At 64.8% G+C, this 57,671-nt stretch carries 48 protein-coding genes, 2 tRNA genes, 2 rRNA genes and 2 pseudogenes (1 of these 54 only partly in view); 25 read left to right on the top strand and 29 right to left on the bottom strand.

The features are described 5' to 3' along the window. Positions 1–204: 204 nt before the first annotated feature. The gene (locus IGS68_RS00775) at positions 205–438 is read right to left on the bottom strand and encodes a hypothetical protein (RefSeq protein ID WP_201076594.1); all 234 of its coding nucleotides are present in this window, start codon (positions 436–438) and stop codon (positions 205–207) included. Further along, positions 435–779: a hypothetical protein gene (locus IGS68_RS00770; protein WP_201076593.1), complete on the bottom strand. Its 345-nt coding sequence runs from the start codon at positions 777–779 to the stop codon at positions 435–437. Before IGS68_RS00770 ends, IGS68_RS00775 begins: the two co-directional genes overlap by 4 nt. A gap of 468 nt (positions 780–1,247) precedes the next feature. Here IGS68_RS00770 and IGS68_RS00765 point away from each other — a divergent pair, with 468 nt between their 5' ends. The 6 genes from IGS68_RS00765 to IGS68_RS00740 all read left to right on the top strand — a co-directional run bounded on the left by IGS68_RS00765 (position 1,248) and on the right by IGS68_RS00740 (position 7,617). Beyond that, the gene (locus IGS68_RS00765) at positions 1,248–1,880 is read left to right on the top strand and encodes a hypothetical protein (RefSeq protein ID WP_201076592.1); all 633 of its coding nucleotides are present in this window, start codon (positions 1,248–1,250) and stop codon (positions 1,878–1,880) included. Positions 1,881–2,957: 1,077 nt separating this feature from the next. Then, a complete protein-coding gene (locus IGS68_RS00760) occupies positions 2,958–3,470 on the top strand; it encodes a hypothetical protein (RefSeq protein WP_201076590.1) in 513 nt (170 codons plus the stop codon). Then, positions 3,452–4,588, top strand: a complete 1,137-nt coding sequence (locus IGS68_RS00755; RefSeq protein ID WP_201076588.1) for a hypothetical protein — start codon at positions 3,452–3,454, stop codon at positions 4,586–4,588. Before IGS68_RS00760 ends, IGS68_RS00755 begins: the two co-directional genes overlap by 19 nt. Beyond that, a complete protein-coding gene (locus IGS68_RS00750; protein WP_201076586.1) occupies positions 4,581–5,759 on the top strand; it encodes an AAA family ATPase in 1,179 nt (392 codons plus the stop codon). Before IGS68_RS00755 ends, IGS68_RS00750 begins: the two co-directional genes overlap by 8 nt. Beyond that, positions 5,756–6,955 (top strand): vWA domain-containing protein, encoded by a 1,200-nt coding sequence (locus IGS68_RS00745; protein WP_201076584.1) that lies wholly within the window; start codon positions 5,756–5,758, stop codon positions 6,953–6,955. Before IGS68_RS00750 ends, IGS68_RS00745 begins: the two co-directional genes overlap by 4 nt. 107 nt (positions 6,956–7,062) lie before the next feature. Further along, positions 7,063–7,617, top strand: coding sequence for a cyclin-dependent kinase inhibitor 3 family protein (locus IGS68_RS00740; protein WP_201076582.1), 555 nt, complete (start codon positions 7,063–7,065; stop codon positions 7,615–7,617). A 535-nt stretch (positions 7,618–8,152) separates the two neighbouring features. On the opposite strand, the gene IGS68_RS00735 is transcribed toward IGS68_RS00740, so the two are convergent. Then, positions 8,153–9,145 carry a helix-turn-helix transcriptional regulator gene (locus IGS68_RS00735; RefSeq protein ID WP_201076580.1) on the bottom strand — a complete coding sequence of 331 codons (993 nt, stop codon included), beginning with the start codon at positions 9,143–9,145 and terminating at the stop codon, positions 8,153–8,155. 182 nt (positions 9,146–9,327) lie between these two features. On the opposite strand from IGS68_RS00735, the gene IGS68_RS00730 reads away from it, so the two are divergent. Beyond that, complete coding sequence (locus IGS68_RS00730; protein WP_201076579.1) at positions 9,328–9,981, top strand: IS5 family transposase; 654 nt, start codon at positions 9,328–9,330, stop codon at positions 9,979–9,981. A gap of 95 nt (positions 9,982–10,076) precedes the next feature. Here the strand turns inward: IGS68_RS00730 and IGS68_RS00725 are convergent, their stop codons facing one another. Continuing rightward, positions 10,077–11,765, bottom strand: a complete 1,689-nt coding sequence (locus tag IGS68_RS00725) for a DUF2357 domain-containing protein (RefSeq protein WP_201076578.1) — start codon at positions 11,763–11,765, stop codon at positions 10,077–10,079. Next, complete coding sequence (locus IGS68_RS00720) at positions 11,756–12,610, bottom strand: hypothetical protein (RefSeq protein ID WP_201076577.1); 855 nt, start codon at positions 12,608–12,610, stop codon at positions 11,756–11,758. The genes IGS68_RS00725 and IGS68_RS00720 overlap by 10 nt, the downstream gene beginning before the upstream one ends. Positions 12,611–12,777: 167 nt before the next feature. Between IGS68_RS00720 and IGS68_RS00715 the strand changes: the two genes are divergently transcribed. After that, positions 12,778–14,046: an IS256 family transposase gene (locus IGS68_RS00715; protein WP_201076570.1), complete on the top strand. Its 1,269-nt coding sequence runs from the start codon at positions 12,778–12,780 to the stop codon at positions 14,044–14,046. Positions 14,047–14,054: 8 nt separating this feature from the next. Here IGS68_RS00715 and IGS68_RS00710 read toward each other — a convergent pair whose 3' ends face one another. From IGS68_RS00710 to IGS68_RS00695, 4 genes are all read right to left on the bottom strand, one after another. Beyond that, entirely contained in the window at positions 14,055–15,308 is a 1,254-nt protein-coding gene (locus IGS68_RS00710; RefSeq protein ID WP_201076568.1) for a hypothetical protein, read from the bottom strand. Further along, the gene (locus IGS68_RS00705) at positions 15,305–16,462 is read right to left on the bottom strand and encodes a DNA cytosine methyltransferase (RefSeq protein WP_201076566.1); all 1,158 of its coding nucleotides are present in this window, start codon (positions 16,460–16,462) and stop codon (positions 15,305–15,307) included. The genes IGS68_RS00710 and IGS68_RS00705 overlap by 4 nt, the downstream gene beginning before the upstream one ends. Continuing rightward, complete coding sequence (locus IGS68_RS00700) at positions 16,452–17,666, bottom strand: DNA cytosine methyltransferase (protein WP_201076564.1); 1,215 nt, start codon at positions 17,664–17,666, stop codon at positions 16,452–16,454. The genes IGS68_RS00705 and IGS68_RS00700 overlap by 11 nt, the downstream gene beginning before the upstream one ends. Positions 17,667–17,985: 319 nt before the next feature. Then, a complete protein-coding gene (locus IGS68_RS00695; protein ID WP_201076562.1) occupies positions 17,986–18,363 on the bottom strand; it encodes a LexA family protein in 378 nt (125 codons plus the stop codon). Here IGS68_RS00695 and IGS68_RS00690 point away from each other — a divergent pair. Continuing rightward, a pseudogene (locus tag IGS68_RS00690) lies at positions 18,310–18,744 on the top strand (helix-turn-helix domain-containing protein); the annotation flags it as partial. The gene IGS68_RS00695 and the pseudogene IGS68_RS00690 overlap by 54 nt on opposite strands. A gap of 65 nt (positions 18,745–18,809) precedes the next feature. On the opposite strand, the gene istB reads toward IGS68_RS00690, so the two are convergent. After that, on the bottom strand, positions 18,810–19,688 hold the full coding sequence (gene istB / locus IGS68_RS00685) for an IS21-like element helper ATPase IstB (protein ID WP_201076558.1): 879 nt from the start codon (positions 19,686–19,688) through the stop codon (positions 18,810–18,812). Beyond that, positions 19,685–20,962 carry an IS21 family transposase gene (gene istA / locus IGS68_RS00680; protein WP_201076556.1) on the bottom strand — a complete coding sequence of 426 codons (1,278 nt, stop codon included), beginning with the start codon at positions 20,960–20,962 and terminating at the stop codon, positions 19,685–19,687. The genes istB and istA overlap by 4 nt, the downstream gene beginning before the upstream one ends. 228 nt (positions 20,963–21,190) lie before the next feature. Here istA and IGS68_RS00675 point away from each other — a divergent pair, with 228 nt between their 5' ends. The 3 genes and pseudogenes from IGS68_RS00675 (at position 21,191) to IGS68_RS36245 (ending at position 24,170) form a co-directional block, all read left to right on the top strand. Continuing rightward, complete coding sequence (locus IGS68_RS00675; RefSeq protein WP_201070890.1) at positions 21,191–22,795, top strand: ISL3 family transposase; 1,605 nt, start codon at positions 21,191–21,193, stop codon at positions 22,793–22,795. Between the two features lie 91 nt (positions 22,796–22,886). Next, a pseudogene (locus IGS68_RS00670) lies at positions 22,887–23,400 on the top strand (IS630 family transposase); the annotation flags it as partial. A gap of 200 nt (positions 23,401–23,600) precedes the next feature. Next, the gene (locus tag IGS68_RS36245; RefSeq protein ID WP_371821868.1) at positions 23,601–24,170 is read left to right on the top strand and encodes a very short patch repair endonuclease; all 570 of its coding nucleotides are present in this window, start codon (positions 23,601–23,603) and stop codon (positions 24,168–24,170) included. Here the strand turns inward: IGS68_RS36245 and IGS68_RS00660 are convergent. Further along, on the bottom strand, positions 24,125–25,363 hold the full coding sequence (locus tag IGS68_RS00660) for a DNA cytosine methyltransferase (RefSeq protein ID WP_201076552.1): 1,239 nt from the start codon (positions 25,361–25,363) through the stop codon (positions 24,125–24,127). The genes IGS68_RS36245 and IGS68_RS00660 overlap by 46 nt on opposite strands. 297 nt (positions 25,364–25,660) lie before the next feature. On the opposite strand from IGS68_RS00660, the gene IGS68_RS00655 reads away from it, so the two are divergent. From IGS68_RS00655 to IGS68_RS00640, 4 genes are all read left to right on the top strand, one after another. Beyond that, positions 25,661–25,891, top strand: a complete 231-nt coding sequence (locus IGS68_RS00655) for a hypothetical protein (protein WP_201076551.1) — start codon at positions 25,661–25,663, stop codon at positions 25,889–25,891. Positions 25,892–25,914: 23 nt separating this feature from the next. Further along, positions 25,915–28,407 carry a hypothetical protein gene (locus IGS68_RS00650; protein ID WP_201076550.1) on the top strand — a complete coding sequence of 831 codons (2,493 nt, stop codon included), beginning with the start codon at positions 25,915–25,917 and terminating at the stop codon, positions 28,405–28,407. Positions 28,408–28,586: 179 nt separating this feature from the next. Continuing rightward, a complete protein-coding gene (locus IGS68_RS00645; RefSeq protein WP_201076549.1) occupies positions 28,587–29,024 on the top strand; it encodes a hypothetical protein in 438 nt (145 codons plus the stop codon). Then, positions 29,021–30,967: a Z1 domain-containing protein gene (locus IGS68_RS00640; protein WP_201076548.1), complete on the top strand. Its 1,947-nt coding sequence runs from the start codon at positions 29,021–29,023 to the stop codon at positions 30,965–30,967. The genes IGS68_RS00645 and IGS68_RS00640 overlap by 4 nt, the downstream gene beginning before the upstream one ends. Before the next feature lie 104 nt (positions 30,968–31,071). Here IGS68_RS00640 and IGS68_RS00635 read toward each other — a convergent pair whose 3' ends face one another. From IGS68_RS00635 to IGS68_RS00620, 4 genes are all read right to left on the bottom strand, one after another. Beyond that, positions 31,072–31,557 carry a hypothetical protein gene (locus tag IGS68_RS00635; protein WP_201076547.1) on the bottom strand — a complete coding sequence of 162 codons (486 nt, stop codon included), beginning with the start codon at positions 31,555–31,557 and terminating at the stop codon, positions 31,072–31,074. 11 nt (positions 31,558–31,568) lie between these two features. Continuing rightward, on the bottom strand, positions 31,569–32,381 hold the full coding sequence (locus IGS68_RS00630) for a hypothetical protein (protein WP_201076545.1): 813 nt from the start codon (positions 32,379–32,381) through the stop codon (positions 31,569–31,571). Between the two features lie 72 nt (positions 32,382–32,453). Next, a tRNA-OTHER gene (locus IGS68_RS00625) sits at positions 32,454–32,577 on the bottom strand. Between the two features lie 243 nt (positions 32,578–32,820). Further along, positions 32,821–34,035 carry a tyrosine-type recombinase/integrase gene (locus IGS68_RS00620; protein ID WP_201076543.1) on the bottom strand — a complete coding sequence of 405 codons (1,215 nt, stop codon included), beginning with the start codon at positions 34,033–34,035 and terminating at the stop codon, positions 32,821–32,823. A gap of 760 nt (positions 34,036–34,795) precedes the next feature. On the opposite strand from IGS68_RS00620, the gene IGS68_RS00615 reads away from it, so the two are divergent. The 4 genes from IGS68_RS00615 (at position 34,796) to IGS68_RS00600 (ending at position 37,111) form a co-directional block, all read left to right on the top strand. Further along, positions 34,796–35,452 (top strand): hypothetical protein, encoded by a 657-nt coding sequence (locus IGS68_RS00615; protein WP_201076541.1) that lies wholly within the window; start codon positions 34,796–34,798, stop codon positions 35,450–35,452. 107 nt (positions 35,453–35,559) lie between these two features. Further along, entirely contained in the window at positions 35,560–35,736 is a 177-nt protein-coding gene (locus IGS68_RS00610) for a hypothetical protein (RefSeq protein WP_201076539.1), read from the top strand. Positions 35,737–35,863: 127 nt separating this feature from the next. Further along, positions 35,864–36,322 carry a peptide-methionine (R)-S-oxide reductase MsrB gene (gene msrB / locus IGS68_RS00605; RefSeq protein ID WP_201076538.1) on the top strand — a complete coding sequence of 153 codons (459 nt, stop codon included), beginning with the start codon at positions 35,864–35,866 and terminating at the stop codon, positions 36,320–36,322. 111 nt (positions 36,323–36,433) lie between these two features. Continuing rightward, the gene (locus IGS68_RS00600) at positions 36,434–37,111 is read left to right on the top strand and encodes an ATP-dependent Clp protease proteolytic subunit (RefSeq protein WP_201076536.1); all 678 of its coding nucleotides are present in this window, start codon (positions 36,434–36,436) and stop codon (positions 37,109–37,111) included. Here the strand turns inward: IGS68_RS00600 and IGS68_RS00595 are convergent. From IGS68_RS00595 to IGS68_RS00585, 3 genes are all read right to left on the bottom strand, one after another. Then, positions 37,083–38,369 carry an EAL domain-containing protein gene (locus tag IGS68_RS00595; RefSeq protein ID WP_247881115.1) on the bottom strand — a complete coding sequence of 429 codons (1,287 nt, stop codon included), beginning with the start codon at positions 38,367–38,369 and terminating at the stop codon, positions 37,083–37,085. The genes IGS68_RS00600 and IGS68_RS00595 overlap by 29 nt on opposite strands. 206 nt (positions 38,370–38,575) lie before the next feature. After that, on the bottom strand, positions 38,576–39,508 hold the full coding sequence (locus IGS68_RS00590) for a glycosyltransferase family 9 protein (RefSeq protein WP_201076534.1): 933 nt from the start codon (positions 39,506–39,508) through the stop codon (positions 38,576–38,578). Positions 39,509–39,685: 177 nt separating this feature from the next. Further along, on the bottom strand, positions 39,686–40,174 hold the full coding sequence (locus IGS68_RS00585) for an MmcB family DNA repair protein (RefSeq protein ID WP_201076531.1): 489 nt from the start codon (positions 40,172–40,174) through the stop codon (positions 39,686–39,688). A 615-nt stretch (positions 40,175–40,789) separates the two neighbouring features. On the opposite strand from IGS68_RS00585, the gene IGS68_RS00580 reads away from it, so the two are divergent. Then, entirely contained in the window at positions 40,790–42,529 is a 1,740-nt protein-coding gene (locus IGS68_RS00580) for an ATP-binding response regulator (RefSeq protein ID WP_206379346.1), read from the top strand. Between the two features lie 81 nt (positions 42,530–42,610). Here the strand turns inward: IGS68_RS00580 and IGS68_RS00575 are convergent, their stop codons facing one another. The 5 genes from IGS68_RS00575 to IGS68_RS00555 all read right to left on the bottom strand — a co-directional run bounded on the left by IGS68_RS00575 (position 42,611) and on the right by IGS68_RS00555 (position 48,322). Then, positions 42,611–42,886: a hypothetical protein gene (locus IGS68_RS00575; protein WP_201076514.1), complete on the bottom strand. Its 276-nt coding sequence runs from the start codon at positions 42,884–42,886 to the stop codon at positions 42,611–42,613. 232 nt (positions 42,887–43,118) lie between these two features. After that, entirely contained in the window at positions 43,119–43,763 is a 645-nt protein-coding gene (locus tag IGS68_RS00570) for a LolA family protein (RefSeq protein ID WP_201076512.1), read from the bottom strand. A 77-nt stretch (positions 43,764–43,840) separates the two neighbouring features. Next, a complete protein-coding gene (locus tag IGS68_RS00565; protein ID WP_247881114.1) occupies positions 43,841–46,528 on the bottom strand; it encodes a DNA translocase FtsK in 2,688 nt (895 codons plus the stop codon). Positions 46,529–46,577: 49 nt separating this feature from the next. Next, positions 46,578–47,804, bottom strand: coding sequence for an aminotransferase class I/II-fold pyridoxal phosphate-dependent enzyme (locus IGS68_RS00560; RefSeq protein WP_201076510.1), 1,227 nt, complete (start codon positions 47,802–47,804; stop codon positions 46,578–46,580). Positions 47,805–47,983: 179 nt separating this feature from the next. Next, positions 47,984–48,322 carry a P-II family nitrogen regulator gene (locus tag IGS68_RS00555; protein WP_158043445.1) on the bottom strand — a complete coding sequence of 113 codons (339 nt, stop codon included), beginning with the start codon at positions 48,320–48,322 and terminating at the stop codon, positions 47,984–47,986. A gap of 299 nt (positions 48,323–48,621) precedes the next feature. Between IGS68_RS00555 and IGS68_RS00550 the strand changes: the two genes are divergently transcribed. The 3 genes from IGS68_RS00550 to IGS68_RS00540 all read left to right on the top strand — a co-directional run bounded on the left by IGS68_RS00550 (position 48,622) and on the right by IGS68_RS00540 (position 51,622). Further along, positions 48,622–49,887, top strand: a complete 1,266-nt coding sequence (locus IGS68_RS00550; protein WP_201076508.1) for a UbiH/UbiF/VisC/COQ6 family ubiquinone biosynthesis hydroxylase — start codon at positions 48,622–48,624, stop codon at positions 49,885–49,887. Positions 49,888–50,065: 178 nt separating this feature from the next. After that, positions 50,066–51,055, top strand: coding sequence for a flagellin (locus IGS68_RS00545; RefSeq protein ID WP_201076506.1), 990 nt, complete (start codon positions 50,066–50,068; stop codon positions 51,053–51,055). A 171-nt stretch (positions 51,056–51,226) separates the two neighbouring features. Further along, entirely contained in the window at positions 51,227–51,622 is a 396-nt protein-coding gene (locus tag IGS68_RS00540) for a c-type cytochrome (RefSeq protein WP_247881113.1), read from the top strand. A 57-nt stretch (positions 51,623–51,679) separates the two neighbouring features. Here the strand turns inward: IGS68_RS00540 and IGS68_RS00535 are convergent, their stop codons facing one another. After that, on the bottom strand, positions 51,680–52,738 hold the full coding sequence (locus IGS68_RS00535; protein ID WP_201076504.1) for an acyltransferase family protein: 1,059 nt from the start codon (positions 52,736–52,738) through the stop codon (positions 51,680–51,682). A gap of 344 nt (positions 52,739–53,082) precedes the next feature. Between IGS68_RS00535 and IGS68_RS00530 the strand changes: the two genes are divergently transcribed. Continuing rightward, positions 53,083–54,414 (top strand): O-antigen ligase family protein, encoded by a 1,332-nt coding sequence (locus IGS68_RS00530; protein ID WP_201076502.1) that lies wholly within the window; start codon positions 53,083–53,085, stop codon positions 54,412–54,414. 37 nt (positions 54,415–54,451) lie between these two features. Here IGS68_RS00530 and IGS68_RS00525 read toward each other — a convergent pair whose 3' ends face one another. The 4 genes from IGS68_RS00525 to IGS68_RS00510 all read right to left on the bottom strand — a co-directional run. Then, complete coding sequence (locus IGS68_RS00525; RefSeq protein WP_201076500.1) at positions 54,452–54,985, bottom strand: 6-pyruvoyl trahydropterin synthase family protein; 534 nt, start codon at positions 54,983–54,985, stop codon at positions 54,452–54,454. Positions 54,986–55,055: 70 nt separating this feature from the next. Then, positions 55,056–55,132: transfer RNA gene (locus IGS68_RS00520), tRNA-Met, on the bottom strand. A 70-nt stretch (positions 55,133–55,202) separates the two neighbouring features. After that, positions 55,203–55,317: ribosomal RNA gene (gene rrf / locus IGS68_RS00515) — 5S ribosomal RNA — on the bottom strand. A 105-nt stretch (positions 55,318–55,422) separates the two neighbouring features. Beyond that, positions 55,423–57,671: ribosomal RNA gene (locus IGS68_RS00510) — 23S ribosomal RNA — on the bottom strand (it continues 504 nt past the right edge of the window).

Below are 57,671 nucleotides of genomic sequence, written 5' to 3'. Positions count from 1 at the left end.
GGGCCAGGCTTGAGGGTCCACCGCGGTCAAGCGCATCCGTTCGACGCTCCGGCCCACATGACCGCCGGTCAAGGTGAGCATCGACAGATACCCGGTGAACACTCTCCACGGGCCGAGAATCCCCATCGCCGCTCAGGCCAGCAGCACACCGAGGTCGACTGTGCCGAGCGCCTCGAAGACACCGGCCGGGACGTAGCGCGGCTTTCACGGCAAGTCCTCCAGCCGCGTTCGGACCCGACAGCGCAGCTTTCCGATCAGATATTTTGAGCGTTCCAGCTCGACCATGTCCTTCGTCGTCATCAGGGTATGGACGGCATCGTCGCAGGCATCGGCCACGGCGGGCCGGAAGTCCTCCGGTTCAAGCGCGACCGTCGCCGTCATTATCGCCATCGCGGCGACCCAGATCGATCCGGTCACCCACCAGACGGTGGCGCTCACGGCTTCGGCTTGAACTCGGGAAACGGCGGAAGCGGCGGTTCCAGCTTCCGCTCGATCGCGTCCAATCGCTGATTCAGCCGGTCCATACGTCTCTGCAGATTGGCATACATCTCCCAGGTCGCGGCCTCCTCCCGCAACCGGTCGCTCAGCGACGGCTCAACCGGTGCCCTGCGCATGATGGCGCGGTTCATTCCCATCAGCGTGACGCTCATCTCGCGGCGCTCCAGCACCAGTTGGCGCAGATCCGCCGCCATCGTGTCGAGCCGTCTGCTGATCCGGAGCAGATCGGCGGTGGACGGCTTGTCGTCGTTCTCCGCACCGGTCGTGAGGTTGTCGTCCATAGTCTCCTCCCTCGCTCTCGCGACACCACGCTACCCGACCTGACCGGCATCTGGAGCCGTCGCTGGCGAGCTAGCCCGGACGTCTGGTTGTCGCAAAGGATATACGGCAGGTCGGGCACGGGGCAGTTCGTGGTCCGCTGGAAGCCCGCTGGATGCGTCCTGAGCCTCCGGAAGGGCTTGAGGCCACACGCCGGCACCGCGTCCGGTGACTCGGAAAACGCCGGCCATCGCTGGGATGAACCGTACCGGGTTTCCCGTTGGACGGTTGGTTGAGTTATGCCGTCATGGCGACTTCCTCAGCTTGGGCATGTATCGGGAGGGGCATACCTTGAACGAAGCCGCTCCTTGGGGGAGCCTGTCGCCGGCACAGCCGCATGAACCCGATCAGTCCAGGGAGACCGGCCGGGTCAGGCCTGTTCCTCCAGGCAGGACGATACGCAGCAGCGAACTCCAGACGGGGAGAACTCCATGCCTTCATATTCAATCCCGCTCGCCCGGCAGGTCAGCGACCATCTCGATGAAATCTGCCGGAGGCTGAGCCTCCCATCCGCTGAACTCCTTGGACTGATCCTCGCTCGGCTGATCGAGGTCGACCGGATGTGGCGCTCGAGCGGAATGGCCGGAGTCATGCCGAACCGGCGTCCGGAAACCGGTGATCCCGACCGTCAGGAGCCTGAGGCGGTGCGGCTCGTCGTCGAGGTGAGCGATGACGTGGCCACAGGCTACGGCGATATCTGCTCGCGTCTGGGCGTGTCACCCAACGCTTTCCTGACAATGATGGCGGAAGGGCTGGTCGAGCAGGACGCCGGGCTGGTGAGCAAAGGCCGCGGGGGGCTGGGCACCTTCCGGCCCCCCGGATGGGAGGACTATGCGCTGGAAAGGACGGTGGAGCACGGCATCTACCTGGCGACCGGCGACATCCGGCCAGGCACCAGGCTGGCCTGGCCTGCCGATAAGCCGTTCCCGCTCAGCGACGCCCAGTGTGCGGCGCTGGTCCGCGGCCACATGATCCGCTGGGGCGGAACGGTGGACGAGTACCTGACGGAACTGCCCGGGAGGTACGAGCTGGTCGACGGCTTCCTGCTTGTCCATGAGACGTGAGGCCGTTGCAGACCCGCTCCGGGCGGACGGCCGGCGCTTTCTTCCGCTTGGGCGGGGCCTCCCTTCCAGGACCTGCCATGGCTGGATCGCCGTGCCTGTCCTTGCAGGATGAGCGGCGAAGCAGACTTGCCGGCCTGAATGACGAACAAGGGGCGGGCTGGGGCAGCTGCCCGATGCGGGCCGGCGACGGGGCCGGACCAAGGCAGCCGCCCTGCGCGGCACGGCCGCAGCGCTTGCCCGGCGGCATCGGGATGCTGCGAAGCGGCGGAGCGTGCCGGCCAGTGCCTTGGCGATGGGCGGCGCAGACCTTCATCCGCTGGATTCGGTCCGGCGTCCGGGAGCGGCTTTTCGACCAGTCCCCGGAGCGTGGCTCGGCGTCGACAGGGACGGGGCTGCTCCCGGAGGACCCTCCATCAGGGCGCACCACAAGGCGGCCATCTCCGCCCGGAACGACTCGGTCATGGTGTTGTCCCAGATCAGCCTCCGCTTCCTGCGCATCGACTCGAGAAGGCGGTTTTCGTAGGGCCATCGCCGGCATTCGCAAGGTTCTCCACGATACCGCCGGCGCGGCGGGTGCATCGGCCTGATGACCTGAATACGCCACGACAGGATGGACAACCGGCGGATCAGCCCGTTGCCCTCACCCGGGATACCATTCCCGCAATGAAGGCAGATCCGCTCGAAGAAGCGCTTTCCCTTCCAAAGACGTATCCTGCGCCTTTCGTTCAGCCGGGAAAATCCCCGGCGCTGAGGCCCCCGGCGTCCTCTCTTCAGCTGCATCCGCACGCTCCACCTCCCGATGCCGCAAACGGAAACGCCGCGACGCGACGGCGCCTCATCGCATGTGGGCGATCCGGGCACAAGACGGACCCGCATGACGACGCCTTGGCGCGGTCATGATGGAGGGCGTCCACTTGGTATCGCCGCCTGCCCGCCCCTGAGAGCGGCAGCTGCTGAACCCGCTCCCGATCGGCCCTCATGAACGATCCGGGCCGGCAGGAGCGCCACAGCGGACCGGCTGCGTCCGAATCTGACGGATGCCTCGGGTAACCTGCCTCCATCACCGATGGAGGATCCTTGGACACACCAGCAACGCTCCACCTTCCCGCCCCTCCTCTCGACGGTCAGGGCGGAACCCGGATAACGACAGCCGGCGGCGACTCCGCCCGGCTTGCTCTCGATTCGAAATCTCTTCGCCTTCTCACCGTCGACGGGTGTCCCGAACTCGTCGAACTCGACCTCAGCGCCTGTCCGGGGCTTTCCTGGATCGCCATCTCCGACTGCCCGCTCCTGACGGATCTGCATCTGCCGACGACCGGTTCCGGCGTCCGGATCCACGTGGATTTCGGCCCTGCGGCTCCGTGCCTCAGGATCACCGGGCTCGTGGCCGACGTCGATTGCTGCTGGCTGTCCGGGCATTCGGCTGCCCCGCGCGGGCGGTCGCGGCGCCCGCCGCTCGACGGCTGCTACATCGGCACGGTGAACGCGGACGCCCTGGCGCGGTACGGCCTGGTGCTGTTTACCGGCGGGGGGCCGGGACGCGGCACCTGGTTCTGCCGTCCGACGGCGCCGTGCGTGACCTCGCGCTGAACGGGATCGACGAACTCGAGCATCTCGACCTCGGCGGATCCCTGCCGATGCATGTCGAGATGCAGGGACTGCCGCGGCTGCGCACGGTCACCGGTTCGGCGCCGCTGTCGTTGCTCCGGGCCGACCGGTGCGGGAACCTGAGGCGGATCGACGGCTTCGGCGAAGCGCTCACGGTCGTCTCCAGCGCGCGGCACGAAGGCCTCGAGGTACCTGGTCCCTGGACCTCGCTTCTGGTCCGCGACAGCGCGCCGGCAGGTGTCCTGGCTCCGTTCGTCGAGCATGTCTCGCTGCCGGGCGCACCGCAGGGCGAGACCGCGGAAGCAGCCGTCGGCCAGCTGCTCCGGACGGCCCGAACCGGCGACGCCCGTGCCGTGGGCGCACTCCTGCACTGGTGCGGGCGGGTGCGGACGCCGCGCGGCGTGCTGGGTGCTCTGGTCGCCCTGGAGTCCCTCGCCTCCGCCGGCCACGACGCGGATGCGCTGTGGTCGGTGCGCTGCGGCCTGCAGCACCGCGCCGCGAGGCGGGGCCTGCAGCCGGGCGACTGGTGGTGGTCGCTGCCCCGCGACCTCGATCAGCGCGGATGGGACGCCGATCTCGGGCTCTGGCTCCACAGGCAGGCTTCCGGCCCGTCCAGCACGGCGCCCCTGACGGCGTGGCATCCCGTCCATCTCGTCACCCTGGCCTCGGCCCTGCGAAAGCAGTGGCCCGAAACGGCGACGGAAGCCCTGACGACCCTGCTGATGCAGGCCTTCGGGTCGGGCCGCTTCGGCCGGAGCCGGCACCGGCGCCGGAACGACAGCCAAGGTCTGGCTGCCGAGGATACCGACCGGCTGCAGCGGACGGTGCACGCCCTGGCTGCCCTGCGCTCGCACGCGCGTACGCCTGCCCTGGTCCTCGGCTTCTGCCGCTGGCTCGCGCGGAACCTTGACGGCGCCGACCGCGTCAACCTGCTCGGCGCTCTTCACCTGCTGAGCGCCGCGGACGCCCGGGAGCATCTGCTGCGCATCGCGGCAGACGGCGGCGCCGCCGCGACGGAGGAGCGGTCGCTGGCGATGGCCCTGGCGGTGGCACCCGCCCGGGCCGACATTTTCTCCGACAATGAGGTCCTGCATGCCTGAGACGAAGCCGGCGGTCGTCTGCTCCATCCCCGAGATCCGCTCCCTGCTCGACCTTCATCTCGGCGCGCTGATGGAGAACCCCGGCCGTGCCCGTGACATCCCGCCGCTGATGCTCTGGGGGCCGCCGGGTGTCGGCAAGAGCGCCGTGGTCCGGGCCACGTGCCAAGATCGGGGCATCGGTTTCGTCGATATCCGCCTCTCGCAGCGCGAGCCGGTCGACCTGCGCGGTCTCCCCGTGCCCCGGGGCGACTCGGTCGCCTGGCTGCTCTCGTCCGAGTGGCCGCGCGACCCGGACAGCCGCGGCATCATCCTGTTCGACGAACTGACGGCCGCCGACCGGACGTTGCAGGCCGCAGCCTACGAGCTGATCCTCGATCGCCGACTCGGGGATCTCTACACGGTGCCTCCCGGGTGGTACATCGTCGCGGCCGGCAACCGCGTGGGTGACTACGCGGTCGCGACCTCGCTGTCGAGCGCGCTCGCGAACCGCTTTTGCCACGTCGAGGTCGAGGCGGACCTGGAGGGATGGATCGGGTGGGCCCTCCATGCCGGGATCCATCCCGACGTGATCGGTTTCCTGCGCTACCGGCCGCAGTGCCTGTTCGACATGACGGGCGACACCGAGCGCGGCTGGCCAAGCCCCCGCTCCTGGGCCCGCGTGGCTGCCGAGCTCGCGCTGCTCGAGCGCGGTGCTATGCCGCCGGACAGCCGCGCGCGTCTGCTGGCCGTCGTCGCGGCCGGCCTGGTCGGCCAGGGTGCCGCGCTCGAGTTTCTGGCCTTTCGCACGCTGGCGGCGCCCCTGCCCGACGCCGGGTCGATGCTCGAGGGAAAGCTTCCGGTCACGGTGCCGGGGCGCGCCGACCAGCGCTATGCCCTCTGCGCCGCCCTGGCCCATCACCTGCGCCGGAGGACGGACTGGCCGCAGCTGGTCGGCGCATTCCTGCGCATCGGCCTGGCCCTGCCGAGCGACTTCGCGGCGCTCGCTATGGTCGATGCCCTGCGAGACCGGCCCGCCGCGGACATGCTCGCCGTCATCGGGCACCCCCTGTTCGCCGCATGGTCGCGGCTTCACGGCGGCGCCGTGGCCGCCGGCCTGTGCGGCGGCGCCACGGCCATCGCCGATGCCGCACTTGCCGCCGCCGGGCTCCCTCTGGCCGGAGCGGCGGAGTGAGCGGCGCGATCAGGCCGGCGGAGCTCAAGCGGCGCGCCCTGGCGCTCTGGGAGGGTGACCGGGCGGCACTCCTGCTCTCGCAGCCCTTGCTGGCCCACCTGGCGATGCAGCTGGACCTCGTGCCCGTGGTCGACAGCCGCCTTTCGACGGCGGCGACCGACGGGCGCTCGGTATTCGCCAGCGCGCCCTTCCTGCTCGGGCTTTCGCCGGCGGACCGGCTGTTCGTCCTGACCCATGAGATCTGGCACTGCGCGCTCGGGCATTTTCCGCGGCAGGGCGGCCGGGAGCCGCGCCGATGGAACATCGCCATCGACCACGAAGCCAATGCGCTGATCCGGAGCGAGGGGAGCGCCGTGCCGGCGGGGGCCGTTTATTTCCCGGAGTGGGACGGCCGCAGCGCCGAGGAAGTCTACGAGAGGATCCCGGCCGCGCAGGATCGCGACGGGTCCGGCGGGCGCGGACTTCTGGCCGACCTCCATGGCCGACCCGACCAGGCGGTATCCGGGCCTTTCGACCCCGACCTCGCGTTCGCTGCCGGCGGCTTCGAAAGCTGGCCGGTGCGGGTACTGGCGGCCGCACGGCAGGTTGAGCGGAACGGAGGGAAACTGCCGGCAAGCGCCGCGCTGCTGATCCACAGGTTGACGCGACCGGTCCTGAACTGGCGCGACCTGCTCGCCCGGTTCGTCGCCCGGTCCCGGCGCGCCGAACGCCGATGGGACCGGCCGGACCGGCGCTTCATCGCGCGCGGCCTGTACATGCCCGGCCGGATCGTATCGACCCGTCGCCTGGTAGTCGCGATCGACGTTTCCGGCAGCACGCTTTCCTGCCTGCCGCGGTTCCTCGCAGAGCTGTCCGGGGTGCTGGCCAGCGGTTCCGTCGAGACGGTCCGTGTCCTGACCTTCGATGCGGCGCTGCACCTGGACAGGGTGCTCTCCTGCCGCGACATCGGCGGCGTCGCCGGCCTTCGTCTGCAGGGTGGAGGCGGTACGGACTTCCGCCCGATGTTCACCCACCTGCAGGACGGCGGCGACGCACCGGACGGCATAATCATACTCACCGACGGCTTCGGGCGGGCTCCACCGGGTCCGCCTCCCTGTCCGGTGCTATGGGTGCTGACAGCCGACGGACGGCAGCCTGTGGACTGGGGAGAGCGGGTAAGGCTGCCGCGTGACGCGCAGGATCAGGCAAGCCGCTGATAGCGTCGTGACGGCGGCAAGGCTGGCCGTGGAGGGGCCGGCAAACAGTTGATATCGCGAAGGTACAGGCGTCCTGCAGGGCGGCCTGGTCACAGGAGTTGATTGCAGTGCTTTTCATCGAGAACAGCGCCAACCGCCCGCTGCAGATTTGTACCGTGAGCTGTGGCAGGGGCCGGATCGGCATCGTTCCCTGTCCCGGCAGGAAACAGCCGCGGCCAGGGTCCGGCACCCCTTGCGAGCGCGACACCAGGGCTGATGTCGAGGTGCTGGCACGCTGGGGAGCCAAGGCTCTGCTTTCCCTGATGGAGGCGGCGGAGTTGCGGCGGTACGGGGCGGCCGACATCGGGCGGCACGCGCGAGCGGCCGGAATTGGCTGGCATCATCTGCCGATCAGCGATCTCCATCCTCCGGACGAGCGGTTCGAGCAGGCTTGGAGCACGATCGGTCCGAGTATCCGGTCCCTGCTGGCCGCGGGCGACGCGGTGGCCATCCACTGCCTCGCCGGCCGGGGGCGCAGCGGCACCGTCGCCGGCCGGCTGTTGATCGAGATGGGCACGGATCCCGGGCAGGCCCTTGGCCTTCTGCGTTCGCTGCGCCCGGGAGCGGTAAGCACTGCGGCGCAGGCTGCCTATCTGACGAACCGGACCTGGCTTGCTTCGTGAGGGGCGGCAGGAGCCATGAGGCCGGCGGATATCCGCCCTTTGTCTCGGGCTGCTCGTTCTCTCCTCCTTGCAAGTGGCCGGCCGCTCCCGGCTTGCCGCTGCAGTTGGCAGGCTGCAGCCCGCCATGCCGGTCGCTTCATCGGCCCGGTGCATGGACCTGCGCCGGTGCCGCTGGAACCGGGCTCATGTTACCGGACGTGCAGACCCGTTCCCGGAACTGTCCTGGAGGAGAGTCTGAGGGTTGTCATTTCCGTGACGCGTGGGAGCCGTATTCCTGCCGTTTCATGACAGGGAAGTCCTTGGAAAGCCCGGACACTCCCGACCCGGATCCGCGGGACAGGCCATTGCTCCGGTTATCGTGTGCCAAGGCGCTGTCCGGGGTTGCCGCGTGACAACCGGACACACGGCGATAGCGGAGGCACCGCTTCGGCGATGCAGGGGCTTGGCCTGGTTGGCCGCCTGGGCTCTGGGGAACTGGCAGCGGTTGGGTTGCGGTACCGAGGTGGAGGGCCGGGATGATATCTGCCGCTCAACCTTAGACGGCGCCGTGCCGGGCCGATGCATCCGACAGCATCCGGGCATAGTCCCGGCGCAGGGAAGCGGGCTCGATGATCTCGACATAGGGTTCCCAGGTGAACAGGTGCCAGCAGAGCTCCTTCAGCCCGCCGGCGCGGAACCGGACGAGCAGCGCGCCGTCCGGCCCGTTCTCCTTGGCTTCGTCGTCATGGAACCGGTGCGCCGCGGCGTCGGCGGCACGGGCCGGATCGAAGCGCAGCACGATGTCGGCCGGTTGCTCCTGGAAGATGCCGAACGACTGGGCGGCGTAGCGGCGCAGGTCGAAGCCTGGCGGGCGATGCGCCGTCTCGGCCAGGCGCTCCACCCTGCCGATGTTCGGCAGGCTGTACAGCCGCGGCTGGGTCCTGCCGTCCGGCACCGCGACGAGGTAGTGGCGGACGCCGTAGAGCAGGCCGAGCGGCGACACGGTTCGCCAGCCCGCCTTCCCGCCGCCGCGCGGCGAATAGTACAGGCGCACCCGCTCCATCGCTTTGAAGGCATGGCGGAGCGGGGCGAGCACCTCCGGCGTCACGGCCGGACGGGGTCCCGGCCGCGCGGCGAGCCCTTCGGCCTCGATGAGGGCCGCGAGGTCGGGCTCCATGCGGGCGAGTTCCCGGGGCTGCAGCGACGCCCGCAGCTTGATGGCGAGCCGGCCGAGGATGACGGCCCGCACCTCGAGCCCCTCGCGCCGCAGCGCCTGCTCCGCCGCCTCCATCTCGAGCAGCTCCTCGGGGGATACGGCGACCAGCTCGCTGAGCGTGCCGGGCGCGATGCGCCAACGCTTCACCGGTTCGTCGGACGAAACCACCTCGACGCGGTTGCCGAAGACCCGGACCACGACGTCGCGCATGCGCTCGGCCGTGCGCCGGCTGACGCGGAATTCTTTCTGGATGTCCTGCAGCGACACGCCCAGGCGCGTTCCCTGCATCATCAGCAGGAGCTGGAAGATGTTGTCGATCTGGCCGTAGGCCAAGGATGCCTCCGTGACTGCGCCTGGCGGCGAATGCCGGGCTATCCTATGTGTCAGATATTGACGGACCGTTTCTTGACGGCTGGCGTATCCGTGAGAGCTTTTGCCCCATCGTAAACCAGCGACAGGCCGCTGCTCTTCCAGCCGGCCACGTGCTCCCGCCAAAAGTGCTCCCGATCCCCCAAGTGTCCGCCATCGGCCATTGCAGCCTCCATGGAGTTCCTGTCACCAGGAAAACTCGCCCTCAACAGACCTGCGGAAAAGATGCCTTCGTCGCTGGTTTACGGTTTATTGGGGAGTGGCTGGTCGAGAAGCATGGAACCCAGCGCCGTCGCGCCTGGAGGAAGCTGCACCTGGCTGTGGATGCGAAGACCGGCACGATTGTCGCCTCGACCCTGACCAGCAAGGAGGTCGACAATGCCGCCGAACTCGGCCCGCTGCTCGACCAGGTCGACGAGCCGCTCGCCGCGGTCGTTGCCGGTGGCGCCTATGACCAGGACCGGGTTTACGATGCTGTGGCCGGGCACTCGGCGGAAGCTGCGGTTGTCGTGCCACCGCGCTCGACGGCCGTGCTCAGTTCATCGAACGAAAGCGATCCAACCCAGCGCGATCGCCATATCCAGGCCATTGCCGGGCAGGGCCGGATGGGCTGGCAGCGAACTTCCGGCTACAACGCGAGGGCTGGAGCGGAGGGAGCGATGAGTCGATACAAGCGCATCATCGGCGACACCTTGCGCTCGCACACCTGCCCGGCCCAGGAGGTCGAAACCCGGATCGCCGTCACCGTCCTCAACCGAATGCTCGACCTCGGACGCCCGGAGTCTGTCCGCGCTGCTTGAAAATCAACGAACCAGGGCAGAAGTCTGTGCTCTGCGACCTCCATGCACCACAGCCGCGAAAATGGCTACATTCAGAAATCCCTGTTCTGTGTCGATCAAGCGGCGACTTGGGCCGCACTGGCGTCAGCGGGCTCGGGGAAGAGCCCGCTTTCAGTCTCCAATGGTTTGCCCAAAATAGCAGCGGCGGCGGTAATGAAGCGATCGAATACGTGAGAATCGTGTCCGGGGCGAACGGCCAGTGCGCCTGGAACATCTGACGGAATTGCGAAACGGTCAGTAGCAAGGCTTCCGGGGCGGGGCGCAAATGCCACCGCCCCCTTTACCAGCCTATTTCCGGCCTCGTCCACAATAGCGTCCCGGTAGACATGAAGGTCGCGTATGCCGTCCAGCAGTGATGATCCCTTCCGATACTTGGGATCGGCGACCACGATGCCAACGACGCGGCCCTGTTCGTCCAGGGACTCAATTACGACGTCAGGCACTGCTTCGACCAAAAGGGTCCGTCCTTGTCCATTTTGAGACCTCGGTGCGTATGACCGCTGATACGAAAGACGTAGACCTGGGCCAAAAGAAAGGTGAGACATTTCACCCTTGGAAAGTGCGAATCCAAGCTCGCCTGCGTTGAGCAGACCTTGCACCAAACGCGCTACCTGGGCACGCGTCTCGGGAAATCGAGCCGCGACGGCGCGGAGCACTCCGATATAGCACCAATATTCGTACAGTTGGTATGTTCGATCTATGGGTATAGCGGGTGTAGCGGAGCCACTTTCCAGCCGTAGACCTGCCCGCATCCGCGACATGGCCGCGAAAGCTGTTGCGTAGTCGGGATGTAGCCGGAAGACGGTGGTCGCCCTGAGGTGCGGGTCCAGCTTCAGCCCGTCGAACAGAGACCGCCGCGATAACATTCCAAGCCGGGTCCGCCACCTCTCTATGCGTCCTATCCAGATGCGGGCCGCTGGACCTTTGAACTCAGGGTCGTCTAGGCTCGCGACAAGATGGCGCCGGATCAGGCCGAGCGTGACGTCAAGCCAGCGAATGAACCCCAGGAGCGCACGGTGCTCGTAGATGTCGAGCGTCTCTTTTCGCTGGAGTTCGATTACCTCCGTTATCCAGTTTCCGTCGCACGCGTCCACGAACGAGGGGAAGGCCCGTTTCTCTTCGGCAGCGGCGGCCCGCACCTTACCCCGAGAGAAAGCTCCAGAGATTGCCTGATCGTCGACGTTCCTCGCGAGAAGAAGGTGTGACCTGACCGAGGACGATCGCAGCGCACGGTTTGGCCTGTCGGCGATCCGGGACAACGCCCTCTCAAAAGGTTCGATGTTCGACCGGACGAGTTCCAACGCAACGATGTCAGGACGTTGTCCGACAGTTCCGGCGCTGGCCGGTATCGTCACGCCCCCAAATCTGAAAATCGCGAGAGTTGCCGAGGCCACCTCCGAAACCATTGACGCATACTCGTCCCGTGTCAGCTTGCTCAAATTCGGGTCTACGACGGTCTCGAATGTGGATTGAACTCGGCCGTTGACGAGCAGGGCGATGCGGATGTCACCCGCATAGAACTTGGGTTCGTAGACGAAAACCGCTTCGCCGCAGCTTAATCGGCGGTCGCAGAGAACGTCGTTCACCGCGAGCTCGACAACAGACGACCGAATAGCTTCCCCAATCTCGACGGCGAACTCGTATTTGCCTTGTTCGCGGAAGAAACCCTCAGGGATGCGAGCCACGGGATAAAGCTCGTAGGTTTTGCTCTCCCCGCTCAACCGGATCAGGATCTTCAGTTCCAAAACTGGAAACTCCCCAACCTTTCCAAATCGGAACTCATCCTGGAGACGATCACGGACGATTTAGTTCCGGTGCCGAGTCGGTTGACAACTTCTTCAAGTTCCGAGAGTGTGTCGATCCACCGCTCCCCTTCTCCCCGGAGCTTGACCAGTATCTTCTGGCGCACCTGCATCTCAAGTGCCGCATCGACACTCAGAGAACCGTCCGAACTCGCAATTGCCTGATCGACATAGTTCACGATGGCCTTCACCGTGCGGAATCCGAAATGAGCGTCGAGGGTTCTGAGAATGTTCCATATGCCCATTATGATCGACTTCACTCTATCGCGGTCCGTTTGCTTGAGCGACCTGGCGCCATTCAGCCAAGCGTTCAGCGGACCCTCGAGATCAATGTCGCTGCTGTCGATAACTTGTGCCCTGTCCAGAACTTTGTCGCTGATCGAGAACGTGGATTCGTCTACGTTTACGGTGCCGAACAGATAGAGATTCCGGGGCCATTGGACTTGCTCTGGCACTTCCTGGTTGCCACGCGAGTCGAGAACTATGGGATTACCCGATTCCATGGCACTTAAACAGTCTGCAAGGTAGTATTCGACGCGAGCAAGGTTCATCTCGTCGAGGCAGACGAAGACTGGAGAGTCGCCGCTGCTAGCCGCCAACAGCGCATCGAGAAAACGTCGTTTCACATATTGTTTGGCAATTGGGTCGTAATGGCCGAGAAGAGGTGCTCCATCCCTCCAGTCCGGCCGGATCTCGATGATGGTCAGCCAAGGTTGCCTTACATCCGCTGCATCATATACAGCCTTGGCCACGGCGGAAACAAGACGGGACTTACCAGTGCCGCTCACTCCGCGCAGGATAACGAAATTACGCCCATCGCCAGATCGCAGCGCAGCGACAACGGATGCCAGCAGTTGAGCTATGGCGGAAACTGGGTGATGACGAGGTGAGGAAGGTGGCGTAACGAGGTAGGTGCTTGACGCCTGCCAGAACCTCCACGAGGGAGCGCTACGCCATGACGGAAGATAACAGCATTGTCCGGCTTCGCCAGCCCAACGAGATCGATGATCCCCTGACGGCCCTTCTCCGATCGGGAGCACGCCAGTTGCTGGAGCAGGCCATCGAAGCCGAGGTGGCGGCTTTTCTGGCTGCCGGCAAAGACCTGAAGCTGGCTGATGGCCGGGACCGGCTGGTCCGGCATGGCCATGGACCGGAACGGGTGATCCAGACCGGGATCGGGCCGGTCGAGGTCCAGCGGGTCAAGGTCCGTGACCGGGATCCCGGTCCGGCTGCCGAGCGGATCCGGTTCAGTTCGGCGCTGCTACCGCGCTGGGCGCGCCGGACGACAAGTCTGGATGCTTTGCTGCCGATCCTCTACCTGCGCGGTGTCTCGGCCGGTGATTTTCAGGAGGCGCTGAGCGTGCTGCTCGGCAAGGACGCGCCCAATCTGTCGCCGGCGGTCATTTCCCGGCTGAAGGAGAGCTGGGCGGAAGATTACGCGCGCTGGCAACGGCGGGACCTGTCGGCCCGGCGCTATGTTTATGTCTGGGCCGACGGCGTCTACCTCCAGGCCCGTATGGAACCCACCGCCGAGTGCATGCTGGTGATGATCGGCGCCACGCCGGAAGGTAAAAAGGAGCTGATCGGCTTCCAGGTCGGCGTTCGCGAGAGCGCCCAGAGCTGGCGCGAACTGCTGATCGATCTGAAGGCCCGTGGGCTCACGATCGCTCCTGAACTGGCGGTCGCCGATGGTGCTCTGGGCTTCTGGAAGGCGCTCGACGAGGTCTTCCCCGGAACACGGCACCAGCGCTGCTGGTTTCATAAAAGTTCCAATGTTCTCAACAAGGTGGCGAAATCGCTCCAGCCCGCGGTCAAGCAGGACCTGCGGGAGATCTGGATGGCGCCCGACCTCAAGGCGGCGGAGCGCGCCCTTGATACCTTCGAGAAGAAGTACGGCGCCAAGTACTCCGGTGCCGTCGAGTGTCTGACCAAGGACCGTGATGCCCTGCTGGCGTTCTACAGCTTCCCGGCCGAGCACTGGGACCACGTGCGGACAACTAATCCGATCGAGAGCGTCTTCGCCACGGTCCGGCACCGGACGATCCGCACCAAGGGCGCGCTCTCGCAGGACACCGCCAAGCTCATGGTCTTCAAGCTGATCTCGGCAGCATCCAGAACTTGGCGGCGACTTCAGGGCGAAAACCAGTTGCCCAAGATCATCCAAGGCGTCAAATTCCGCGACGGCATCGAGGTCAGCGTGCCGACATCACAGAGCGCCGCCTGAACACCTCGTCACCCAAATTCCGCTATAGCTCCCAGCAGTTCGTCCTTATACGCAAGTTCGGGATCATGGCGGCTGATGGCCGCTTTCAGCTTTTCCAACGTTAGTTCCGAGACTGGAACAGCTACATCAAGTTCGTCTTCGTTGACCTCGATGCCGTCAAGGAGCCCCTCCTGAACTCCAGTAAGGCCCTCGCAGAACCAGTCGACCCATTCTTCCTTGGATGCGAACACCCTAGTGATCGGCGCTTCCGCAACGGCGCGCTGGACGAGTTCGCGCATATTTTCCGGAACTTTCCAGTAACCTTTTCCCGGGGTTCCTGGCGACTCTAGAATTATGCCTCCAAACCCAGCCTTCTTTAGGAACGGTGTCATCTCGCGGTCACAAAGCTGGCCTATGGGCGTCTTGGCCAGAGAAGAAGTAGGATAGGCGTGATGGGTTCTAGCCCTCAGGAGCCCCGACGCGTTTGTGCCGCTACCGATAAAAGTAGCGTAGTTGGGATCACGGCGCGCTTGACGTATGTTTTCGATAGCCTGATCGAGTTGCTCATCCCGCATAATTCGCATGAGTTCGCGGTTTACTTCATCCCAATGGATTCTCCAATCCAAGGCGGCCGTGGCTTTCAGAACAACATAGTAGGGATGTACGTCGCATTCTGGAGGTAAAGCCTTTTCCGCCGGATTGTTGAACTGATAGCGTTTGAGGAGTTCGAGCGCCTCCCCAGCGATCATCTTCTTAAAGCCATCCGGTTGAGCCGCATTCCGAAGCATTCGCCCAAGGCGGCCGAGCTTGGTGATGCCACCGAAGGGATGGAGGATGGCCATGCGTTCAGCCATCAAGTGGCAGCGTCGGGGTCGGCTTATCCTTTCGCCGATAGTTTCCCGAATTTCAATCTCAGAACGCCCGTTGCGCCCATCCATCCGCAGAAGCGCACCGATAAATCGGCTAGGCTCATAGCTTCCCTCAAATTTCCCGATCTGAAGCGAATCCCTGTCAGGAGTAGGCCAGCAGAGATCTCCGTCTGGAGTTCGGTTCGGCAGGAGTCCAGTTGGCCTTCCACCGCGATCGCCAAGCGCTGCCTCTTCGTCGGCTTCAGGGTCGTCTGCTTCGGTTCCTTCAGTCGTGAGTGACAGGTCTGGGGCAGCTTCGGGCGGGAGCGGCTCATCCACCGGCACCTGTGCTTCAGGGGGATTATCCGCGCCCTGCGCGCCCATCCCTGGTGTTGCGTTTTCGTTTGCTTGCGGAAAATCTAGTTCAGGTGTCACAGCAGTTCCATCGTCAATCCAAAATCGTTTGGACTGTTGATGGTTGTGCAGGACGTGTCAACATATAGTCGCCGCATCAGAGCATCGCCCAGACGTTGAGCGAACAAAGGGGGCACGGCGTTTCCAACTTGTCGGGCCCCATCTTCCCGATTACCTTCGAAAACGAAGGTGTCGGGAAAGGTTTGAATCCGCGCCCCCTCCCTAATTGTCAGGCTCCGATGCTCGACCGGGTGCCCAAATCTGCCCCTCGTAAAACTATCGAACCGGGCCGTCAGAGTGACGGACGGCTCGTCCCATGCAAGGCGTCCATAGACGTCCATGTGGCGATGGCCGGGATTGTTGCGATGGCAGGCGAGTTGGAGCTCTTCCGGTAGATGCTCCCTCCCGCCGCCCGGCGGCACGTGCTTGATCCGCTCAATATTGAGCGCGGAAAGGCGCGCCTCCCGATAATGGTTAGGAAAGTCGGGATGAACGCTGCCGTCTGCCAGAGGACTCGGCAGATCGCCAATGGCGTCCCTTACTGTCGCACGCTTGGCGCGGGAAACTGGATCCGGGAACTTAAAGCGTGCGATCCCATCGTTCGACTGCTCACCGACGAGAAACGCCCGCTGGCGATACTGCGGAACCCCGTAGTCCACGGCGTCCAGGAGCGCCACCTGAACGACGTAGCCGAGATGCCATGCCCTGAGGGACAACTCCCTCAAAAAAGGCTTGCCGTGCTTGCTTAGTAACCCGCCCACGTTCTCCATAAGGAAAAGCTGAGGCCTAAGCTCCTCAACGAGACGGACGAATTCAAGGACCAAACCGTTCCGAGGATCCTTTCTGTCGCCGCGGCGCTGCAAGGAAAAACCCTGGCAAGGCGGTCCTCCAGCTAGGAGCGAAAGCTCGCCCCTCCTGATGCCCGTTAGCGCAAGCATGTCGTCTGCCGAGACGTCCTCGATCTGGGCCACATTGATATGGTCGCCGAGGTTGCGTCGGTATGTGCGAGCGGCAACAGGGTCGTTGTCCAAAGCCGAAACGACCCTGAATCCAGCCCTGGACAGCCCCAGGGACAGTCCGCCAGCACCGCAGAAAAGATCAATGGTGGTTGCCTGCGCGGACGACTTTGCCGGTGCTTCGCTGGCGTTAAGCGATGACTCAAAATCAAGCGGCATTCAGGCGCACCCGCTGTTTCTTGATGCCGTTTATCGTAACCGCGAATCCAGGACCAACCGGAGCATTAACCTCGATTGGGCGAACTCCGTTCATGAACGAAGCGATTTCCTGGTCCGTCAACTTGGCAGCTATAAACTCTCCAAGTTTGGTAGCGACAAGGGGCGATACTGCGTTGCCAACCTGCTTAAACCCATCGTCGAACGGGCCGCAGAAGACATAGTCTGGCGGGAAGCCTTGTAAGAGCGCTGCCTCGCGTGTCGTGAGGCCTCGATCGTATTCCGGATGTGCGAAGCGTCCGCAGGACGGGGTCCGGCACCTAGCCGTGATCGTCACCGAAGGCCTGTCCCAAGCGAGGCGACCGTAAACGTCTGTGTATCCGCCATGAGCCTTACGTGTTCGGTCGAGGCAGGCAGGGCCGACACCTACGGGTCTGTTCCCGCCGTTCTTAGGCACTTGCCGAAGAATATCGAGCGTACTCTGCCGGTGGCGAGATGAAATGTGCATCGTGTCGCGCTTATCGGCTTCGCCTGCGTAAAGAGGAGGAAGATGACCAATGGCGTCACGAACAGTCCGATATTTATCGGGGGTCAGGGGGGCGCTTGGAAGCTCGAATGGCTGCCTAAATGCCATTACGACGGCACGAAACCGCTCTTGGGGAAGACCGAATCCCGCAAAGTTGTAGATGCCGCTTCGAGTCTGGTAGCCCGCGTCAGCAAGGCGCTGGCGTCCAGCCTCAAAGTGGGACCAATGCCCGACGGAAAAAAGGTCGGGAACATTCTCCATTAGAATGGCATCGGGCTTGATTACCGAGGCGATTTGGCAAAAAGCCTCAAATAGATTTCTGCGGGGATCGCTTCCGTCCATGACGGCCTTTCGATGGGCAGAAAACCCCTGACAAGGGGAGCATCCTACCAAAAGTACCTTGTCAAAGCGGTCAAGAGCCCACGACTCGATCTTCGAGGCGAGCAGTTCCTTGGACCTTGCCAATTCGAGAATATCAGTCTTGTCGCAGGGTACGCCAATCATCTGCTCGTATGTACGAGCGCAGTACGGATCATTGTCGATACCTGCTACGATATGGAGTCGTGCATGGCCCTTGACGCTACGCAAACCGGCGCTGACTCCTCCAGCGCCGCAGAAGAAGTCCACGACCCCAATGGCCATAATGCTTGCCGCGTCCTGCATCTGCTTCAATGTACCCACGTCACGGCCTCCAAGACCAAACGGCGATTAGTTTTCAGATGCCCAACGCCGGGGGAGCGCCGATGGAAGGCTACAGCATGACCGACACCGCGGATTTGCGGCAAAAAATAGCCGCTAGACCTTCCGAATAACTGACCAACCATATGCCGACCTTGTGATTTGCTGCTTCCCGCTTTGGCGGATGGACATAAGAGCACATCGTATGCCGCTGATCAACGTCGGAGGACACAGCATGTTGGGTGTCTAGTTCTGGCAGCCTACCAAAAGTGCTAAGTCATACCAGAGCCAATAAGTTCTGACTAGTGGCTCTGCACAGTGATTATGATGAGTCGGCCTCTGGCCTGTGAAGGACCTGCAGGCTCTCGGGCGGGACGATCACCTTGATGCTTCGAGCTGCGCCGGGAGTTCGCTGGATGAAGCCGGCGCGTTCAAGGGTGAGGACCATCTGGTGGATGGTGGGCGGGGTGACGCCGAAGAAGTGCTGCATGTCGGCTTCGGCAGGCGGGCGGGCATTGATGCAGGTATAGGCGTGGATGAACGCCAGGTATTGCCCTTGCTTGGGCGTGAAAGGCGGGTCGGACTGGCTCTGTGACATCGCGGTGGTCTTCGGTTTATCGGGGCTTTGAGCATCGAGGAGACCCGGATGACTGTACGCTATCGCGTGGACCTGAGCGAAGCCGAGCGTAGCGAGTTGCATGCCCTGACTGGCGGAGGTCGGCAAGCCGTGCGTAAGGTCAAGCGGGCGCAGATCCTGCTGGCCGCCGATGCGGGCCACAGCGACGAGGCGATCGCCGCCACCGTGGCGGTCGGCACGGCCACGGTGCATCGGACCCGGCGCCGCTTCGTCGAGGGCAACCTGGACGAAGCGCTGGGTGAACGGCCGCGGTTGGGGACGTCGCGCAAGCTGTCGGGCAGGGAGGAAGCCCTGCTGGTGGCGACCGCCTGCTCCGAGCCGCCGGAGGGTCGCGCGCGCTGGACGCTGGACCTGCTGGCGGGCGCCCTCGTGCGATTGACCGGGCACGATGACGTGTCGCGCGAGACGGTGCGCCGCCGACTGGCCGAGAACGACCTGAAGCCGTTGTAAAGGGCGGATGAAGCTTCCCCGGATCGGGCGGGTGAATAATCCCCAGACGGTTTATCAGGTTATAGGTCGGTGTCTGGCTGGGCAGAGGTCATTTTCGGTGGTCGTCCCCGGCGGCGTGGTTGAGGTTGAGGGGCAGTGATGGATCGGGTTCGAGTGTTGTCCGGGATCAGGTCGGCGTGGCGGCGGAGCCGGTAGCTGGCTCCCTCGATCTGAACGACAACGGCATGGTGTAGCAGGCGGTCCAGCAGCGCGGTGGCGACGACGGTGCCGCCGAAGACATCGCCCCATTCGGCAAAGCCGCGGTTCGAGGTCAGGATCATCGCGCCGCGTTCGTAGCGGGCATTTACCAGTTGGAAGAACAGGTTGCCGCCCCCCGGGATGACGGGCAGATAGCCGATCTCATCGACGATCAGCAGCTGGGGCCGGCACAGAAAGCGCAGGCGTTCGCGCAGGGTGCCCTCCCGCTCCGCCTTGGCGAGCGAACTGACGATGTCGGCCAGGGTGGCGAAGTAGACCGAACGACCGGACTTGACCGCCTCGACACCGAGGGCCAGCGCCAGATGGGTTTTGCCGCAGCCGGGTTGACCGAGGAAATGGACCGCCTCGTGGCGATCGACGAAGTCGAGCTGGGCCAGCGCCATGATGCGGTCGCGGTCAAGCGAGGGCTGGAAGGAGAAGTCGAACCCGCCCAGGGTCTTGATGTTGATCAGCCGGCCCATCTTCAGCGCGGACCTGACGCGTCGCCCCTCCCGCAGGGTCAGTTCCTCGCCGAGCAGGGTGTCGATGGCCTCCAGGGCCGAGATCTCGCCGCGTTCGATCCGGCGCAGGATATGCTCCAGCACTTCGAGCGCGCGCGGCATGTTGAGACCGACCAGGTGAGCGCGGATGCGGTCGAGCGTGGCGGGGCTGGCCGCCGGATCGAGGGTGGTTGCGGTCATGGGGCACCCTGCTGGCTGGCGAGACGGCGGCCGATCGCGTCGTAGATGGCCAGCGAACGGGGTGTCACCGTGCTGCCCCGAGGAGGCTCGGGCCTGGTCTCCTCCCGGGCCGTCCTGCTGTTGGCCGGCGGCGGCTGGGTACGGTGGCCGGGAGCGATCCGGCGCTGGCCGCGGCCTTCCTGTGCCGGATGGGAGGCGATGAGCATGCCGTCCTCCAGGATGTTGACCGCGCCGGCGGTAATCTGCACCTCGACGGTCCGCCGGCGGGTGCTGTCGGGCACGGAGTAGAGATTGCCGGCAACGGAGACCATGCCGTCGCGGGTGATGCGGCGCTCGAGTGCCAGCACGGTGTTGAAGGGACCGGCCGGGAGGGCCTTGAGGTGATCGCGCTCCTCGGCGAAATGCTCGACGACGACACGCTGGGTGGTGGCGTGCAGGCGAACGTTGGCGACCTGGTCCAGCCACTGGACGAACTGGGCATTCAAGTCGTCCAGATTGCGGAAGGTGCGGGCGAGGAAGAAGTCCTCCCGGACATAGCGGAAGGGCCGCTCCACCTTGCCCTTGGTCTGCGCCCGGTAGGGCCTGCAGGCCTTCGGCAGGAAACCGTAGCAGGCGGCCAGATCGAGGAGCTTGGCATTGTAGGCGATCCCCTTGGCCGGCTGGTCGGGGTCCTCGACGTCACCGAGCACGGCGGTCTTCATGCGGTCATACAGGATCTGCTCGGGCACGCCGCCGAACGCCTCGAAGGCGGCGATGTGGCACCGGAGCACGGTCGGCAGATCCTGGCGGGCGACGAAGCGGGCCCACATCATGCGGCTGTGGCCGAGCACGATCGAGAACAGCCAGACGATCCGCTCGACGTCGGGCTGGTCGGTGAACACGGTCTTGAAGAAGGCGAAATCGACCTGGGCCTGCTTGCCGGGCGGTGTCTCGAACCGGCGCTCGAACTGTGTCTCGGGCCTGGGCCGGACGGTGCGCAGGAAATCCTTCAGCACGGTATAGCCGCCCTGGTAGCCGAGCGCGCGGATATCCCGGAGCAGACGTCGGCCGCTGAGTTCCGGGAAGGCCTGGAGGCGCTCCCGCAGGTAGGGTTCAAAGGGGCCGACAAGGGTCTGCCGCGGGGGCCGCGGCGTGTAGGCGGGCGGCTCCAGCCCATTGGCGATGTACTTGCGGATGGTCTTGCGATCCAGGCCGGTCCGGCGCGCGATTGCCGACACGCTCAACCCCTGGCGGGCGAGATCGAGAATCATGACGAGTTCCCCAAGTGTGACCACCCACGCCCTCCCTCAATCGACTGAGGGGATTATGGGCCAAGGGCGGCTACACGGTTCCGAGGCGCCTGCTCCGGAGCCGTGCCGTTGCGTCAGCCTGGGGAAAGTTCATCCGCCCGATCTGAGGAGTATTCAGGTCCATCCGCATTCCCGGTGCAGGGCGAGTGCGCCAGAGGGTGAGGATAACCATATGAGGGGAAACGCTTTTCCCCCGAGAGTGCCGTCTTCTCCGTGTCCAGTTCGTTGCTGTCCCTGCTGCCCGCCGGTCTCGCGGTTGAGCGGGTCGTCGTCCGCCCTGATCGTGTTGTCGTCGCCGTTCGTGCTCGCGCCGCCACGGCGTCCTGTCCCTTGTGCCGGCGCCACTCGCGTCGCGTCCACAGCCGCTACATCCGGCATCTTGGGGATCTCCCCTGGCAGGGGAGGATCGGCCATCTCGAGCTTCAGGTCCGTCGCTTTCGCTGCTCCGCCCCAAGATGCCCGCGCCGGATCTTCGCCGAGCGCCTGCCGGAGGTGGCCCTGCCGAGGGTTCGGCGGACCGTCCGCCTCGCCGAGGCGCAACGCCGCATCGCCCTACATGCCGGAGGCGAGTCGGGCGCCCGCCTAGCGGACCGCCTCGCCATGCCGGTCAGCGGCGACACCCTGCTGCGCCTGATCCGGGCGGCTCCCCTCCCGGTGGCACCGACCCCGCGCGTCGTCGGCATCGATGATTGGGCTTGGCGGCGTGGCCGGCGCTACGGCACCCTCATCGTCGATCTGGAGCGCAGCCGCCCCATCGACCTGCTGCCCGATCGCGACGGAGAAACAGTTGCCGCCTGGCTGAAGGCACACCCCGGCGTGGAGATCGTTGCCCGAGACCGGGCCGGTGCCTATGCCGACGGCGCCCGGACCGGAGCTCCGGACGCGGTCCAGGTGGCTGACCGTTGGCATCTTCTGCGCAATCTCGGCGACGCCCTGGCCGGCGTTCTCGACCGGCATCACCGGGCCATCCGCACTGCGACCAAGGCAGCCACGGCGGTGACGACGGTTCCGGTTCCCAACGCTCCGCCGGAGCCCCGGCCTCTGCCCCGCAGCCAGCAGCGCACGCTGGACAAGCGGGCGGCGCGGCAGGCCCGTTTCGAGGAAGTCGCAGCACTGCACGCCCGCGGCTGGTCGCAGAGTGCTATCTCCCGCAGCACTGGCCTGGACCGCGCCACGATCCGGACATGGTTGCGGGCGGGCCGGCCTCCGTCGTGGAGCAAACCGGCTTATGGGAGCACAATCGACCGCCATGCCGAGTACCTGCGGCAACGCTGGGCCGAGGGCTGCACCAACACCGCCCGGCTGTGGCGGGAAATCCGCGACCGGGGCTATTCGGGCCGACCCAAGACCGTGCAGGAATGGGTTCGGCGCCGGCTGCGGGGCACCGGTGCCGGGCCTGCCGACCTGGAGTCGTCTACGACCGCCTGGAAGGCGCCCTCCGGCCGGCGCGCGGCGTGGCTGGTGGTGGCCGATGCCAACGAGATCGACGAGACCGCAGGGAAGTTCGTCGAGGCCCTGCTCGCCGGATCGCCGGACTTGGCCGTGGTGATCGCGCTGGCGCGGGAGTTTCGCGCGATGGTCCGAGAGAGGCGGGCCGACGGATTGGATCCGTGGCTCGCGGCAGCGCAGGGAACGGCGCTGACCGGGTTTGCCGGCGGCTTGAAACGGGACTTGGCGGCGGTCCGGGCCGGGTTGTCGCTGTCGTGGAGCAGCGGCCCGGTGGAAGGTCAGGTCAGTCGACTCAAGACGATCAAGCGTACCATGTGCGGGCGGGCCGGCTTCGACCTGCTGCGCTATCGGGTTCTGGAGGCCGCATGACATCGGAGAAAATATGACGTGGAAATGCACTTGCCGCTTGTGCACCGGGAATGCGGATGGACCAGTATTCACCCGGCACTTACAGCCGTGACGCCGGGACATGTGGTGCATCCCGCACGTCGATGCCGAGTACGTCGCGCGCATGGAGGATGTGCTCGACCTCTATGCCGAAAAGCCCGATCCGGTCCGACCCGTGGTCTGCTTCGACGAAAGCCCAACCCAATTGATCGGCGAGGCGCGCCAGCCAGTCCCGGCCGCGCCAGGCCAGCGGGAGCGCAATGAATACGAGTATCGGCGCAACGGTACCGCCAACCTGTTCGTCTTCCTCGACGCCCACCGCCCCCTAGCGGGCGATCAAGGTCACCGACCGACGCACCGGTCGTGACTTCGCCGAGTGTATGCGCGATCTGGTTGACGACCACCATCCCGAGGCGGAGAAGATCCGGGTGGTGCTGGATAATTTGTCAACGCACTCGGCCAGCGCGCTGTACGAGGCATTTCCCGCATGCGAGGCGCGCCGGATCCTGCGCCGCCTCGAGTTTCACTTCACACCCAAGCACGCCAGTTGGCTCAATATGGTCGAAATCGAAATCGGCGTGCTGCGCGGCAATGCCGAGAGTGTCAGGAATTTCTGCTCTTGACCGGCTTTTCCTCATATGAGTGCGGAAGAACCGCAGCTGGGGGTGTTCTTCGGATTTTCCATCGCTTCTTCCATATGGACAATCCGGTGTCCAACTTCATCGACGCCAAATCACCTTCTGGCAAACCGGTCTAGGCCCTGGCACTCGAGTGTGACGAGTGCCCGATGTGCGGGGCCGCCACGTTGACTGCGGAGCAGCGCATGGACCAAGGTATGCAACGGAGAGCCACTCAGGTTGCAGAACACTTGGTGGTCCGATGTGCAGGTGCCCGGGAATCAACCATGACGGACAGATTTGACAGCGCAAAGAGATCAGAAATCATGTCCCGAGTCCGCGGGCGCGACACGAAGCCAGAAATTTTTGTCCGTCGAGCCCTTTTCAAGGCGGGATTTCGGTATCGTCTCCATGTCGCCGATCTGCCTGGTCGCCCAGACATCGTCCTGCCCCGCTATCGGATTATCGTCAGGGTGAACGGATGCCTGTGGCACGGGCATTCATGCCGCCGGGGACGGCGCCCAGCGACCAACGAGGAGTTCTGGCAGGCGAAGATCGACGGCAACGTCCGCCGGGATGCCCAGGTCGCTGCAGCGCTGCGCATGGCCGGATGGCGCGTCTGGACGGTGTGGGGGTGCCAGTTGAAGCGGTCGACTGAACTGCTTGTGCGAAAGCTGGAGATGTCCCGTACCCGTCAGCGTGCGGCCAGCCGCTCCCGGTCAACCGAGGTCGCCAGGTAGTCGGCGTAAAACCTGGCGAGCTTGGGTGGTACAGCGTTGCCGATCATCCGCGCCACCGGTTCGATCTGGTCGAGCGGGTAGAAGACATAGTCGTCGGGGAAGCTCTGCAACGCCGCCGCCTCACGCAGGGAGATGCCACGGTTCTGGGCGGTATCGTAATGGCCGAAGCGCCCATTGGAAATGGAGTGGCACTTGGTGGTGATCGTCGGCGACGGGCGGCGCGGTTCCATCCGAGTGTAGACGTCCGAGAAGCACCGCTGGCCGAGCTTACCGTTTACCTTGTTGTGGCAGTCCAGGGACAGGTCGCCGAACTCAGTATTTTCCATATAGGCGTTGGACTGGCCGGGCGCGGCGGACGCGATGCGCTTCAGGTTCAACTCGCTCAGTCCGCGTGTCCGGTGGTTCAGGACATCGGGATGGACCTGCCCGGCGCCGAGTGGCGGGAAGTGGCCAATGGCGCGCTCGACCGAGAGGTGCATGGCGTCGGGGTCGCTCTCGGGCAACAGCAATTCATGACCCATTATGTCGGCCAAGTTGTCCGCCTTCACCACTTCGCGCTTGGCCGCTGCGAGGATGCTCCGGCGCCGATACTGCGGGATGCCAAAATCGCTGGTGCAGACCACCTTGTTGCCGGTCACGTAGTCCAACTCGTCGAGACGTGCGCGAAATTGGTCCCAGACGCCGCCGTATTTGGGGTCACGGATGCCGGACACGTTCTCGCTCAGCACTATGTCCGGCTTGAACCACTCCACGAACTTGGAGGCTTCGGCCAGCAGGCTAATGTCCTTCTCGCGCCGGGCCTTGCGCTTGTCGCTCATCTCCTTGCGGGAGAGCCTGGTGAACGGTTGACACGGAGCGCAGATGGCGAAGAACAACGGGATGCCACGGGCCTTGCTACGGTAGTACGCGATCAGCTTTCCAAGCTCCTCGCGCAGCTCCTCCTGCTGACCATCCGGATGATCCTCCGACTTCGGGAAGATGTCGAATTGCAGGAACCGGGAGGCAGTGTAGTCGACCGACGTGTTGACGTTGTTCTCAGAATAAGTCTGGGCACAGCGGGCATCCTTGTCGACGCCAGCAATGACGTAACCTCCGGCCCCTATGAGGCCGCAAGTCGTTCCGCCCGCGCCGCAAAAGAAATCTACGGCCAGGAACTTCGGCAAAACTGCCTGCTCTCCTGCGCGCTTGGACATCTCACCATCTCCCTACAACCGCCCGCGGCCGCAGGAGCACCGTCCCGCCGACCGCCCGACTCTACGCGAAAAGCCGCTGATCGCCGGGAGCATCAATCTAGCGCCCTAACCATCTGACGGCAATAGGTTTGGGGCTGTCCGGGATGGTCGGGCCCAAGAGCTGGTAGATTGTCGGTCAGCGTCGGAAGGCTACGAGCGCGCTGACGCCGTACCTCAAGTGAAATTTTTGAATTTTACTGTTGCTTAACGGGCAGGATGTACGTACAAAATGTGCATGTACGGGTAGGGAGTGCGGTTATGCGTGAAAAGGACCGAGAAAAGTTCAAGGAACTCGCTTCCAAGCGTGTAACTAGAGCGCTGAAGGACATACAGCTGATCGGAAACCTGGCGAATAGGTCCAACTACGACTACACCGACGATGATGTGAACAAGATTTTTCGCGCATTACAGGACGAAATGAACGCCTGCCGGAAGCGGTTCGAGCTGGCGGGCAAGGGGCGTGAGGAAAAGGTGTTTTCCTTGGACTAACCTAAAGACTGGGGGGCTGGAGCATGGACTCCAAAGAAATCTGCTTAAAGATACTCGCGGCGAACAGTGAAGCGGCGGTTCAGGGAATCATAGACTCCGTCCCCGAGATGAACAACCAGAAGAACTGGAGGCCGTTGAACGGGCGGGAAACGAACTTCAACATCGTCTCCAATCAGGCGTCGACCGGGGGCAAGGCGCTAACCGAACTGATGACCAACATGGTGGACGCCGTCCTCATGAAGCTGGCTTATCAACAGGGCGTCGATCCCAAGTCCGTAAGCGCGCCGCAGACCATGTACGAAGCGGTTGACCGGTTGGCCGGGTTCATCGGCCTGCGAGGCGGGCGCATCGTCGACGTCGACGACGAGAAAGATCTCCGGAAATTCGCCGAGAAGAACCTCATCATCGGTGTGACGGGGGCCAAGAGCGCTAAGCACGGCAGGCCCTGCTACACCTTTGTCGATAACGGCGAGGGACAGGCGCCCAAGGACTTCGAGCGGACATTCCTGTCGCTGTCGGAGGGCAACAAGAAGGATATCCCCTTCGTCCAGGGCAAGTACAACATGGGGTCGTCTGGTGTCCTCACCTACTGCGGCAAGCGGTGGTTCAAGCTGATCGTTTCCCGCCGGTACGACGGCGAGACCGGGTGGGGGTGGACCCTGCTGCGCAAGCGGCCCGTCGGCGGCATGCCGATCGTCGACTACTTTGTCCTGCCGGGCGGCGCTATACCCGAGTTCAAGGCGGATATGCTTGTGCCGTTCACCACGGCCTCGGGCAAGAAGTACGACAAGGTTATCCTGAAGACCGGCACCGTCGTCAAGCTCTACGACTACGAGATCGGCCACCAATACATGTCGATGAAAGGTTCCCGCGAGGCGCTGAACGAGAACCTGACCGAGACTATTCTGCCGTTTCGTATTCTGGACTTCCGGTGGACGGCTAGAACGGCGGAGACCCAGGCCAAGGCGGAGGCGCGCGGCTCCGATCGTGCGATGGGCGTCGACGTCCGCCGCTTCTACGGCATGGAGTATCTGCTGCTGCGCAAGCACGCCGAAACCGACATCGTCGACGATGACGAAGCCGCAGAAGCAGCGGGCGACCCTCGGCAAGCGGTCGGCACCGTCCGCGATCCGGAGTTGGGCACCATCGAGATCAGCTTCATCCCCCTGAAGCGCGGCCGGCTGCCTGAGTGGCTGGCTAAGACGAATTACCGCGTCTTCCATGCGGTTAACGGCCAGGTACAGTACAAGCAAACCCGCGGCTTCATCAGTCAGAGTTGCGGCTTCCCCGCACTGAAGGACCGTGCCGCCGTTATAGTCGACGCCAGCAACCTGAACTTTGAGGCGCATAACGACATCTGGAAGGGCGACCGGGAAAATATCCGGGAGAACGGGGTCGGACAGCGCTACAAGGAGGAGGTCCAGAAGGCGATCTCCGAGTCGGAGGCGCTGAGCAAGTTCCAGAACGAGGTCGCCCGCCAGGAGATGGAGGCGTCCGTCGCTGCTGGGCAGCGCTCGCTCCTCCAGAAGCTGATAGACGTGGACAAAAACCTCGCCAATCTGCTCGACGCGAAGGCGCCTAAGCCGTTCGTCCACCTGCTGTCCACAGGCGGCGAGAACGGCGGCGAAGTGGGCAAGGGCAAGTTCGAAGGCAAGCCGAGCCCCACGTTCATTCGCCTCGAGGAGAAGCGGAAGAGCGGCGTCATTGACATCCCCATCAACCGCACCCGGCTGGTGGCGGCGCGCACCGACGCTGAGAATGGGTACTTTCAAAGGGCCAACAACCCGGGCCAGCTGCTGCTGGACGACAAGGTGCTCAAGTCGTTCGGCATCCGGGAGCATCTTCAGGACGGCCGACTCACGCTGTACTTCCGCCCCGTCGAGGACGAAGTAGAGGTCGGACAGACGTTCAAGTTCAAGATGGGCCTCAAGGACAACTGGATGCCGGAACTTGTCGAAGCTGACATGGAAATCCGCATCGTCGACGAGGAGGCCAGTACCGCCAAGCCGAAGACCACCAACAGCGAGGCCAAGAAGGCTGGCGAGGGTGGGGACAGCAACGCCAGCGGCTCTGGCAAGCCTGCTCCGACCCACGGCCTGCCGCCCTTTAGGCTGATGACCCACGACGGTCGGAGCATCGCGGGAGAGGTCACGGAAGCCTGGCCCAACGGCTTCTCCGACCAGGACGGAGGCATCGCTGTCGATCTCGGTGAGTCGGGCGTCCTCTACAAGATCAACTACGACAATTACTACCACCTCACCTACCGCCGTCAGGCGCGCGGCGACGTAGCCAAGGAGGTCGTGACCCAGAAGTACGTCTTGGGCATGCTCATCCTGATGCTGGGCTGCGAGAACGCCATGCAGGCGATGGGAGCGAACGCCGCTGCCGCCGAATACGCTGACCAGTTCCGCCAGATGGTGGCGCGCGGGGCGTCCTCGACAGTCCTGGCCTTGGCCGACAATCTTCCGAAGATCATCGATGCCAAGTCCGTCCAGGCGACCGTCGAAGTGGAGTGAGGTTTGCTCGCCTAAATTGAGTGTCGGGGTAGAATCGATTGGATTTCTTTTGTGTTTTTGGTGTCCTTGCCGCCGCAATTGAAAGGGGGCGGGGGTGCCGGATCATGTTCCGCAGGCAGCCGTTCGCACGGCGCAGGGGCGTGGCAACCGGGGTTTCCTGCGGATTAGGGCGTTCAGCTATGCCGATTTACAAGGAGGCGTTCTACGAAGGGGCAGCCATCCAGATGCTCGCCCGTTCCGGGCACGTCAAGAGCATTGTTTACGACCCGCCGTTCTACCTGTTCAACGGCAGCGTCACCGTCCTCCTGAAGTACACAGCCACCCACAACGGGCCGTGGAAGTTTACGTTCATGTCCCACCACAGGGCCCTGATGCGCGGCAAGGCGGCCGAAGGGCCGCTAGTGATCGGCTTGGTGTGCGCTGAAAACGGGGTGGCGACGCTGATTTACGAAGCATTCCGGACCATCGCTGGAGAAGGCGAGGCCGCCATCGGAATATCGTGCTTCCGCAAACATGGCGAGCACTACGAAATCCGCGGTCCGGGCGGAGCTTTGGACAAAAAGGTCGCTCCCTCCTTGTGGGGGCGGATTTTGGAACCCGAAAGGAACTTGACATGAGACACCGCGAGCAAATCCGCGCGCTTCTGGAGAAGCAGATCGGCAATCCAAACGAGGTCAAGGACATCGTGGACACCGCCGAGCAGGTGATGGGCAAGTGGGTGGATCCGCTCAGCGGAGGCAAGGAGGAGATCAACGGGTTGATCTACGGCTTGGTCCAGAGCGGCAAGACGGGCGTCCTCACCGTAACTGGCGCCATCGGCGCCGACGAGGGGTACAAGGCCGTCATCGTCCTGACCTCCGACAACGACCCACTTTACGACCAGACGTTGGCAAGGGTCAGGGAAGCATTCCCCGGCATGGACATCATCGCCAAGCCCGACTTTAAGGACTACAACAGTTTCATCCAACGCGTGAAGCACGGGACCTGCGCCATTGTTACAACGAAGAACGCTAGCATCCTGGACACGCTTATCGAGAACTTCAAGAAGGGCAACATCAAAGGTCTGACCAGCCTGATCATCGACGACGAGGCCGACCAGGCGAGCCTGAACACCAAGGAGGCCAAGGCCGACGGGACAAGGAGCGAGATCAATCGACACATCGGGGCGCTCCGGAAGTTCTTCGACAAGAACACGTACCTCCAGGTCACTGCGACCCCGCAGGCCCTTTTCCTCCAGAGCCCTGGACACGATTTCCGACCACAGTTCACGGTACTAAGCCATCCCGGCAAGGATTACGTCGGGGGGGAGGACTTCTTCGGCGGCAAGGCCGACCTCGTGCGCGAGTTCGACATCACGGACATCACCGCCATAGCCGCGGGGAACCAGCCCGCAGCCAATCCGACGATCCCAAAGTCTCTGCTGCGGGCGCTCGACACATTCATGGTCGCCGCCACCTACAAGCGCCTCCAGGATACCGAGCAGAAGAGCGCGTTCCTCTGCCACGTCAGCACCAGGAAGGCCGACCACAAGCACATCGAGGGACTGCTCCGACAGTACAAGGTCGACCTGTCCAACAAGCTCAAGGCGAAGGACAAAAAGACGATCAACCGGCTGAAGAACGGCTACGACGACCTGGCGAAGACCGACACAGGGCTGGCTGCTTTCAGTTTCGTGAAAATCGTCGACGAGATCGAATTCCTGTCGCCCGGCATCGCGGTCAAGCTCGTTAACGGCGAAACGGACGAGGACGTCGCGCTCCAATCGCCGTACAACCTGTTTGTCGGCGGCAACAAACTCGGCCGTGGTGTGACCATCAAGAACCTTTTGGTCAGCTATTATGGGCGCAACCCCAAGGTAAAGCAGGCCGACACTGTGCTTCAGCACGCCCGTATGTACGGGTACCGCAGGACGGACATTGGGCTGCTGAGGCTGTTCCTCCCGCCACAGCTCCATCTCGTGTTCAAGGCGATCCACGAGATGGAGGATGGCCTGCGCAAACTCATCTCGAGCACCTCGACCGAGCATTTCCGGGGCATATACCTGGACGGGGGGGTTAGTCCCACTAGACGCAATATCCTGGCGCCCGGGACGCTTGGCGTCTATTCCGCCGGAAAGAGTTACAATCCGGCCAACGTGCTGCGGGACGCATCGGTGAAGGCGTCCACTGCCCGTATCGACGGCATGCTGGCGAAAGTCGCGGACAAGACCTGCGTCGAATTGCCGATTGCCGACGTCAAGGCGCTGATCGAGGCCACCGCGCCCGATCCGGCGGCCGCGCAGAAGATTTGGGACACCGAAGCGATCCTGAAATCGCTCGACCAGTTGGCGGGCATACGGAAGCAGAAGACCGCGTACGTCTACGTGGACCGAGGACGCGGCTTGAAGGAGAACCGCCACGAAACCCAGGGCATCTTGACTGGCGGCGAGGAGGCGAAAGCGCCGAAGGACAAGGCGACGCTGTTCCTGCTACGCACCGACAACAAGAGTGGCGCGCACGAGGCATGGTGGCCGCAGTTCCGATTTCCCGATGGCAGCTATGCTTTCGCGTTCGCGATCTGAAGCCACCTTCGGCATAGGTCGTGCAGTGACAAAGGCGGTATTCGTCACCGTAACTGCTTGTATGGGGTTTTTGGTGTCAAGCCGCTAATCGCTGTCGGGCTCCGTCAGATCGGATGCGCTACACGTAGCTGTCCGCGCCGTCTTTTGTCGGGATCGCGACGATAAGCCTTGAGATCGGCGTAGAACCACCAGACCAGGCTGCGCAGGCGTTGCTGAGCTTGGAGGTGCTTGTCGGTGAAAGTATCGAGCTTGTGGATCAGCCGCTCGGCGTGGACCCAGCACAGGGCGTGGCGACCGACGGCGAACTGCCCCGCGTCGTCGGACAGGATCACGGTGTCGGGCAACAGGCCATGGGCCTTGATCGCGCCCCACACCGCTCCTTCGCTGGCGACCAGTACCGGATCGGGCGTCACAGTCAGCGTCGTGATCCCGAGCCGCTCCAGATGCCGGGTCCACGCCGCTTCGTCGGCGAACCGATGCTCGGGATCGGCCTCCAGCCGGGCGACCACCGATCCCGCCAGTCCGCGCCGACGCATGTAGTCCAGCGCCTCGGCGTTGATCACGTAGTCGCCGTATCCGGCGCGCAGCACCGTCAGGAAATTCAGCCGGCTCTTGGAGCCTGTGGTGGCGAAGGCGGCAAAGTGGTCGTTGCCGAGCCGGGTGCAGAAGCCGTTCCGGTGTTTGTGCCGCACACCTGTCTACCGCCTACGGCGTTGCCTGACGGCCCATCGACGCTGATCCAGGGGGCGATTTCGAGTCCGGCCCGCAGCACCGCGCGGGCTTCGTCCAGGAAGGCGCCGTTGCTGGCGTTCAGCAGGCGGATCACCTGACGCTTGGAAATGTCGATGCCAAATACCCGGAGCTGAATGACCAGGCGCGGCATCGTTACCTGGCCCTGATGATATTGCAGCAACACGAAACGGCGCAGCTCCGGCCCAAAGTGGCCGGTGATCCCGGCCGGCATCGGCGCTGTCACCGTCCTACCGTCCGGCGTTTGCCAGCGTTCACGGCGGATGCGCACGACGTGCGGGCGCAGCTCGAGATCCTGGACGACGAAGTCCTCGTAACCTTTGAAGCGCGAGCCGGTCGGCACGTCAGCCTTGATGATCCGGTCCTCGTGGATGACCAGCCGCTCGGTCTTACGGCGCTTCCTCCCGCGTCGACTGTCGGTGCCCTCCGACTTGGGTTCGGTCTTCCGCTCCATGTCGCTCGGCCGGATCACGGGCCGACCCTTCACGCCTTTGAGTGTGGCGATCTCCGCCCGCAAATCCGCAATCGCCTGCTTCAGCGCGGCATTCTCTGCCAGCAGGCGTTCGGTCAGGGCTTCAAGGTCGCCGCGTGACAGGTCGGAAAGTGAAAGTTTCTCAGGGGCTGACACATCAGGAAAGATGGCACCAGGGCCGATCACAACCAACCCCAGCGCGCCTCATGTCTGCCCGGCCTTTTGCCCCAAGTACACGCTAGCCAGCTAAAGCATTGATTTTGCTGGCCTCCCCAAGGGGATTCGAACCCCTGTTACCGCCGTGAAAGGGCGGTTACGGCAGGTGTCCTTATCGTGTTTCTATCAAAATCTAAAATCAAGGTCCGAGCGGGCTGCTGCACCACCTCATTATCGAACGCTTGTGTCTAATCTCGGCTGCCGTTTCTCATCCTTGGTCGCTGAAATCACCGTAGAAATCCAGTCGGTCGCCGCTTTCTAACAGATCACTCGACAACTAGACGTCGATGGGTTGTTAATGCTTAGCTCTGCCCCTTCAACGTGCCGATCACCAGCAGGCTGTCACCACTACAAGTACCGACGCGGTCGGACTGCCGATTTCCTGCCATGCTTGCCCAAATCAAATGCAACTGATCTACAACTTCAATCCTGTTAACCGCTCCAGGTGCCAACCCCATAGTTCGAGCGCGGCACGCGCCTCGCGGACATAGTCATGCCGTTGATAAACTGCGGCGACGCCCTTTATGGTCCCGGTCAGGTGATTCAGGATCTTGTCAGCCACCTCGGCGCGCACGCCAAGACGCGCCAGCCCGGTCGTGGTGGTGCGCCGGAGGTCGTGGAGGGTCCATTCGGTCATCGGCTCCACTCCATCTCCACGGGCCGCCTGAATAAGCCGGTCCAGTCTTGCCTTGCCCTTGCTGAAGCCGCTGATCGGGGTCTTTCCGGTCGTCGTGAACACCAGTTGTCCCTGCCGCGGGATGTCTGCCAGAAGCGCCATCGCCTGGGGCGACAGCGGCACCGCGTGGGGCTTACCGTTTTTGGCGCGCCCGCCAGGAATCCGCCAGATCGGTCCGTCATCGGTGTCGTGGACCTCGGCCCACGTCATGCCGGCGACCTCGGACCGGCGCTGGGCCGTCAGGATCAGTAGTTTAATAAACGGTCCCCATGGATACCCGATCGTCCCGGCTGCGGTCCAGATCTCGACCAGTTCCGGCTCGGTCAGGACCCGCTCGCGCGGCGCCGCCTCGCGCTCGCCGTCGATCCTGTCGCAGGGCGACGTCGCTACATGCTCCTTCCTCACCGCCCAGTTCCAGAAGGCGCGGAGATAGGCGAAGGTGCGGCGCCTCATCGTCGGGGCCTGCGGGCCGATCGAGTCGAGGACGGCCTCGATGTCCGCGCGGCTCACCTGATCGGCTGGCTTGCGGCCAATGAGCGGGAGGACGTCGCGGTTGAACACGCGCTCCCTTTCGCGCCACGAGCGTTGCCGGATTTTGCAGTGCTGGGCGATGTAGCGTTCGGCCAGGGTCGCGACGGTGAGCGTCTCGACCTGACGGTCCCGCTGGCGGTCCGCCGCCGGGTCCTTGCCCGCCCGGACCAGTCCGAGGATGCGCACCGCCTCGTTCCGGGCCGTGTCAGGGGTCCAGGGAGCGCCGTGGGTGCCGATGGTCATGCGGCGCTTCGGGGCGTTCCGGCCGCCGGTACCAGGCCGGTATTCCACGAAGTAGCTCTTCGCTCCGGCCGGCGTCACCCGCAGCCCGAATCCCTGCACCACGTCGTCGTAGACGTGCAGCCGCCTGCCCCCCTCGGCCCGCGCCGCATCGACGATCCGCTTCGTGATCCTGGTCCGCACCTGCCCCCTCTTCCGCTTTCCCCGTCCCTGGGGACCCACCGGGTACCCACGCGATACCCAACCGGGGCGGGCGTCGGCGTCGCCGGGGCGGCGTGACCGTGTTGAAAAACAAGGGATCGTAAAGGATGGTCGCACCCCGGACAAGCCTGTCCAAGGCGGAGCATCTGACTACGGATCAGAAGGCTAGGAGTTCGAATCTCTTCGGGCGCGCCACTTCAGGAAATTCAGAGGGCCTGGAAAACGACGGTTTTCCGGGCCCTCTTCGTTTTGGATGAATTTTCCCCCGCTGCGCGAAGTCCGGTCAGGCGCATCCGGCTTTCGGAAACGGATTGCCCCATTCGGCGCCGGACTGGCCGCGATCCCATAAAATGCCGGGCAATCGGCTGTGTCTTGGTCCTTGTTTCGATCACCCGCGAAGGCCGGTTTCGGGATTGTCGCTGCGGGGGACTAGCACAGAACGGGGTGAGCCATGATGGCCGATGTTGACATTCGCCTGGCCGGTCCCGGGAGATCCTGCATCGCCGCCGGGATCGACCTTGCCAGCGGGTTCAGCCGGAGATCGTGCGTCGACCGCACGATCTCCCTCTATGAGGAGTTGCAGGCAACGGTGTCATGACGATTCGCCGATCGCCGTTCGGCCGAAGGAGGGATGTCCATTTGGAGTTGGACACCGTACACTTTCGGTCGTATCCTGAGATCGATCGTATTTTAGATATTTGACGTCGCCTGGCCGGGTGACGCAGGGTCCGAAGGTTCTGCCATGGTCGTCTCCGCCGTCGATACCTCCCTGATGCGCTCCGCGCCGAAGGTGACGGAACTGGTCCAGCAGATGAAGCAGAACGTCCAGAAATCCCAGGCCCTCATCGACCAGACCAACAACTCCACCAAGCCGGTTCCCAAGGTCGACCAGCTCGCCAGCCAGGCCGCGGCGATCAGCCAGGGTTATCGGCAATCCATCGAGGAAGGCAAGCAGGCGTCCAAGCCGCTGCCCAAGACCCAATCGCTGGTCAGCCAGGCCAGCGCCATCAGCCAAGCCTACCGGCAGTCCATCGAGGAAGGCAAGCAGGCGGCCAAGCCGCTGCCCAAGACCGAAGCTCTGGTCAGCCAGGCCGGAGCGATTTCCCAGGGCTACAAGCAGGCGGTGCAGCAGGGCAACGATGCCGCGAAGCCGATACCCAAGACCGAGGCGCTGGCCTCGCAGGCCGCGGCAATCAGCCAGGGTTACCGGCAGGCGGTCGAGCAGACCAAGAACGCCATGAAGGCACTGCCGAGGACCGAGGCCCTGACCCAGCAGACCTCGGCCGCCGTCGGCCGGATCGAGCAGCAGGCCAAGCAGAGCGCCGACGCGGCCGCCTCCGCCGGCAGCAAGGCCCGCGCCGCCGTTCCGCCGGGCGGCCAGGTGAACATGAAAGCCTGACCGGTCCCGCAGCCGGCCTGACCGGAGGGTCTGTCCGGAACATTCGGAGTTCCCAGGCGGTTTCAGGAAGGTCCTCAAGCCATCCGCGCCGTCCGACAGGAACTCCCATGCCCTTGATCATCTTCCTGATTCTCGTCGTCCTGATCGCCATGTTCGGCTTCTGGGACACGCTGAGCGCCCTGCTGGGCAGCCTTCTGATGATCATCCTGTTCGCGGCCGCCGCGGCCGGCCTCGTGGTCCTGGCCGGGATGTATGGGTGGCGCCGGATCAAGCGGCGCCCTTGAGCCCGTCGCCCCTGCCCCGGAGCAGCGGCTTTTCCGAAAGGTCACCCGACACCATATCAAGGCCCAGGGGCCGGATCATCGGCCCAGGAGCGATCCCTTGAACCGAAGACAGTTTTTTGGAGGCACCATGGCGATCCTTGGCGCAGGCGGGCTGTTCAAGTCGCTGACCGGCGGCACGAACCAGGCATCGGCCACCCAGTTTCCCGTCCAGAAGGCGGATGCCGAGTGGCGCCAGCAGCTGACGCCGGAGCAGTATCACGTCCTTCGCGAGCACGGCACCGAGCGCGCCGGAACAAGCCCGCTCAATGCGGAGAAGCGCTCCGGCACCTTCGTCTGCGCCGGCTGCGGCCAGGATCTCTTCGCGGCGGACACGAAGTACGAGAGCGGCACCGGCTGGCCCAGCTTCTGGCAGCCGCTCGACGGCGCCGTGGAAACGACCGAGGACCGTTCCTTCTTCATGACCCGCACGGAGGTCCATTGCAGCAATTGCGGCGGGCACCTGGGCCATGTGTTCGAGGACGGACCCAAGCCGACCGGACTGCGCTATTGCATGAACGGCGTCGCCATGGGCTTCAAACCCGCCTGACGGTTTCCTGCCGTCGCGGGTGAGACGGCATTAACCGCAATTAAACGGCCAATCTGATACGAATCCAAGCATTCCGGTCCCGCAGAGGGGCTGCTGGCTTGGGTTCGTGTCATGCGCTTCCGGCTTGTCCTGCTCCATTGCCTGATCCTGGCGGCACTCTGCGGCTGTGCCCGGGGACTGGTGATGATCGACGGGACGGGCGGACAGGGCACCCCGGAGGGGCTCCGGGACATCGAGATTTCCGGGATCATCACCCAGGCGACGGCCAACCGGGTGCTCGACCAGCTGAACGCCGCCAGCGGTCCCACGGTGCGGCTGCACCTGGACAGCCCGGGCGGCGACGTCTCGGCGGCCTTGCAGATCCATGAAAGATTGCGGACGGGGGGCTGGACGGTCACGACCAGCGTCGCCGACACCGCGCAATGCATGTCGTCCTGCACGCTGATCTTCACCGCCGGCGACCATCGGCTGGCCGGCCCGAGGTCGCGGTTCCGGTTCCATGCGCCCCTCTATGTCGGGCGGCTGCCGCTACCCGGCCCGGTCGTCGACCTGATCGAGGGCATGACCCGGCGTGGCATCGCCAATACCTATGCCGGCGTCTCGCCCGAATTCGCCCGTCACCTGGCCGACCCGGCCATCCGGGCGCTGCATTCCAGGCGGGGGCTGGCCCTCAGCGGCGCGCAGCTGGCGCAGCGCGGCGACCGCTTCGTGACCGGGCTGGTCGAACCGGACCCGGTCGGGACGGGCGTCCCCGTGCCGCTCAATCGTCCATTACCCGTGCGGTATTGATCGCGTCGGAAACGCTGACGCCCTTGCGGATGATGTTGTCGACGATCCGGCCCTGGACCAGGTGGATGCCGATCCTTTCGGCGAACAGCAGGCCGGAGACCGTGCCGCACCGGGCCAGGACGAACCGGCAATTGTCCTGGTTTCTGATGCGCTCCTCGAGATTGTCGTACTCGTTGCGGTCCATCTCCAGCATGTCCGGCGACCAGAACACCTTGGCATAATCGCAGGCCATGTATTCCAGATCCATGTGGGTGACCCAGAACGGCGTCAGGCCGTCGATGCAGATCGAATAGCCGCGGTTCCGGGCGAAATCGACGACCTCCCGGTAGAGACTCTCGTTCTCGATCAGGTCGACCTTGTTGATCTCCAGCACCACGTTGCCGCGCAGCTCCGCCGTGAGCCGCTCATCGAACTTCACGAACGCCGCGGACAGGACCGTCGTCAGATTGATGTTGAGGCCGATCTTGTGGCCGCGGATGAAATCGATGCCGTAGTTCAGCGTCTTCAGGATGGACTGATCGAGATTCGAGGTGAAATAGTTGAACAACCATCGGTTCGCGGTGATGTCGAATTCCGGGCTGAGCCGGTCTTCCACGCTCTTGACCGCGATATAGAGCTCGAAATATTCGCGGTGGTTCCGGGCCTCCGGCCGGATGTCCATCACCGGCTGGTTGAGCATGTAGGGCGACAGGTCGAAGATCGGCATCTGGCGCTCGATCCGCGCCAGTTCCTCGAGCGTGACCGACGGCTTGGTCCTGACCTTCGCACCGTCCGGACCTCCGGTGACGTCCAGCCCTTCGATGAAGCGGATCACGTTCACGAAGTTGAGCGACAGCTCCATGATCGAATATAGACTGTCTTCGCGGTAGGGATTGAGCCCCGTCATCTGCGTCCGCGATAGCATCAGCCGCTCGATCTTCTGGCAGATGTCGGTGATGGTCGAGAACTTGATTCCCTTGTAGAGGAAGATGATGTCTTCGTTCGACAGGTTGAACAGCTGGAGGAAGGCCGAGTTCTCCGAGATTTCCTGCACGGCCCGGCGGATCGTCGCGATGTCTCCCAGGTTCTTGTCCTTCAGCAGGGACAGGTGAAGGTGAACGAGACGCAGCCCCTGCAATTCTCGCTTGGCCGAATGAAGCAAGGACAGCAGCTTGGCATCGTCGTGAGGCGGTTTGGCCGGTGCGACCGCCGGCTTCTCGGCGGGCTTGACCCGGCTCCAGTCACGGGCGGGACGTTCCGTCTTGGCAGGATTCATCATGGCGGGAACCATGTCGCCGCAGCGTTGAAAGCGAACAGGCAAGCCTTCACCAAACCGGTCCTCCCTGGTGGCTCATCCGAAAAGCCGGCGCTCGACCCTAATGTATTAGGCCATTCGTTTTAAGACAATACCACGTAACGGATGGAAGCTAACCTATTTCTCTCGCACGGCCGTCGAAATGCCGGGAGTCGGCGGGCAGAAAGCCCTCAGCGCTGTTCAAGGCGTCCGTTCACGACATCTTCGACCTGCCCGACGGGCAGTGCCGCGAGATCCGGAACTTCGACGCACGTCACCCAGGGTCGGTCGATGCCGGTCAGGCGGGCCGCCATATGGCTGCCGAACAGAGCGACGGTCGGGCGGCCGAGATGGGCAGCCAGATGGGTGGGACCGCTGTCGTTCCCGATGACCAGTCGGGCGCCGGCCAGGACGCCCGCGAGCTGGAAATAGTTCAACCATTTCCCGCCGGTCAGCGTGACGCCCGGTATCGACCGGCAGAGATCCAGCTCGTCGGGGCCGGGAACCGTGACCACGCTCTTGCCGTCGGCGATCAGGCGTTCCGCGAGCGCGGCGTAGCCGGGCCAGCGCTTGTGCGGCAGCCTCGCCGAGGAGCCGGGCAGCAGGACGACGTAGGGTTTCCCGACCCCGGCATCCGCGAGAATGCCGGAGACGTCGTCGGCGACCCAGCCCAAGTCCGGGGCGAGGGCATGGCGGACCGGAACGCCCGCGTCCGCCAGCTGCCCGGCGAGCCGCTGCAGGCTGGGGATCAGCTTGGGATCGTCCGCCCGGTGCGGATGGCTGCAGCCCGATGCCGTCCCCGACCAGGGAGTGCGCGGCAGGAACCAACGGCGATAGAAGGCGGTCCGGGATACGTTCTGCAGGTCGTAGACCATGGCGTACGGCACCGCCCCGAGGCGCCGGCGCAGGTCCAGCATGCGATCCAGGCGCCAGCGCGGCGCGCGCGGGTCCAGCTCCACCCGGTCGACCCAGGGACAGCGTTCCATCAGTACCCGATAGGCCGGACCGGTCAGAAGCGTGATGCGCGCATCCGGATGGTGGAGACGGATGTCGCGCAACGCGCCCTCGGACTGGAAAAGGTCGCCCAGCGCGCCGAGCTTGATGATCAGGATGTCGTCGGCCATTGCAACCTGTGCCTGGAGGTCGGGGATCGGGGAACCGGGTGCGCACCATAGCGAGCCCCCCGGGGAGGCTCCAGGCCTGAAGTTGACTGGGCCGGGAACCCGGGATCGGCCCGCCGTCACCGGAGGTGATCGGTCCGCCGTCACCGAAGGTGATCGGCCCGCCGTCACCGGAGGTGATCAGCCCGCCGTCACCGCCATGGTCAGCATGGGATCCTCCAGACGATGGAGACGGCCGCTGGCGGCCAGCGCCACGCGCAGGACGACGGCGCGGCGGCGTGCGGCGTTGAGCTTGACCAGGGGCGCATCGCGGAGGATCACGGCGCCGAAACCGTCGGCGACCATCAGCCCGCACTCGGGCGGGATCAGGTCGGCCGGGAAATCGGCCCCGACCGCGAAGTAGAAGCTGTCGCAGAAGGCCTGGTACTCGGGCCATTTCTGGTCGGCCCTGAAATCCGCGATCGAGCTCTTGATCTCCACGATGACCACGTCGCCCGCCTCGTTGACCGCCATGACGTCGGCCCGGCGGCCCGACGCCAGGCGAAACTCGGTCAGGCTGGCGAATCCGCGTTCGGCCAAGCCCCGCCGTACGCCCCGTGACAGCAGGTCGGCGATGCCGGTCCGCCCCGAAACCACTCCGTCTTCCACCAAAACCATCGTCTCAGCCATCGTTCCGCCCATCCGGACCAACCCGGAAAGTACGTATCATGAACAGTTAGGGCCGCCCGGCCAAGCGTCAATTCGCCGCTGGCTCCCGGCACGCCGCGGTCGTCCGGCGCTCCGATCGAGGAAACCGGCCGGCATGATCGCAGGTCAGCCCATCACCGATGCTTTTCTCCGCGATCAGAGAAATCCCGGCGCAGCAAATCGGCGAGGGATCTCCCCTCGACGTCGGCCCTATGCTTCTGCGGCGCTATCGTCCCATGGGGAATGCATGGCTTCATGCTCGGCGCTTTCCCGGTAATACTGGTGAATGCCGTCACCTTGTGCATCGCGATGACGATTCTGGCATTCAAAATCCGTTATGGCTAATGCCGGTCTTTTGCGCGGCGCGGGCGCGTACCGCCAAAATGCCGCGGATTCCTGTTTACGCCGCTTTGCGTTCAGGCCGGAAATGAATAGGCTCTTCCTGTCTTCAACAGGTTGACCATGTCAGACCAGAACCGAAACGCTTGCGACACTTCCGACCGCCGGCCCAACCACGACTATGCTCCATCCGTCGATGCGACGGGCGAGCCCGGGATCGTGGCCGTGGACGGACGCGGCCTGATATCGTCATGGAACATGTCCGCAGCTGCGCTGCTGGCCGATGCCGGTGCGCTGCTCGCCCTCGAGATGCCGTTCGGCCGTCTGGAAAGCGAGGCGCGCAAGTCGTGCGGCATCGCTTTCAGGCATCACTCCATGGCAGACGGAGGGCTGGTCTGCCTGTGCGACCCGGTACCGTCCGCCGCCGGCCAGGCTCCGTCGCCGCCCGGCGGTTCCGTGACGCAGGGTCTGGTCCACGGCCTGCTCGCCCAGGTGACGGATTCCTTCGCGTTCACCCGCAATCCGCTGCCGCTCTGGATCTTCGACCCCGATACGCTTGCCTTCGTCGCGGTAAACGATGCCGCGGTATCGCGCTATGGCTACCCGCGCGAGCGCTTCCTGGGCATGCGGATCTCCGATATCCGCCCGCCGGAGGACGCGCCCCGGCTGCTGGAAATGCTGGCCGACCGGTCCGTCCCCGGCGAGTCGGGGCAATGGCGCCACCTGCTGGCCGACGGCACGGTGATCGACGTGCTGGTCACGTCGGTATGGTTCACGCTCGGCAGGCGCACGCTGTGCATGGCCGCCGTCCAGGACATCACCGACCATTGCCGGCTGGAGGAGAGCCTTCTGGAGGCCCGGATCGAAGCCGAGCGGTCCAACCGGGCCCGCAGCCGCTTCTTCGCCGTGGCCAACCACGATCTCCGGCAGCCGCTCGCCGCGCTCTCCCTGTTCGTCGGCGCCCTGGAGAACCGGCTCAAGGACCCGACCAGCCGCGACATCCTGCGCGCCATGAACACCGCCCTGGCGACCATCAAGAACCTGGTGGACGCCCATCTGGACATCGCCCGTATCGATGCCGGGACCCTGCGGGTCGAACCTGTCGGCCATTCGGTCAACGGGCTGCTGACCCGCATGGCGCTGGAATTCGCCGGGCCGGCCCGCCAGAAGGGATTGACCCTGCATGTCGCCCCCTGCTCCGCCGTGATCCGCAGCGACCGCGACCTGCTGGAGCGGATCCTGCGCAACCTGCTGTCCAATGCCGTGCGCTATACATCGTCCGGCCGCATCCTGCTGGGCTGCCGCCGCCAGGGCGGCCGGCTGCGGATCGAGGTCTGGGACACGGGGCCGGGCATCCCGGCGGATCAGCTCGACATCATCTTCGAGGAATTCTATCGCGGCAACACGCCGAGCACGTCGGAGTCGGCCGGGTTCGGCCTTGGCCTCTCCATCGTGGACCGACTGTCGCGCCTGCTGGACCATTCCCTGAGCGTACGGTCGCGGGAGGGCAAGGGATCCGTCTTCGCGATCACGGTGCCGATGGAGGGCGAGGCGGAAGTCCGGGCCGAACCGGTCCATGCTCCGGCGCGGCCGGACGACCTGGGCCGCCCCCGCGTGCTGGTGATCGAGGACGATGTCATCGTGCTGCAGGCGCTCGAGCTTCTTCTCGACCAATGGGGCTGCGATGTGACGGCGGCGTCCGGCTATGACGAGGCCGTGGAGGGTGTATCGGGCCAGGCAGATCCGCCCGACCTGGTGATCGCCGATTTCCGCCTGTCCGGCCCGGCCAGCGGAATCGTCGCGATCCGGCAGATCGCCAAGATGCTCGACGTGGATCTTCCCGGCTTGATCATCACCGGCGACACCGACCCGCGCTGCCTTAAGGAAGCCCGGCTGAGCGGCTATCCGCTCCTGCACAAGCCCGTCTCGGCGCTTGCGCTGCGTGCCGCCGTGGCCAGCCTGCTGGGACGGGATCGGCTGCGCGACGGCGTAGAGTGACGCCCGACCGGGGCGCCGGAGCCGCGAGGACGGCACGGCGGCCCCTGTCGCGGTTCCGGCTTCCCGTCGGGAGGATGCCGATCAGGAATTGATCGTCAGGTTCTGGATCGACGTGTTGTCGCTGACGTCGCCGCCCAGCGCACCGTACGCCGAGGAGTCGGAGGTCGCGTCGCCGCCCGATCCCATGCCGCCGGTCGCGAAACCGCCGCCCATGCCCATGCCCATGCCGCCGCCGCCGCTTCCGGCCCCGCCGAACGCGCCCGAGGCGCTTCCCGAATGGCCGACCGCTTCGCCGCCGCCCTTGCCGCTTTGCTCGACGCCGACCGACGCGCCGCCCGGAATTCCGCTCATTGCCATGAAGACTCTCCTGTTGTCCGACGTTTTCGGGGGCCGGCCGCGTGCCGGTGCGTTCCCCGCTGGCGGAGGGTTCACTGCAACGCCCATGCCACGAAAGGGTTACCCATTTCAGGTGCGGATCGGCAGGATTTCCCCCGCTGCCCCGGCCGCGGGATCGCAGCGGCCGGGTTCCGGGCGTCCAGTAATTCGGACGGCGTCAAGCAAACATGGATGTCCCCGCCCCGGACGTCGGTCAATCCCGCCGGCGGGCCGAGGCGGGCTCGCGGAAGATGAACAGGTCGCGGTCGAGCTGGACGCCGACCTGCGGGTTGAGCAGGGCCACTTCGGTGGTCAGTCCCTGGGGGTCCACGATGCGCCACTTGCGCAGCCGCAACGGCGCGTCCTCGAACACCAGCGTCAGCGTACCGGCCCCCGGCTCGCTGGTCTGCACGACGGAAACCTCGATGACGTTGGCTTCGCGGACGAAGTCGGTGACGGTGATGTCGCCGCTGAGGCGCAGCTTGTCGCGCAGGATGATGTCGGCCATGGTGGAGCCGATCGGTGCGCTGCTCTGCTGCTTCAGCTCGTCATCCCAGTAGAAGACGAACCATCCGTCGGCCACGATGAAGTCCCGGATCGGAGGCTCGTACTCCAGCCGCATCCGGTTGGGCCGCGACAGCCAGAGCGTGCCCCTGACCAGCGAACCGTCGCCGCCGGCCTGGACGAAATCCGACTTCAGCGTCCTGACGCCGCCGAGATACTGCTCGATCCGGGCGATGTCTTCCTTCTCCGCCTGGGTGAGGCCGGCTGCCGGCGCGGCATGGAGGATCGAGGGGGCTGCCAGCGGCGCGAGGGCGAGGCCGGCGGCAAGCACGAGGGGGCGTAGCAAGGCTTTCATGCTCCAAGATATGCTCATCCGCCGGGGCCGAAAAAGGGCGGCGAGAGGGCTTTTTCACAATCCCCCGCGCCGCCGCCCTATTCCTCCGCCTCGTCGGATCGGCCGAGCACCTCGCGCTTGCCGACATGGTTGGCCTGGCTGACGACGCCCTCCTGCTCCATGCGTTCGACCAGGCGGGCCGCCTTGTTGTACCCGATCTGGAGATGGCGCTGGACGAAGCTGGTGGAGCATTTGCGCTCGCGCAGCACCAGCGCCACCGCCTTGTCGTAGAGCTCGTCGCCCGATCCGGGCCGGCCGCCCGCGTCGTCGTCGAAGCCGCCGCCGGAGAGCTCCTCCTCGTCCTCGGTGATCGACTCCATGTAGTTGGGCTCGCCCTGGCTGCGCAGGAAACTGACCACATGCTCGACCTCGTCGTCGCGCACGAAGGGTCCGTGGACGCGGGTGATGCGGCCGCCGCCGGCCATGTAGAGCATGTCGCCCTGGCCGAGCAGCTGCTCGGCGCCCTGTTCGCCCAGGATGGTGCGGCTGTCGATCTTGCTGGTGACCTGGAAGCTGATGCGGGTCGGGAAGTTGGCCTTGATGGTGCCGGTGATCACGTCGACCGACGGCCGCTGGGTCGCCATGATCAGGTGGATGCCGGCGGCCCGCGCCATCTGCGCCAGACGCTGGATCGCCGCCTCGATGTCCTTGCCCGCCACCAGCATCAGGTCGGCCATCTCGTCCACCACCACCACGATGTAGGGCAGCTCGGTCAGGTCGATCGGCTGGTCCTCGAAGATCGGCTTGCCGGTGTCGGGATCGAACCCGGTCTGCACCCGGCGGGTCAGCACCTCGTTGTTCTTCTTGGCCTCGCGCAGGCGGGCGTTGTAGCCCTCGATGTTGCGGACGCCCAGCTTCGACATGGAGCGGTAGCGGCTCTCCATCTCGCGCACGGTCCATTTCAGGGCCACGACCGCCTTCTTCGGGTCGGTCACCACCGGGGTCAGCAGGTGCGGGATGCCCTCGTAGATCGACAGCTCCAGCATCTTGGGGTCGATCATGATGAAGCGGCACTTGTCCGGCGGCAGGCGATAGAGCAGCGACAGGATCATGGTATTGATCGCGACCGACTTGCCCGACCCGGTTGTGCCGGCGACCAGCAGGTGCGGGAAGCGGGCGAGGTCGGCGATCACCGGCTGGCCGCCGATGTCCTTGCCGAGCACCAGGGCCAGCTTGGCGGCCGACCGCTCGTAGCTCTCCGCCGCCAGCAGCTCGCGTAGCAGCACCATCTCCCGCCGGGCGTTGGGCAGCTCGATCCCGATCACGTTGCGGCCGGGAACCACGGCGACACGGACCGACACAGCGCTCATCGACCGGGCGATGTCGTCGGCCAGCCCGATGACCCGGGACGACTTGGTGCCGGGCGCCGGCTCCAACTCGTACAGGGTGACGACGGGGCCGGGATGGACCTTCTGGATTTCGCCGCGGACGCCGAAATCGCCCAGGACGCCTTCCAGCATCACCGCGTTCTGCCGCAGGGCATCGTCGTCGAGGGTGCTCGGCTTGGCCGAGGGATCGGGCTCCTGGAGCAGGTCCAGAGGCGGCAGCTCGTAGTCGGTTTCCGGGAACAGTTCGAGCATCGGCTCGCGCTGGCCGGACGGCTTGCCGGCCACCGGCTTCGGCCCGGGCGTGGGCTTGACCACGGAAACCGGCCTGGGCGGCTTGGGGGGGTCGTCGACACCGTCGTCGCCGAGGTCGGCACCGGTTTCCGGATCGTCGGCCTCCCCGTCGTCCAGGCGCGGCGGCTTGCGGACTCCGCGCGTGGACCGGGACCTGGGCGGGCGGGCATCGGCTTCCGCCTCGTCCTCCCCATCCGGCCGGCCGAAGCCGAACAGCCCCGCCAATCCCCCCGGCCCGCCAAGGCCGCCGAGGCCGGGGCGGTCGCGCAGCAGGCCGGAAGCCTCGCGCGCCGCCTGTCCGGCCCTGCCGCCGGCCTCCCGGGCGCCGCGCCCGGCGGCGCCGACGGCCCAGCCCACGCTGCGGGCGCCGTCGCGCCAGTCGCGGAGCGAGAGGCCGAGGGCCACGATGACCGAGACGACCGAGACGCCGCCCGAGATCGTCGCGAGCAGGGGCCGGTCCAGTCCCTCGATCAGCCCACCGGTCAGCCTGGAAAGCGCCGTCAGCAGGATGTCGCCGGCGGTACCGCCGAGATGGCCGTGGGTGAGCTGCCATCCGGGAAACGCCGGGACCTGGGCGAAGAAGGTCGAGGCCGTCAGCACGCCGACGACCGTCATCAGGACCCGCAGCACGATCCGGCTCAGCCCCCGGTGGCTCATGATCCGGAGTCCCCACGCCATGACGATGGCGCCCAGAAGGTAGGAGGCGATGCCCAGCCACTGCATCAGCAGGTCGGCGGCATAGGCGCCGGTCAGACCGAGCACGTTGCCGATCTTCGGGTTGGCCTCCGGGTTGACCGCGGTGTTCCAGGAGGGGTCGCCCCGATCGTAGGTCAGCAGCACCAGGACGAGCAGCAGCCCGATGGAGGTCAGGGCCAGGCCGACGCCCTCGACCGCCCGCTGCCGGATGAAGTCCCGGGCCGCCGGAGGAAGCAGCGGCGCCTTGGCGCGGCCCCCGACGGACCGGCCGCCGGACGCCCCGGCGGTCCGTCCGGTGCCGGCCCTGCCGGCGGAACCGGGGCCGGCGGAACCGCGGCCGGCGGTGGACCGCCCACCGGAAACGCCGCCGGACGGGGCGGCGGAACTTGATGCGGCGGTACGGGACGCCATGGGGACCTTGCTCTTCCTTGGTGCTGCGCGGGGTCTTGCCGGGTCAGGTTTAGAGGATTTTGGCGATCCGTGTACAGGCTTCCGCGACCGTGGCGGCATCATGGACCAATGCTATACGAATAAAGGAGGAGCCGCGGTTGACGCCGTCGGCATCGGGGCGGGTGAGATAGGCGCCGGGGAGTACCTTGATGCCTCCCTCCCGCCACAGGGTGGCGGCGGCGGCCTCGCCGTCGCCCACGTCGAGCCAGAGGAAGAATCCGCCGGCCGGCCGGTAGAAGCCGAATCGCCCGTCCAGGGCGGACTCGGCGGCGTCGAACTTCGCGCGGTAGAGGGCCCGGTTCTCGACCACGTGGACGTCGTCGTCCCACAGCGCCGCCGCGGCCGCGAGGGCCGGCAGCGGCGTGCCGGCGATCGAGTAGCTGCGCAGGCGGGAGAACAGGGCGATCAGGTCGGGGTCCCCCGCCACGAACCCGGACCGCAGGCCCGCGGCGTTCGACCGCTTGGACAGAGAGTGGAAGACCAGCAGGTTGGCAAGCCCGCCGCCCGACGCTTCCCCCCGCGCCTGCAGGGCCGCCGCCACTTCCAGCACGCCGGTCGGCGCCTCGGCGTCGTAGATCTCGGCGTAGCATTCGTCGACCGCCAGGACGAAACCGTGCCGGCGCGCAAGACCGATCGCGCGCGTCAGATAGGACCGGTCGGCGACGGCGCCCTGGGGGTTGGACGGCGTGCACAGATAGAACAGCGCCGTGCGGTCCAGCAGTTCGGGCGACAGCGCGTCCAGGTCGGGCAGGAAACCGGTCTCGCGGGTGGTGGTGAGGAACACCGCTTCGGCCCCGGCCATGACGGCCGCCCCCTCGTAGGCCGCGTAGAACGGGTTGGGCAGCAGCACGGCCGGCCTCATGCCGGCCTTCGATTCCGGCACGGCGAGCAGGGCCGCCAGGAACAGCGCCTCCCGCGTGCCGGCGACCGGCAGCACCATGCGGTCCGGCTCGACCATGCCGGCGGGGAGGCCGTAGCGCCGGTCGAGCCAGCGGGCGGCGGCCGCCCGGAACTCCGGCGTGCCCGCGACCGGAGGGTATTTGCCCCAGAGATGCGCCTGGGTGCGCAGCACCTCGTCGATCAGGGCGGGCGGCGCGTGCTGCGGCTCCCCGACCGACATGACGACGGGCTCCGCGTTCGCGCGCGGCGTGATCCCGGCCAGCAGCGCGGCAAGCCGGGTGAAGGGATAATCGCTCAACCGGCCGAGCCGATCGTTCACGAGCGGAGAAGACAGCATGCCGGTCGATCCCGGAGGTTCGTACAAAACGTAAACGAGTGTAGCCGCGGCATGCCGCGCGTACAAGCGGGGGCCTCGCAGAAAGAAGGCCCGGCGGAACTGCCATTCCGCCGGGCCACCCCACTCCGACCCGCCCCGCTCCCATCCGCCGGGAGCCGCCGGCGGGACGACCGCCCTCCTTAGAGCGCCTCTCCGTTGGTTTCGCCGGTGCGGATGCGTACGGCCTGGGCGATCTCGAGGACGAAGATCTTCCCGTCGCCGATCCGGCCGGTGTTGGCGGCCTTCTGGATCGCTTCGACGACCTGCTCCGCCAGTTCGTCGGTGACCGCGACCTCCACCTTTACCTTGGGCAGGAAGCTGACCGAATACTCGGCGCCGCGGTAGATCTCGGTCTGTCCCTTCTGCCGGCCGAATCCCTTGACCTCGCTGACCGTCAGGCCCTGGATGCCCAGCGACGTCAGGGACTCGCGCACCTCGTCGAGCTTGAACGGTTTGATGATCGCCACTATGAGTTTCATGAACTGTTTTCCCTTGTTCTCATCGCCGAACGAAGCCCGTCCGCTGGTCCCCCGCGCGGCCCCCAGCCGGGCGGCCGTCCGGTGGTCCGCATGCGACCCCACTGGCCTGCAGGTTTTCAAGAAGCATGCCGGGCGGGCATATCCCGCGAAAGTCTCACGGATGCCGCCATCCACCTATGGCTTTCGGAATGGCTGCTTATTTCATGGACGAAGTACGCCTATTTTTTGAGCAATCAAGAACCGGCTGCGCCATAAAGACACGCTGGACATCCGGTTCGGGCGGGACGATTTTCAAGGACATGACGATATCAGATCCCGTACGGCCCGCGACGGCCGCACAAAGCACCGACTCCGCCGACCTGACGACGGAGGTGGTGATCGTGGGCGGCGGCCTGGCCGGCCTGACCCTGGCGGCGGCCCTGGCGACCGCCGGCGTGCTGGTGGTATGCCTGGACCGCGACACTCCGCCCGCGCAGATGGAGACGGACTTCGACGGCAGGACGACCGCGCTGGCCTTCTGCTCCAAGCAGGTGCTGGACGGTGCCGGGGTCTGGCGCCACATGGCCGACGACGCCGAGCCGATCCTGGACATCCGGGTGGTCGACCAGGAGTCGCCCCTGTTCCTCCACTACGACCACCAGGACGTCGGCATCGGCCCGTTCGGCTGGATCGCGGACAACATCGTCATTCGCCGCGCCCTTTTCGCCCGCATCGCCGAACTGCCAGGGCTGCGTCACATCGCCCCGGCCGCCGTCACCCGGATCGAGCGCGACGCCCGCGCCGCGAAGGTCTTCCTGGCCGACGGGCGGACCGTGACGGCGAAGCTGGTGATCGGCGCCGACGGCCGGAACTCGCTCTGCCGCCGGTCGGCCGGCATCGGCGTGACGACCTGGACCTATGATCAGAGCGCCATGATCTGCAACATCGCGCACGACCTGCCCCATGGCGGCGTCGCGGTCGAGAAGTTCCTGCCCGGCGGCCCCTTCGCGATCCTGCCGCTGACCGGCAACCGCTCGTCCATCGTCTGGAGCGAGCGGAAGTCCCTGGTGCCGACCTTCATGGGCCTGTCGGACGAGGCCTTCACCGCGGAACTCCAGCGGCGGATCGGCACTTGGCTGGGGCCGGTGCGGGTGGTGACCAGGCGGTCGGCCTGGCCGCTGTCGGTGCTCCATGCCGAGCGCTATGTCGCGCAGCGCCTGGCGCTGGTCGGGGAGGCGGCCCATGCGATGCACCCGATCGCCGGCCAGGGGTTGAACATGGGCCTGCGCGACGTGGCGGCGCTGGCCGAGGTGATCGTCGACACCCACCGGCTCGGCCTCGACATCGGCGGGGCGGAACCGCTGGCTCGCTATCAGCGCTGGCGCCGGTTCGACAACTTGACGCTGATCACCGTGACCGACCTGCTGACCCGCCTCTTCTCCAACGATTTCGGACCCCTGAAGCTGGCGCGCGACATCGGCATGGCGGCGGTCAACCGCATGCCTCCGCTGAAAAAGTTCTTCATGCGCCATGCCATGGGGATGGTCGGCGAGCTTCCGCGGATGATCCGGGGAGAGCCCCTGTAGGGCCCTCCCCGGCGGCGCCGCGTCCCGGGTGCGGCAACGGACGGATCCCTGCCTTTTACGAACATTTAAAACTTGGGAGGCAAAAATTGCCTGGGGGCATCTTTTGCCCGCAGGAGAATCCTGCCCGTGGGAAATTTCTTCCGCCCGGCGGTCAGCAGAGAAGCTCGGAGGCTTCGCCATGTCGCTCTCGATCCATACCAACGCCGTCCAGATGTCGGCCCTGCGATCGCTCAGCATGGCGGCGGAATACACCAAGGCGGCAGAGGCGCGGCTCGCGACCGGCAAGAACATCGTCGACGCGTACACCGACGGCGCGGCCTTCGCCGTATCCGTCCGGATCGACACGAACGTCAAGGCGATCAATGCCGTGAACGAGCGGCTGAACGCCACCAAGGACTCGATCTTCCGCACGACCGAGGGCGTATCGGTGATGTCGTCGCTGACCGCGCAGGTACGCAAGACGCTGGTCAAGCTGGCCGACAGTTCCCTGGTCGGCGTCGAGCGGGAAAATTACGAGATCCGCTACAAGCGCTATGCCGCGGAGATCCTGGACCACTACAACGGGCTGATGAAGGACGGCACCTCGCTGGTGTCGGACGGGGAGTTCTACAACAGCATCTATACCGCCCCGCACAAGGTGGTCAGCAATGTGGATGGCCGGCAGACGACGGTCGGCGACTGGGACCCGACCGGCGGCAGCCTCACCCTTTCCGGCTTCACCGATCCGAACGGCACCTCTGGCGCCCGCAACAAGGAGGACATCGCCCAGGCCTGGCGGCAGGTCTTCCTCGACACCGGGCAGAACCTCGTGCAGAACGGCCGGGGTTTTCCGTCCGAGCAGCAGGTCATCCCGACCCCCGACGCGGCCCGGGCCGCCGCCATGATCGACGACAGCGGCAGCAGCCCTTACCGGCTGTCCCAGCTCGAGGACTCGCTGAGCCGGGTGATGAACGGCCTGTTCAAGGACCTGCGCAGCATCGACAACTATATCAGCTTCAACAACGACGTCGCCGCCGCCTCGGAAGGCGGGCTGGGCGCCATACAGGACGCCGACATGACGAAGGAGAGCGCCCGGTTCGAGGCGTTCAAGGTCCGTCAGGAGATGGCGCGGCAGGGTCTGGCGATCGTCCAGGCCAGCAACAGGGCGGTCCTGAGCCTGCTGATCTGAGCGGCGCCGATCCCGGCCGCTTGCGCCGCCAGGGATGGACGGTCCGGAAATTCGCCCCAATTCCAGAGCAACAACAAGGGTGCCCAAAACGTTGGCACGGGGCTGACCCCAACCATGTCAGCCGCACGGAGCGGCTGAGCCTGGAACGTTGTTGCTTGAGGAGACGTCGTAATGAGGAAGTTGCTCGCCGCCTGTTCCGGTTGCCTGATGGTAGCCGCCGTTTCCACGGCCCTGCTGTCCGCCGGACCCGCCCGGGCGCAGGATGCCGAAGCCGGCAAGAGGGTGTTCAACCAGTGCCGCGCATGCCATGTGGTGGATCAGGAAACCAACCGCGTCGGTCCCCATCTGGTCGGGCTGATCGGCCGCAAGGCCGGGTCTGTCGAGGGGTTCAAGTATTCCGAGGCCCTCCAGAACGCCGATATCACCTGGGATGACGAAAGCCTGTCCAAGTACCTGAAGGACCCGAAGGGCTTCATCCCGGGGAACAAGATGGCCTTCGCGGGCGTCCGCAAGGACGAGGATCTCGCCAACCTGATCGCCTATCTCAAGGCGGAAACCGCCAAGTGACGGTGCGTCGACCCGGCCGCAGCGCCGGGTCGAAATCTTTCCGGCCCGGGGTGACGCCTATGGGCGAGCGGAAGTGTCGGCGAGCCGATGGTCGGACGGTTCGGAGGGCGCCCGGCGTGGCGGCGGATCGTCGGATCGGATATGGACCGAGAACCAGCCGGGCTTGCGGAACAGCCAGGGGAACCTGATCCGGTCGCACAGTTTCGCCAGGATGATCGGCAGGACGATGCCGCCCAGCGTCGAGCCGACCACCAGGAGCACCGGATTGCCCAGGCCCAGCTTGGACAGGATGACGCGGGAGCCCGCGGTGGCGATGGTGTGGGATACGAAGATCGGCAAGGAATAGCTGCCGGCGTAGAGGAACAGCCCATCCAGCTTCCGGTCAGAGAGCACGACGCACAGCGCGATCATGGCGAAGATGGCGAACATGACGACCGCCAGCCGGACGATCTGGACATGCCGGAGATCGGCATAGATCAGCGCGAAGGTCACCGCGATGAACAGCGGCACCAGCACCATCGCATGGGTCGAGGTGATCTGCCGCGCGCGGTCCAGGATCATCTGCGAGCCGTAATAGCCCATCAGGAAAAAGACATAGTTGCTGGTGAAGCGGTCCACCACGTAGACCCCGCTGTTCACGTGCGCCACCGCCAGGCCGCCGGCCAGGGCCAGCACGACGAAGTAGGGAACCGGGCGAAGAAGCCGCGTGACGACGAAGAAGGCCAGCAGGACATAGACGAACCACAGCACGTTGATCGGCTGGTAGGCGATCAGGAGGATCGCATAGGGATCGATGCTCTGGTTGCCGATCCCTCCGGTCAGCAATCGGAACACGTACTGGATGACGCACCAGACCAGATACACATAGACGAAATGCAGGACCGTCCGGTTGACGAACTGATCCAGGGGGCGGGCGATGCTGCGGAAAGCGAAGATGCCTGAAACGAAGAAGAACAAAGGCATCCTGAAAAGGCTGAAAAACTCATTGTTGTAGAAGAAGAACGTCGGGTTTATCCCGACAGCCGCATCAACGCCGAACATGGCATGGCCATAAACCACCAGGCAAATCGTGATGCCTTTGGCACATTGGACCCACGCGACCGTCTCGTCACTCATAGGATTTCTCAAATCTGGCAATTAGACCCCTGGAAGAGCCTGGACTGTGGCATGTCCGACGTCACTTCGCACGGTGGTTTGCGGAGTGCCACCAACGTTCCCGATCGCGACCATCAGATAGATGGAATCCCGGTTCAGGTCGGTCTCGCCGAATAATGGCGGAATCATGGACCTGCCCGTGCGGCGCAACACAAGCTGACAACGCCGTGGGCATTCGGCTTACCCGGATGATCGCTGCCGCCGCAGCCGGCGCTTCGCTATTATCCTGGAGATGAGTACTGGCGGTTTTCGATGGTCCCCCGCGGCGTTTATCGGCAGGGCATCGATCGACTGAATGGCATTGCATGACCGATTTTCAATTCTACCTGATGCGCAACCTGGAGCGGGTCTTCTGCGTCCTGGCGCTCATGGTCCTGGCGGGGGCGCTGGCCCCGTACCTGTTCGCGTTCCGGTCGGGCATCGAGATGAACCGCGACTTCGCGGACGAGGTCGATTCCGGCAACATCAAGTTCCAGGCCGCGACGCTGACGATCTACTCGATCGGGCTGCTCTACATCCTTGCCGAACGCGTCCGCCTGCCGAAGCTGCTGATCGGGAACTGGGCCCTCCTGGCACTGACCGGCCTGGCCCTGTTTTCGGCCCTGTGGTCCTATTATCCCGACGCGACCTTCCGGCGGGCGGTCGCCCTGGCCCTGACGACCACCTTCGCCTTCTATCTTGTCCTGCGGTACACGCCCCGCGAGTTGATGGAGCTGGTGGGCTGGGCCCTGATGCTGGGAGCGGTGCTGTCGCTGATCCTGGTGATCCTGTATCCCACCTCGACCATCCACCAAGGTCCGCCGCTGGGGGGAAGCTGGCTCGGGTCTTTCGGCCACAAGAACAGGCTTGGCCGCATGATGGCGCTGGGCGTCATCATCTTCAGCCTGCTGATGATGGAGCGGGGCGGCAAGCAGCGCTGGTTCACCTGGGCGGGCCTGGGGATGTGCGCCTTCATGCTGGCCATGTCGCAGTCCCGGACGGCCTGGATCACGACCGTGGTGCTGCTGCTTCTGATCTACGTGCTGCGGTTCCTGCGCGGTGCACGATTGCCCATGTCGCTCCGCGTCGGGTCGCTGCTGATCCTCGGCTTCGCGATGGTCATGGCGGTCACGCAGTTCCTCGTGGTGGGCCTGGAGGCGGTCGGCCGCGACCTGACCTTCACCGGACGCACCACCATCTGGACCCACGCGATCACCGCCGGCATGAACCATTCCATGCTGGGAGCGGGATACCGGGCCTTCTGGACCCCGGAAGGTGCCAGCTATGTGTATGCGCGCATCTGGGCGACGATCGGCAACGGCCACAACGGCTATCTGGACGTCTGGCTGGAACTGGGCTTCGTCGGCTTCGGGCTGTTCCTGGTGGTGTTCTTCACCGGCATCAAGCGGGCCTATTCCCGCCTGATCGGAAGCAACGACATCGCCGGCCTGTTCTACATGCTGCTGATGATCTACACGCTGATCTACAGCATGACGGAGAAATTCCTGCTGGAGCAGAGCGAGCTGACCTGGACGCTGATCATGGTCACCCTGCTCTACCTCACGCCCCGCCGGGCGATGGCAACGGAACGGCGGAACGCGCCGGTGCCATCGGGCGCGGGGCGTCCCCTGCAAGGTTATCCCGCACCGGGCGAGTAGGCCCCCGCGGGAGGCGTACGCGACGTACAGGGTGGATTCAGCCCGCCGTGTACGTCGCGTAGCAATTGGGAGTTTCCCAGACGGTCACGCGGTCCAGCACCGCCAGGCCGTCGCTCCGCGCCTCGACCGCGGGCGCCAGGCGCTCGAACCAGTGCCTGGCGAGCCATTCCGCCGTGGGCGGGTAAGGGAGCACATAGAGTTTCTGGCCGAACGCGGTATCGGCCGTCTGCACGTAGCCCCGGTCGCGGACCTGCCCCGCCAGCCGGTCGAGCCAGTCGGCGGGACGGATGCCGGGTGGCGCGAACATCGACAGGATCTGGTGATCCGCAAGGTCGAGGATCAGTCCGTGGTCGCAGGGAGCGTCGATGTGGGCCATCATTTCCTCCTTGAGGAAACCGAAGTCCAGGACCATCCCCGCCTGCTCGCCGTCGGCCCGCAGGTCGCCGGAGGCGGTCCGGCAGCAGGCCTCGACCAGATAGCGGTGACCGTGGAGGTGACGGCATTTGGATCCGTGGCTGGCGATCCGATGGCCGGCGTCGATGCCGATCTGTCGCGTGACCGTGAAACCCATCGGGGCTGTACTCCATCATGGCGAACAGCGAAAAGCCCGGATCGTGAGATCCGGGCTTTTCGCTGGGACTTGGTTGCGGGGGCAGGATTTGAACCTGCGACCTTCAGGTTATGAGCCTGACGAGCTACCGGGCTGCTCCACCCCGCGTCAGGGCGACGGACATGCGGGAGAATTCGTGACGGTTTGCTTGTCCTTGAAGCGCACGGGCGATTGGTGGACCTGGCGGCGACCTACTCTCCCACGTCTTGAGACGCAGTACCATTGGCGCGGAGGGTTTTCACGGCCGAGTTCGGGATGGGATCGGGTGCGGGCCCCTCGCTATGACCACCAGGTCGACCAAGCGCCCGGGTGCTTCGAGGTAAGTGATGAGGATGTGTGATGCGTCTTCGACGGATGCTTGTTGTGCGGGCTTTCTGCTGCGCATGACGCGCGCAGTCGGGATCAAGCCGCTCGAGCGATTAGTAAGGCTTAGCTTCACGCGTTGCCGCGCTTCCACACGCCTCCTATCGACGGGATGGTCTATCCCGGCTCTAAGGGGAGTGCTTGTTTCGAGGGGGGTTTCCCGCTTAGATGCTTTCAGCGGTTATCCCGTCCGCACTTAGCTACCCGGCGATGCGGCTGGCGCCACAACCGGTACACCAGAGGTGCGTCCATCCCGGTCCTCTCGTACTAGGGACAGCGCCTCTCAGCACTCCGACACCCACGGCAGATAGGGACCGAACTGTCTCACGACGTTCTAAACCCAGCTCACGTACCACTTTAATCGGCGAACAGCCGAACCCTTGGGACCTGCTCCAGCCCCAGGATGTGATGAGCCGACATCGAGGTGCCAAACCTCCCCGTCGATGTGGACTCTTGGGGGAGATCAGCCTGTTATCCCCGGCGTACCTTTTATCCGTTGAGCGATGGCCCTTCCACGCGGGACCACCGGATCACTATGGCCGACTTTCGTCTCTGCTCGACTTGTCGGTCTCGCAGTCAGGCTGGCTTATGCCATTGCACTCGTCGAGCGATTTCCGACCGCTCTGAGCCAACCTTCGCGCGCCTCCGTTACTCTTTGGGAGGCGACCGCCCCAGTCAAACTCCCCGCCATGCAGGGTCCCGGCTCCCGGTTCAGGGAGCGCGGTTAGATGCCAGAGATCCCAAGGGTGGTATTTCAAGGATGGCTCCGCGCAAGCTGGCGCCTGCGGTTCATAGCCTCCCACCTATCCTACACATGGGAACCCTGGCACCACTGCAAAGCTGGAGTAAAGGTGCACGGGGTCTTTCCGTCTGACCGCGGGTACTCCGCATCTTCACGGAGAATTCAATTTCGCTGAGTTGGTGTTGGAGACAGCGGGGAAGTCGTTACGCCATTCGTGCAGGTCGGAACTTACCCGACAAGGAATTTCGCTACCTTAGGACCGTTATAGTTACGGCCGCCGTTTACCGGGGCTTCAGTTCGGAGCTTGCACCCCTCCCTTTAACCTTCCGGCACCGGGCAGGCGTCAGACCCTATACGTCGTCATGCCAGACTTCGCAGAGCCCTGTGTTTTTAGTAAACAGTCGCCACCCCCTGGTCTGTGCCCCCCGCCCCCGCTTGCGCGGGAACGGGGCCCTCTTCTCCCGAAGTTACGAGGGTAATTTGCCGAGTTCCTTCAACACCATTCTCTCAAGCGCCTGGGTATGCTCTACCTGTCCACCTGTGTCGGTTTCGGGTACGGTCTGTATGGCAGGGCTGTTTCCAGGAACCCCTCCAGCGCACGGCCAATCCGATAAGGCCGTACGCACTTCGGGATTCGTCACCTCTGCCAGGCCCTGGAATATTAACCAGGTTCCCATCGACTACGCCTTTCGGCCTCGCCTTAGGGGCCGGCTCACCCTGCGCGGATTAACCGTGCGCAGGAACCCTTGGACTTCCGGCGAGAGTGTTTCTCACACTCTTTGTCGCTACTCATGTCAGCATTCTCACTTCCGATACCTCCAGATGGCCTCGCGGACATCCTTCGCAGGCTTACGGAACGCTCCGCTACCGCGCTGGGATCGAAGATCCCGGCACCCGCAGCTTCGGTGGGTGGCTTGAGCCCCGGTACATTTTCGGCGCAGGCCGGCTTGTCTAGACCAGTGAGCTATTACGCTTTCTTTAAAGGATGGCTGCTTCTAAGCCAACCTCCTGGTTGTCATGGCCTTCCCACATCCTTTCCCACTTAGCCACCACTTGGGGACCTTAGCTGGCGGTCTGGGCTGTTTCCCTCTTGACGATCGACCTTAGCACCGACCGTCTGTCTGCCGGACTGTGCTCCACGGTATTCGGAGTTTGGTTAGGTTTGGTAAGCGGTGAGGCCCCCTAGCCCATCCAGTGCTCTACCCCCGTGGGCAACCATCCGACGCGCTACCTAAATAGCTTTCGCGGAGAACCAGCTATTTCCTGATTTGATTGGCCTTTCACCCCTAGCCACAGGTCATCTCCGACTTTTTCAACAGGCGTGAGTTCGGTCCTCCAGTGCGTGTTACCGCACCTTCAACCTGCCCATGGCTAGATCATCAGGTTTCGGGTCTAGAGCATGCAACTGAAACGCCCTGTTCAGACTCGCTTTCGCTGCGCCTCCACCTACCGGCTTAAGCTCGCTGCATACTCTAAGTCGCTGACCCATTATACAAAAGGTACGCCGTCACGGCACAAGGCCGCTCCGACTGCTTGTAGGCA

The organism is Skermanella sp. TT6, from assembly GCF_016653635.2.
Classification (GTDB): domain Bacteria; phylum Pseudomonadota; class Alphaproteobacteria; order Azospirillales; family Azospirillaceae; genus Skermanella; species Skermanella cutis.
Note: the sequence above shows the minus strand (reverse complement) of the source record. Positions and strands in the feature narration are given on the sequence as shown.

Coding starts and splice junctions, on each gene's coding strand:
- IGS68_RS00645 (WP_201076549.1), top strand. CDS start 28,587: ATGCCGATTTACAAGGAGGCGTTCTACGAAGGGGCAGCCATCCAGATG.
- IGS68_RS00595 (WP_247881115.1), bottom strand. CDS start 38,369: ATGATGAATCCTGCCAAGACGGAACGTCCCGCCCGTGACTGGAGCCGG.
- msrB (WP_201076538.1), top strand. CDS start 35,864: ATGGCGATCCTTGGCGCAGGCGGGCTGTTCAAGTCGCTGACCGGCGGC.
- IGS68_RS00655 (WP_201076551.1), top strand. CDS start 25,661: ATGCGTGAAAAGGACCGAGAAAAGTTCAAGGAACTCGCTTCCAAGCGT.
- IGS68_RS00575 (WP_201076514.1), bottom strand. CDS start 42,886: ATGGCAATGAGCGGAATTCCGGGCGGCGCGTCGGTCGGCGTCGAGCAA.
- IGS68_RS00750 (WP_201076586.1), top strand. CDS start 4,581: ATGCCTGAGACGAAGCCGGCGGTCGTCTGCTCCATCCCCGAGATCCGC.
- IGS68_RS00765 (WP_201076592.1), top strand. CDS start 1,248: ATGCCTTCATATTCAATCCCGCTCGCCCGGCAGGTCAGCGACCATCTC.
- IGS68_RS00660 (WP_201076552.1), bottom strand. CDS start 25,363: ATGTCCAAGCGCGCAGGAGAGCAGGCAGTTTTGCCGAAGTTCCTGGCC.
- IGS68_RS36245 (WP_371821868.1), top strand. CDS start 23,601: ATGTGCGGGGCCGCCACGTTGACTGCGGAGCAGCGCATGGACCAAGGT.
- IGS68_RS00695 (WP_201076562.1), bottom strand. CDS start 18,363: ATGCAACTCGCTACGCTCGGCTTCGCTCAGGTCCACGCGATAGCGTAC.
- IGS68_RS00565 (WP_247881114.1), bottom strand. CDS start 46,528: ATGGCGTCCCGTACCGCCGCATCAAGTTCCGCCGCCCCGTCCGGCGGC.
- IGS68_RS00715 (WP_201076570.1), top strand. CDS start 12,778: ATGACGGAAGATAACAGCATTGTCCGGCTTCGCCAGCCCAACGAGATC.
- IGS68_RS00550 (WP_201076508.1), top strand. CDS start 48,622: ATGACGATATCAGATCCCGTACGGCCCGCGACGGCCGCACAAAGCACC.
- IGS68_RS00560 (WP_201076510.1), bottom strand. CDS start 47,804: ATGCTGTCTTCTCCGCTCGTGAACGATCGGCTCGGCCGGTTGAGCGAT.
- IGS68_RS00545 (WP_201076506.1), top strand. CDS start 50,066: ATGTCGCTCTCGATCCATACCAACGCCGTCCAGATGTCGGCCCTGCGA.
- IGS68_RS00555 (WP_158043445.1), bottom strand. CDS start 48,322: ATGAAACTCATAGTGGCGATCATCAAACCGTTCAAGCTCGACGAGGTG.
- IGS68_RS00525 (WP_201076500.1), bottom strand. CDS start 54,985: ATGGGTTTCACGGTCACGCGACAGATCGGCATCGACGCCGGCCATCGG.
- IGS68_RS00705 (WP_201076566.1), bottom strand. CDS start 16,462: ATGCCGCTTGATTTTGAGTCATCGCTTAACGCCAGCGAAGCACCGGCA.
- IGS68_RS00650 (WP_201076550.1), top strand. CDS start 25,915: ATGGACTCCAAAGAAATCTGCTTAAAGATACTCGCGGCGAACAGTGAA.
- IGS68_RS00590 (WP_201076534.1), bottom strand. CDS start 39,508: ATGGCCGACGACATCCTGATCATCAAGCTCGGCGCGCTGGGCGACCTT.
- IGS68_RS00640 (WP_201076548.1), top strand. CDS start 29,021: ATGAGACACCGCGAGCAAATCCGCGCGCTTCTGGAGAAGCAGATCGGC.
- IGS68_RS00530 (WP_201076502.1), top strand. CDS start 53,083: ATGACCGATTTTCAATTCTACCTGATGCGCAACCTGGAGCGGGTCTTC.
- IGS68_RS00770 (WP_201076593.1), bottom strand. CDS start 779: ATGGACGACAACCTCACGACCGGTGCGGAGAACGACGACAAGCCGTCC.
- IGS68_RS00580 (WP_206379346.1), top strand. CDS start 40,790: ATGTCCGCAGCTGCGCTGCTGGCCGATGCCGGTGCGCTGCTCGCCCTC.
- IGS68_RS00615 (WP_201076541.1), top strand. CDS start 34,796: ATGGTCGTCTCCGCCGTCGATACCTCCCTGATGCGCTCCGCGCCGAAG.
- IGS68_RS00570 (WP_201076512.1), bottom strand. CDS start 43,763: ATGAAAGCCTTGCTACGCCCCCTCGTGCTTGCCGCCGGCCTCGCCCTC.
- IGS68_RS00535 (WP_201076504.1), bottom strand. CDS start 52,738: ATGAGTGACGAGACGGTCGCGTGGGTCCAATGTGCCAAAGGCATCACG.
- IGS68_RS00540 (WP_247881113.1), top strand. CDS start 51,227: ATGAGGAAGTTGCTCGCCGCCTGTTCCGGTTGCCTGATGGTAGCCGCC.
- IGS68_RS00600 (WP_201076536.1), top strand. CDS start 36,434: ATGCGCTTCCGGCTTGTCCTGCTCCATTGCCTGATCCTGGCGGCACTC.
- IGS68_RS00610 (WP_201076539.1), top strand. CDS start 35,560: ATGCCCTTGATCATCTTCCTGATTCTCGTCGTCCTGATCGCCATGTTC.
- IGS68_RS00585 (WP_201076531.1), bottom strand. CDS start 40,174: ATGGCTGAGACGATGGTTTTGGTGGAAGACGGAGTGGTTTCGGGGCGG.
- istB (WP_201076558.1), bottom strand. CDS start 19,688: ATGACCGCAACCACCCTCGATCCGGCGGCCAGCCCCGCCACGCTCGAC.